The sequence below is a fragment of the Nitrospira sp. CR1.1 genome (assembly GCA_014055465.1).
Lineage (GTDB): Bacteria > Nitrospirota > Nitrospiria > Nitrospirales > Nitrospiraceae > Nitrospira_A.
On record WIAF01000005.1, the window covers coordinates 57672 to 115342 of the forward strand.

A 57671-nucleotide genomic window follows, 5' to 3' on the forward strand; every position below is an offset into this window, starting at 1 on the left:
GCGTGCTCCATGGCGCAGGAAATGTTCGACCAGCAACGACACGAACGGCCGGCCGTGAATCTCCGCCATCGGCTTCGGACGATCCGCCACGACCGATTGCAGGCGGGTGCCGAGGCCGCCACAGAGAATGATCACATCGCAGTCAGCCATGTGGCTCTTGGTCATGCGGCCCTTCCGATGAGCGCGGATTTGAGTTGAGCGGCGGTTTGTGCTGAGCGTTGAGCCCAGACATCGTCCAACATGAGTTGATCTTCCTGATAGAACACGATGTGTGTGCCGAGGCCCTCGAACTTGAACGGCACCTGGAGGAGGCCCGGGAGGGCCAATCGAATACGTTCGTGGTCGGTGGGCCTGGCAAACAGCAACATGAACCCGCCCCCGCCGGCCCCGAGCAGCTTCCCGCCCAGCGCGCCCGCTTGCCGCGCCGCCGTATAGATTTCGTCGATGGCCGGCGTGGTGATGCGCGAGGTTAATCGCCGCTTGAGCATCCAGGCGTCGTGCAGCATGGCGCCGAAGTCGGCGATGTCGCGATCACCGGTAAGGATCGCAATGCCTTCCTCGACCATCTGCAACATGGCTGAGAGTTCGGCTTGCCGGTGTTTCGTGCGATCGATCTGCTCGCGGGCCACTTCCGAGGCGATCCGCGAAAACCCCGTGAAGTACAGTTGCAGGTGGCTTTGGAACGACGCCAGGCGCTCCGGGTGCATGATGATTGGGGTATACCCGATGTCCCCGTTGGGGAAAAACGTCGCTTTGCAGAGGCCCCCATGCGCCGCCAGCACCTGGTCCTGGCACCCCACGGCTTCGCCGAGCACATCCTGCTCCACATGGATCGCGGCCTGGGCCAACTGGGATTTGCTGGGCATGGTGTGTTGCAACGCATAGAGGGTATGGAGCAGGCCGACGGTGAAGGAAGAACTGGACCCCAACCCGGTTCGCGCAGGCAAGTCCCCGTCGTGATGAATTTCCAGTCCGTCGTCGATATTGAGGTACTTCAACACGCCGCGAACCGCGGGATGCTCGATCTCGTGATTGTTGTTCACGAGTTCGATGCGCGAATAAGCAATCCTGGTGCGGTGCTCGAAGAAGGGCGGCAGCTGCCGGCAGCTGATGTAGCAATATTTATCGATGGTTGTCGCCAGCACCGCCCCGCCATGTTCGCGGAACCAGACGGGATAATCGGTGCCGCCCCCGAAAAAGGAGATACGGAACGGCGTTCGGCTGATGATCATCCTCGCCCTCCCTGCCGGCTCGCGCTGGAATCAGACATTGGCATATTGACCGGCTCTGACGATCGTGTAGCACTTGATCAACTCGCGGATCCCCCGCTCCAACGACCATTCCGGCTTGAACCCGGAGTCCAGCAGACGTTGGTTCGAGACGATGTAATCGCGCTTGTCAGGATCCTCGCCGATCGGCGCCTCGAATGACACGAAATGCGGAAGCACCCGCTGGATTTCACGGCACAGTTCAAGCTTGGAGAGATTGGCGTCGTCCAACCCGACGTTGTAGGGCCGGTCCTTCATGTCGTCGAAATAGTCGATCGCGTGGAGAAAGACGCGCACGACATCACGGATATGGATGTAGTTCCGCTTGCAGTGCCCTTCAAACACCACCACGGCCCGATCATGCACCGCTCGCCAGACGAAATCATTGACCAGCAAATCCATGCGCATCCTCGGCGACACTCCGAACACGGTCGCCAGGCGTAACGTGATGGCATTGCCGCGGTCCAAGACGACTCGCTCCGCCTTGACCTTGGTTTCACCGTAGAGACTGATGGGTCGCAGCGGCGAATCCTCGGTGCAGGGCACGCCGGGCTGGCCGATGCCATATCCGCTGTTGGTCACGGGGAAAATCATCCGCTGGCGGGGCGATGCCAGTTTGCAGAGCAGTTGTACGGCCTCGAAATTCACCGTGTACGCTCCGACGCGGTCCCTGTCGCAGAGAGGCGCGCCGACCAGGGCGGCGAGCGGAATAATGATGTCGGCCTTTCGCAGCAAGTCGGTCAGCAGCCGTTCATCCCGGCAGTCGCCTCGCACCACCTGAAACTTCTCTTCGGCGCAACAATCCATCAGGCTATTTTGCCGGTAGAGAAAATTATCGAGGACCGTCACCGCATAACCCCGGTCGAGCAATCGTCTGGTGAGGACGGAACCCAAATACCCGGCGCCTCCGGTGATGAGGACATGCGTTGAACCTGTCGTCATGATCGAACGAGCTCCCTCCGGCTAAGCCAATGGCGATGGACCACTCCCCTGTTCATGCGGCCTCCAGGACGACACGGGAAATATGCAGGACATCCTGGTCGGTCATGGAGGCGTGGTTCGGCAGAAACAATCCGCAATGGTGGACTCGGTCGGCCACGGGAAAGCCGGCTTTTCCGTATCGATTCATCCAGAACGGATGCAGGCCCAGATTACCGGCGGAAAAAATCCGGGTTTCCACGCCTTCGGCCACTAACGCCCGGACAATGCGTGTCCGTTGTTCCGCGCTATCGGCCAGCAGTCCGAAGGAAATGCTCGCGACCTTGCTGCCTTGCGGCGGCCGCTGCGTGTAAAACCGCTTCCCCAGTTGCTCAAGGTACCGATCGTGATTCGCCTGCCGTCGGCCGGTCATCCAATCCAGCTTGCGCAATTGCTCGAGACCGATGAAGGCGTTGAGATCGGTCGAACGCAAGTTGAACCCCGGTTCATAGAAGACGAACGGGGAATGAAAGTCGTCCACCTGATACTGTTCGACCAGCTCTTGGTGCTTTGTCTGGTCCAGATCCTTACTCCACCCGTGGCTGCGTAACATAAGGAGGAGATCCGCGAGCTGCTTGTCGCTGGAGGACACCATGCCGCCTTCGATCGTGGACATCTGATGACCGAAATAAAACGAGAAGCTCGCCATATCGCCGAAGGTGCCGACTTTTCTGCCCTCGTACTCCGCGCCGATGGCGGCGCAGGCATCTTCCAGAAGGTAGAATCCATAGCGATCCTTCAACGCCTGTAACTCCCGCATACGGTGCGGCACGCCAAGGACTTGAACCAGCAGGACCGTCTGCGCGTGATGACGCTTTAGGAGGTCCTCAAGATGATTGAGGTCGAGGCCGAATGTGTCCGGATCCGCCTCGCACATGAACGGGGTGAAACCAAACTGGATGGCGGGAGCGATGGATGTGACCCACCCGACACTCGGCACGATGACGTTGGTATTCCGCAATCTCCCCGATCGCAATAAGGCGTAGTACATCAGAAGATTCGCCGACGACCCCGAATTGCAATGCACCGAATACGGTTGTCCCAGCCACTGCGACCACTGGTGCTCGAAGTCGAGGGTCACTGCTCCTTTGGTGAGCCGTGGATAGGTCCGCAGCCAGTCGATCAGGTGATCAATGTCCTGTCGGTCGATCGTATCTTGCGCCAGGCACCATCGAGGATTGAGTTTGGCACTATGTGCGTGAAGCGTCATGGTAGTCGTTCCTCTTGCGCCAAAATAGAGGCCTGCCTCTGTCAACAGACCAGGCATGGCACCAGGAGACTAATCAAGATGTATGCCACTGAGAATGGCAGAGGGAGGATGGGAAACCGTAGGATTTCTTAGTTGGAGAACTGCTGTGAGCCTTGCAACCGGGCAAAAAATTCCCAGTCCCCGGCAACCGCTGTAGTCTAGGCGGACTCGAAGGAATGTTTTTGAAGGACGAACGATTCCAGCGCTTTTCTGACCGATCCTCCCCACCCCCGGTACTCGATGGTTTCCTTCCCGTCGAACCGGAACTCCAGGCCGAGATGCGTTCCGTCTGCCTGCATTGACACGTTTCGCACGACCCCCGTCAGATTGTTGACGTGACCCGTACCTACGATTTCGAACTCCACACGCAACACCATGCCCGGAAAAAAGTCCTGTATTGGCCGTTGCACAAGCACCGCGCATCCCGATGCGCTCAGATCCGTTAACAGTCCGCCGATGCGCGGGGATTCGCCGGGTGGTTGGGTGCGCTGGGGCTGCTCGACCTGAAGCAGCACGATAGGTTCTTGCGCTGAGACCCGTCCATGTTTGCGAAGCGGCACTTCCTCCAGCGTTGCAGGAAACGCCAGAATCAAAAACGGAAACGGCTGCAGGTGCGCATGCAGCACGTCGGTGCGGTAGCCGATCATTTTCCCGTTGTAGATGTATCGCAGCAGACAGGGAGTTCCAGCCGTGCAGGGAACCGGTTGGCCGAAGTGAAACGGCCATTCGCACACAATCCAGCAACGCTGTTTCCATCCCAGGACAGTGGCGCCGTACTGTGTGCCCGTGCCCTCGTTGGGAAGACTCAGTTGTAGCGAGAGCCCCACTTCGAGAAATGACGCAGGATGGCGATGCGCGATGAGATTACTCATGATGTGTTCCCCCGGAGGCAATACAAGGCATAGACGCGCCCCCGTCAGACGTATCGGCAGATGGCTTCAAAACATAAAGTCCGGTCAACCGCATTGTCTCTCCGCAGGTAAAGACCGGCCTCACATTGACCGATAGGTATGGGACAGGAACCACACCCTGTCAGCCTGTGAATCAGCACAGGCTTTCTTGAGGATTAGGCAGAACTCTGACATGGCTTCGACAAAACGTATCCCCATTGATCAGCTCACCGTCGGTATGTTTATCGCGGGTTTGGATCAACCCTGGTACAAGACGCCGTTTCTGCTCCATAAATGGCTGGTATCCAATCCCGATGACATCGTTCAACTCAAACGGCACGGCATTCAGGTCGTCACCATAGATACAGATCGAGGGGTGGATGTAGGGGCAGCCCCCATCGCCGTCACGGAAGCGCCTCCTTCGTTGCCGGAACCTTCCCCCGCGCCAAGTGACATGGTCGAGGCTGCCACGAACGGCCACGCGTCGCATGCCGGGGCGGCAGCGGCGGTCTATCGAGAGGCCATGGCAGCGATCGAACGGGTCTTCACCGACATTGAAGCGGGTCAGCCGCCCAAGCTCGAGGCACTCAAACCCGTGGTGAGCAAACTGCTGAAGCAGATCATCGAGCAACCCGAAGCGATGATGATCCAGTTTTGTCTGGATAAAATGCGCCGCTTCGACGGCACTCTCGCCAATCATGGCATGGATGTCTGCGTCCTGACGCTCATTCTCGCTGTGGAAAACGGGTGCACGGAATCGGAGATGGAAGCGCTCGGGGTGGGCGCGCTTCTCCACGATATCGGATTTGTCCGTCTCCCGCGGAACATTTATCGGAAAACCTCGGCCCTAACCGAGCAGGAACAGGTGCTGATGCGGCAACATCCGCAGCTGGCGGCCACTGTGTTGTCGCAAGCCGACCGAGTGCCGGAGACGGTGACCAGGATCATTGCAGAACATCACGAATTTCAGGACGGGACTGGCTTTCCCAAACTGGTGAAGGCCGGCGGGATTTCTCCGCTGACCCAACTGATGGCGCTGGCGGACGCCTATGACGATCTGGTGACGACCAGATATGGCCGCCCGCCCCTGCTGCCCCATGACGCGATTCGGCAGCTCTTCGTGTTGGGGGCCAAAGGGCGGTACGACAAAACGTTAGTTGAGGTCGCGATCAAGGTGTTGGGCGTCTATCCCCTGGGAAGTCTCATCAAGCTCAATACCAGCGAGTGTGCGGTCGTCATCGGCCTCAATCATGAAGACCGGCTGCGTCCGCGAATCCGGATCATCAGACGGCCAGATGGGGAGATCCAGAATCCTCCTATCGACACCGACCTTCAAAACCAGCCCGACGACCAACCGGTGCGCTCGATTCTCCGCGCCATGGATCCCCGGCAGGAACAGATCGATCTCCCGCAATTTCTTGATGTCGCAATAGGTGGTGCGTAAACATGAACCGTCCGTCACAGTCGGGTTCCCCTCAATCTCAACCACCCACCGGCTTCACGCTGGCGCCGGAAACGATGGTTCTCCTATGGGATGCCGTGCCGCTCGGCATTTGCCTGTTGGCTTCGGATCACACCATCGTGTTCGTCAACCGGATGGCTGCCCGCCTGCTCGGCCGGTCGCCGGCCGACTGTGCCGGTAAATTGTTTTCAGATCTTGCCGGCCAGCCGCTCGAGCTGAGCAATTCCTTGCACTCTACGGGGGTGTTGAAATTCCAGGCAGGGCTCGGCGGGACATCCGATGAGGCCACGGATCGCGATGCGGATGAGACGCCGGCTGTCACGGTGATCGAGTGGGAACAATTGCGTCTGTCAGGAATTCCATCCGTCTCCACGCTGTTGACACTCCGGGACATCTCACGGGAATGCGAGTTGGAACAGGATCGTGACCGGCTGGCCACCGTGGCGGATGAAAGCCCCTACCCGATCGTGGAAATCGATCGAAACGGCAATATCCTGTATGCGAACCCCACGATGGTGGAGGTCCTGTGCCGATTCGGGTATGACCCCAATGGCAAACCGGATATCCTTCCCGAGAATCTGCCTGCGCTTGTCGCCACGTGCCTCCTAGAAGGACGGACGCTGAGTTCACAGGAGGTCGTCAGAGGCGAGGCTTGTTACAGCTGGACACTGTGCCCCGTTCCCAGTAATCACCTCGTGCGAGCCTACGGGATCGACCTCGGTGAAGTGCATGCGACCCACCGCGCGCTGAACGCCACCGCCGATCATCTTCGAGAGAGCAACCGTCAATTGGATCAGGCGCTGCAGCAGGCCCAGGCGGCCGCGCGCGCCAAATCGTCGTTTCTGGCCATGATCACGCATGAGTTGCGCACGCCCATGAACGGTGTGATCGGCATGGCCAGCCTGTTGCTGGATACCGCTCTGACAGAAGAGCAACGCTCCTACACGCAAACGATTCAGCAATGCGGCGAGGCCCAACTCTCCCTGATTAATGACGTGCTGGAATGCAGCAAAATCGAAGCTGGCAAACTTGAACTTGAGACGCTCGATTTCCAGCTCCGCACGACGGTGGAAGACGTGTTGTCACAGTTTGCGGAGCGGGCGCAGCGCAAAGGCCTCGAAATTACCGGCCTGGTTCACGCCGCCGTGCCCAACGCGTTGCGCGGCGATCCCGGGCGGCTGCGGCAAGTTTTGACAAACTTCGTGGGAAACGCGGTTAAATTCACCGAACAGGGAGAGGTGACGCTGCAGGCGTTCCTGGAGAGTGACACCACGGCCGGGGTGATGATCAAGTTTGAAGTGACGGACTCCGGCATCGGCATCAGCGAAGAAGTGCAGGGACGGCTATTTCAGGCGTTTACCCAGGCCGACAGTTCCACGACACGCAAGTACGGCGGGACGGGGCTCGGGCTGGCCATTTCGAAACAACTGGTCGAGCTGATGGGCGGCGAGGTCGGCCTTCGTAGCCGACCCGGAGAAGGTACCACCTTCTGGTGCACGGCTCTATTCCAGAAACAAGCCGTGTGCACGCCTGCCATCGTCCCTTCGGCTGAGCTGAGCGGTCGCCGTATCCTCATCGTCGACGACAATGAGTCGAATCGCACCATTCTCCATCATCTAGTCTCCGGATGGGGTATGCGGGACGGTCAGGCATGTAATGCCGCGGAAGCGATGGATATGCTGGAGCAGGCGGCGGCGAAGGGGGAACCCTATGATGCGGCCGTGCTGGATATGCTGATGCCCGGCAAAGATGGACTTCAATTGGCGCAGGACATCCGGGCTCACCAAAATGGGGCCGGGGTTCGATTGGTGGTGCTGACGTCGCTGATTCAGCCCGGCCATGCGGAGCGGGCGCGTCGCGCCGGATTCACGGCCTACCTGACGAAACCGGTTCGCCATGATCAGCTGCAAGGGTGTCTGCGTGTGGTGTTTGGATTGCAACACCAGGTGCCGGCCGCAGCAATCGGGACAAGCAAGGGGCGCCCCATCTCGCCGACCCTCATCACACGGCACACGCTGGCCGAACAATCCTCCCGCCCCCGTATTCTGGTTGCCGAAGACAATGTGGTCAATCAGAAGCTGGCCGTCCGCATGCTGGACCGCCTCGGATATCAGCCGGATGTGGTGTCGAATGGCCAGGAAGCCGTGACGGCTTTCGAACGGGAATCCTATGCGGCGATCGTCATGGATTGCCAGATGCCGACGATGGACGGCTACGAGGCCACGAGGCTCATCCGCGAACAGGAGGAGAAACCGGATGCGTCTCGGACTCGCGCACACATTCCGATCATCGCCCTGACGGCGAATGCGTTGCCCGGTGACCGGGAGCGATGCAAGGCCGCCGGTATGGACGACTATCTCACGAAGCCGGTGAAGACGGATGATCTCGGCCTCATTCTGCAACGATGGGTTCCGGTGAAGGCTGCGGCCGACGTTGCGCCCCCTCCCCCTCCCCGCGACATGAGTATGACGGACGCGCGGGTGTTCGACGCGAGCGCCATGCTGGCCAACATCGGCGGAGATGCCGAACTGTTCGATCAATTGATCCGTCTGTTCCTTGACCGCCATCGCGCCATGATGAAGGAGATCGAGTCTGCCATCGGGCAGGCTGATGCCGCAGCACTTGAACGGGCCGCACATAGCCTCAAAGGCACGGCCGGTAATCTCTGTGCACCTGATGTGGTGTTGCTGGCAAGCCAGCTTGAGGCTTCCGGACGACTCGGAACGCTGACGGAAGCGCCCAGCTTGCTGGTCCGGTTGGACCGCACCGTGAACGAATTGGTGGCCGTCTTATCTCGCCAGATCCCTCCTTCCCTCCCGCAGTGACGCCTCTGCCGACAGGACACGATACCCGGCAAGACGTGTGTGCCGTCAAGAATTCTATGCGTTCTACAATGGAAGCAGGCCGTCGCAAGACCTGACAGGAAGTGGCTTAGCGGGCTGAGGCGTGCAGGGATGGGGAAGGCGACTGACCGGTCGACGCGGGAGCTGCGGCAAAGAGCGGATAGCGGGTCGGCAAATCCTCGGGCAACACCAATTGTTTGCACAGCCTGGTGCGGTGGTTCATGATCAGCGGGCCGCGCAGATTGGCCGTCACCGCGGTCGGATCATCGGAAGGAATCGTCAAAATTGTCACGACGGATAATTCGTCCTGATCCTGCTTCTGGATTTCGATGAGCGCGTCCGTGGTGATCGTGACCTGGTAATCAGGCTTAAACAGCGCCGGATCGAGAATGACAAAGGCGAGCTGAGGTTCCTCGACGCATTGCAACCACTTAAACGGCGCATCCGTGTCATGGTCGAGCACGACGTATCTGGTCCAGTCGGGAAATCCCAGAATGCCGGATGGAAACACCAACAGCGCGTCGTCGTTCACCTCGAAGGTCCCGAATCTGGTCGACTGACACTTCATGAATGGTTCTCAGCCCCCCCGGCGCCCTGTTTTATTGGACAGTTGACGAAAGGCTTCCAGAGGAATGACTCCAGGCCCCGCAGCAATCCGATTCTCGTCTTGAATCCGCGCATGCACTTCATCGCGATGGACCTGCACATTGGGCGGCGCTTCGATTCCCAGTCTGACTTGCCCGCCTTTGATGCCGAGCACCACAATGCGGACATCCGGACCGATGGTGACGCCCTCTCCCCGGCGTCGCGTTAAGACCAGCATACAAGCCTTCCTTGGCGTGTGAATACGGGTGCATTGGGTATATCGGTTGCGGTGAGAAGAAACTTAAGCGCTGGTTACCGCAGATAGTTGAGCAAGGAGGAGTCGAAAATTTTGCTGAATGTCTGGCTGGCAGCCTGCACCGCGACCTGTTGGAGGCTCAATTGGCTGATCGCCGTCGCAAGGTCGGCATCTTGATTGTCGGAGATGGCCTTGGAAATGGTCAGGGTCGCCGTATCCAGCGCGTCGTGAGTGACTTGCAGGCGGTTGGCCAGCGCCCCGACTGTCCCCTGCGCGTCGCTGATCTGCGCCGTGGCCAAGTCAAGGTTGCCGATACCGGCTTGAATCCCCGGGCGATTGTTGCTTTCGAGCGCCGTGAGCAAGTCCCGGAGCGAATCGAACATGTTCGTGGTCGCACCGGTGAAAATGCTGCTTCCGGGAACAAGAATTTGCACGGTCTGATTTTCGCCGACGGCGATCGACTGCGTTTCCGTGTTGCCTTGATAGGTCACCGTATCGCCTGTTGTAATGACGTAGGGCGTCACGTTGGTTTTCGTCCCGCCGAAGACCGCCTGCCCCGCCACCTCCGTATTCCCCAGCTGGACCAATTGTCGTTGGAGTTGTCGGATCTCCTTGGCGATCGACTGGCGTCCTTCCGCGGAAGTCGTATCGCTGCTGGCTTGAATGGTCAACTCGCGTACGCGCGTAATGAGGTTCTGGACCTGCCCTAACGCCTGGTCGGCGGCGTTCACCCGGGAGGTTCCGAAATTGATATTACGAATCCATTGCGTCGTCTGGGAGAGCGCGGACTTGTCGAGGACGATCTGGCCATATGAACTCGGGTCGTCTTCGGGAGTGGAGACTCGTTTTTGGCTGGAGATCTGCTCCTGCGAAGTCAACATTTGCAAGCGGGAACGTTGGAGATTGCCGAGCAGGGTGTTGTACATCTGTTGATCGGCGACTCTCATAATGCCTGCTCCCGGTGAGGTGACAAGACGGTTAACGCTTCAAAGACAAGATCGTCTGCAGCATTTCGTCGCTGGTGGTGATCAGCTTTGACGCAGCCTGAAACGCGCGCTGATACTTCAGTAAATTGATGAGCTCTTCGTCCATCGAGACCCCGGATACTTCCGCCCGATGCGCCAGCAATTGGTTGTGTAAAATTTCCTGTCCCTGCAGGTCGCGCGTCGCTCCCTGGAGGGTCGCTCCAAAACTTCCGGCCATTGCGCCGTAGTAGCTTTGAAAGGTCGTATTTCCCAGGCCCGCTATTGAAGCCGTTTGCAGGTTTGCCAAGGCGAGGGCATTGACGTTGTTGCCCGGCACACCGGCGGCTGTCGAGGAGGCGGCGATTTTTTGCCGATCGGTCAGCGCCACACTGATCGTGCCCGCGGTTGTTCCCGAGGCCGTAAAAAAATCCTGCGTGGTGGAGCCATCCAACCCATACCCCAGACGATGCTGAGTATTCACTTGCGATACGAGTTGCGACGTGAGGGTGTCGAGAGACGTTTGCAGGCCCGCGGCAGTCGTATCCCGCGCATCGATCAACCCCTTGAGACGGCCGCCGTTTATTGACGAGGTAATATCCGTATTGGGGCCGGTCCCGCCGTCATACCGCACGTCGAGCAATCCCCCGTTGGTCACGTCCGGAACACCTGTGAGTTTGAATGCCGTGTGATCCGTGACCAGGATCTGCCCGACCCCGACAAATACACTCACCTGCCCGTTTCCGTCCTCGATGGAGGAAATATCGATCAGGCCGGCAAGGTCGTTCAGGAAGCGCCCGCGTTGGTCCCGCAAATCGTTGGCCTGCTGCCCGCCGACTTCGGTCAGTTTGATCTGGGCGTTCAGATCTGCGATCTTGCTCGCCAGCGCATTGATGTCGTTGATCCCGCTCCCGATTTGTCCATCAAGGGAGATCCGTTGCGCTGACAGCTGCGATGACGCCTGGTTCAACAGTTTCGCCACACCGTCGGCCTTGGTCAGGAGCACCGTGCGCGCGGTCAGGTCGGCCGGATTGGTCGCCACGTCCTGCCAGGCCTTGAAGAATTCGTTGAGTCCCGCCGCGACGCCTTGATCATTCGCATCGTTAAACAGAATCTGGATTTGGGAGAGCGCCTTCTGCGATGCGTCGAACTGCCCGATCCGCTCGTTGGATCCCAGCAGTTGTTGCTCCACGAAGCTGTCGACGGAGCGGCGGATCTCCGACACCTGGACGCCGGTCCCGATCTGGCCCGGGCGGCCGTTCTCCGGCAGGGTTTCGGTGAGCACCGCTTCCTGGCGAGAGTAGCCGGGGGTACTGACGTTGGCAATGTTCTGCCCGGTGACCGACATCGCGCGCTGGAAACTGGCCAGTGCGTTGGAGCCCACGCCGAAGAGTCCGTTCAGTCCTGACATACGACCACTCGTTATCCTTTGGCTCTCACCAGGCCTGCGCCGGCCGCGACCGCCGTGCCGGCTGACGAATAGAGTGCGGCTGACTCAGGGGACCGCTGCCAGCGCTTCAGCGCCCCGTGCAAGAATTCAAGCGACTGCCCAATGAGTGCCGCGTTGAATCGATTCAATCGATCGGTTTCGCCGATGGCCGCGATCAACTGGGCTTCCAGCGTCGAACGGGCGCCGGCGGAACGTTGAGACTGTTCTCCCGCGGACCGATCGCGCCGCTGTTGTTCCAGGTCTCGAATCTCATCCAGCAGTTGAGTTTTTCGCTGAGTGACTGAGGTAAACTGGCCGAAAGATAAGGAGCGGATCGCGTCCTGTTCCTCCAGAAGCAAGGACTGGAACGCGAGCATTTTGTCGAGCATGCCACGCATGAGCATGTCTGATTCAGCGGGAGTGGATTGCGAAAGGGTCGACACCGTGCTTCCTCCTCGACAGTAACAGTCCGGCCTACGAGGACAGTGAGCGAAGGGTCGAGCCGGTGAGGCGACTCGTTACAGAACCGCGTCCGTCAACACGTTACGAATGATGGCATCCGCAACCTTTTTGCCGTCGACGTTATAGGTGCCCCCTTCGACTGACTGCTGGATCTGGCCGACTCTGGCGTCACGTTCGTGATCCGGCTGTTCCGCCGCCGCCCTCAGGCGTTGAAGTTCCTTGGCCCGCTCTGAAATCTGCACGCGATCCTGCGACTGCGTGGCCTGAGATGCGGTTTTTTTATTGTGTGTCCGGTCAGTCTCCTGAACGCCTAAGAGAATTTTCGCGAGATCTGCGGCCCGGCCATTATGTGAGATCTCCATGACTGCTTCTCCTCCCCTGTACAGGGTGTTCCGTAGGCTTTCCCCTAGTCGAGTACTCTATCGGCGGGGTCGGCGGGGAACTTTAGGAGAGGCGGCCCGGTTATGTATTTTTTTCCACGTAGGCATCCACAAAGGCCGTGAGGCCGATTCCCCCCGCCTGTGTCGCCAATCTGGCAATCTCCTGATCGTAAAAGGAGTACCAGACCTGTTCGCCTTTTCTCTCCAGAAGGCCTTTTGGAACAGTTTCTCGCATTTTTCCAATAAGATACGAGATGAAATACGCTTCGAACTCCTGACCGGCTTTATGCATCGCGTCAGCGGACCTCTGTCCTGCCTGTCCCGGGACCCGATCGAGCCCTGCGGGCTGAGTAGCATTCATGTGTGCCAGATCAAGTTGACCGCTTAACAGATTTTTGATGTCCATAGTAGGTGAGTCTTTCTTATACAATCTCAAGATTAGCTTGAAGTGCTCCGGCCGAGCGCAGGGCCGACAGAATGGCGACCAGATCGCGCGGCGTCACGCCGACGGCATTGAGTGCGCGAACGACCTCTCCCAGCGTCACCGTTTGATCGACCACGATCAAGCGCGACTCCTGCTCGGCGACCTCGGTTTGGACATCAGGCGTGACCGTCGTTTGGCCTTGGGTGGAGCCGATCAAGGGCGCGGGAGGTTGCGACACGTTGAGCGTGTTCTTCACGGAAATGGTGAGGTTGCCATGCGAGATCGCGCAGGTGGAGAGGCGGACATGCTCTCCCAGCACCACCGTGCCGGTGCGTTCATTCACCACCACCTTAGCTGCCACATCCACACTCACATCCAATCCTTCCATCGTGGCGATGTACTCCACGACCCGCCCCTGGAAGGTCGACGGCAAGGTGGTCTTGACGAGGCCGGCATTGACCGGGACCGCGGTGCCTTTACCAAACGTCCCGTCAATGGCCTCGGCCGTGCGAATCGCGGTGGTGAAATCAGGATGCCGCAAGAGGACCGAGACGGTATCCCAGGTATCGATATCGACCACCAATTCTTTTTCGACGATGGCGCCGGCCGGAACCACCCCGGCGGCCTGATGGTTCTTCGTGACGGTGGCGCCGCCCGCCCCACCGGTCCCGCCTAAGAACCCGCCGATGGACACCGGCCCTTGGGCCACGGCAAAGACTTGTTGGTTCGGCGCTTTCAGCGGCGTGAGGAGCAACGTGCCACCTTGAAGGCTCTTGGCGTTCGCCATGGAGGACACGATCGCATCGAGCGTCATGCCCGGTTTGACAAACGGCGGAAGCTTGGCCGTGACCATGACCGACGCGATGTTTCGCGTGAGCAACTGAATCGGATCAATGACCAGATTGATGCCCATCTTGTTCAACATGGACATCATGGCCTGAATCGTGAACTGGCCGCCGATGACCTGGTCGCCCGTACGATCCAGACCGACCACCAGGCCATATCCGATCAATTGGTTTTCCCGTACCCCTTCGATGGTGGCCACATCCTTCACACGCACGGCGTGGGCCAACGAGGCGCTGAAGAAGGAGATCGTCAGGAAAGCAAGCATGCCCACAGCGGTGCGGCGAAACCAGGGACTCATCTGCCGGCTGGGCTCTGCCACCGGCGCCGGTTTGGGCGGCGGCGTCCATGGACGAGCCAGGAGTTCAGGATCCATCGAGGGTGTCCGGAGTACCCCGCTCGACAGCATGAGACGAAAACATTGCATGATCATCGCCCGTTGTTCTTTGCGTGGCCTCGTCATGGTGACTCCTGTCTCGCTCCTGTTCGCCCTGATCATTTCTGCGTTAAAAGGGATAGACCCAGTCCAGAATCCTGACGAACCAGCCCGGCCGCTGGACATCGTCCACCACTCCCAGGCCGGAATATTCAATTTTGGCATCCGCAATGGCGCTCGACTGCACCGTGTTCTTGGTGTTGACGTCGACCCGGCGGACGATGCCGGCGATCGTCATGATCTGCCGCTCCGAATTGACCGTGACTTCGCGCCGTCCCTCGATCCGCAAATCGCCGTTTGGCAGCACTTCGGTCACAATGGCTGAGATGGTGCCGGTTAGGGTATCTTCGCGGTTCGTGGCGCCTTTTCCGCCAAACTTGTTCTTCGCGCTGGCGTCGATACCGAATCCTCGCTTGGCTTCTCCGCCGAGCCGGATACCGGGAAGACCGAGATAGCCCATACCTGTGCCGCCGAGGCCATTCGACACGGTGGAATCTTTTTCCGCGCTGGTATCGGCGCTCTTCGAGCCCTTGTGTTTTTCCGAGATCAGGATCGTGATGATGTCGCCGGCGCGCATGGCGCGCAGGTCTTCATACAGATAGGCCCGCCCGTTTTCTTCCTGCCACAGCGATCCGGTCGTCTTGGGGGGCGGCATTTTCGCCAGCTCCGCTTTTGTGGGCTTCGCGGCCGACGAACTGGAACAACCGGGCAGGACGCAGAGGGCAAGCCCGAAGAAGAGGAATCCGATCGTCTGAGAACGAGTGAATGACGGGTTAAAAGGTGACACGGACCACCCCCGGACCTACGACAGTTGCCCTCAGATCCTTGCCGGAATCAACATTGGACACCGTGATGGTTTGGCCCAGTTCGCCGTGTGACTTGGTGACACCCACGGTCTGAACCGAGAGGCCCCCCTGCCGCGCTTCGATCGTCACCCGATCGCCTTTGCGGACCGCAAACGGCTTCCGCAAGGAGGTCTGCCGGATCGCGTGTTGAGGAGGCAGCGGACGGATGGCGGCTTTCCCCACGACATCTGCCGGATTCGTGACAAACGGTTGTTTGAGGTCATACAGCACGAGGCGTTCCGTCGTGACGTCGTCGGCAGCGATCTCCTCATCAACCTTAATCGGACGGACCGGCACCACGACTTCGACGACGGCGGCGACGTCCGCCGTGGCCTCGACGGTCTTGAGAAACCGCCCATTGACGCTGAGATGAATCTGAAACACTCGGCGACCGAGCGGTTCTTCGGAATGACTCGCGCTGACTTGCAGGTCCATTGTTCCGGAAGGCACCACGATCGGTTGTTGGGGATCGCCCAGCGCCACCTGGCAATCGACGGCTCGTCCGGCGAGTTCGCGCTTGACGAAATCGCGGATGACCCCGCGGATCTGTTCCGGATAAATCGTGCGTTTTCCGCGGGTCAACGGGAGGCTGTGAGCACTGTGTACGAGGGCTTCGTGCACGCGGAATAGGGGCCGGATGGGAGCCCGCTCCCCTGCCGCCGCAGGAAGGATCGCGCTCGCGAACAGGCTGAGGGTCGCCACACAGATAAGGCCGGCTCGGTTCACGGGTGTCACCTCTGCTTCAAGGACGGCGCCGATTACCGGCGCAGGTTATTGGCGATCTGCATCATTTCATCGGATGCCTGGATCGTCTTCGAATTGATTTCGTAACTCCGCTGGGCAATGATCATGTTGACCATCTCTTCCGCCAGATTGACGTTGGAACTTTCCAGAAATCCCTGCTGCAGCGTGCCGAAACCGGTCGAAAACCCGCCGGTCCCCTGCTGCGCCGGTCCCGAGGCAAAACTGTCGAGGAACAGATTGCCGCCCATCGCGACCAGTCCGGATGGGTTGTCGAAGCGCACCAACTGAATCTGCCCCACCTGCGACGCCTGAGTCACGCCGGGGAGCAGCACCGAGACGGTGCCGTCCTGGCCGATGTCGATTTTGAGCGCGCCGGACGGGATGGTAATGACCGGGGTCAGCTGATCGCCGTCACCGGTGACCAGATTGCCGACGTTGTCGCGCTTGAAGGACCCGTTACGGGTATACATGATCGTGCCGTCCGGCCTGGCGACCTGAAAAAATCCTGCGCCGTCGATGGCCAGATCCAGGTCATTGCTCGTCTGACGCATGTTTCCTTGCATCCACTCCTTGGCCACGGTGATGGGACGGACGCCGCCTCCGACCTGTACGCCCACGGGAAAGACGCCGACGTTCGACGCGTTCGTGCCGGGCAAGCGTTGAATCTGATAGAGCAGGTCGCCGAATTCCGCCCGGCTGCGCTTGAACGCATTCGTGTTCACGTTCGCCAGATTGTTCGCGATCGTGTCCACGTTGAGTTGCTGGGCCGTCATGCCCGTCGCGGCCGTCCACATTGCGCGAATCATACACTCCTCCTATTGCACCCGGCCGAGATCCTGGATGGCCGTATCCGTCATATGGTCCAGCGTCTGAATGAGCTTTTGCGCCGATTCATAACTCCGCATGCCCTGAATCATCTTCACCATTTCGCTCAACGAATTGACGTTCGATTCTTCGATATGTCCGGACTGGAGCTGTGGTTTCTTCGAGACGGCCGGCTTCCCGCCGGTAAACAAGCCTTCGGCGTATTTCTGCGGCATCTCGTTCGGAGAAAATTCAACGACCTTGATCGTACCGATCGGGTTCCCGTCGACTTGAATCGCGCCTTCGGTGTTGATCTGAATGTTGCCGGGCGGGACCTTGATCTCGCCTTTGGTTCCCATCACAGGATGGCCGAGGTTTGTCACCAACCGTCGTTGGCCATCGAGTGAGAAAATGCCGTTGCGGGTATACCGCACCCCGTCGGGGGTCTTGACCTCAAAGAATCCATCGGTCTGGATGGCGACGTCGAGCGGATTGCCGGTAATGCGGATCCGTCCCGGCTCGAAGGTCGTTCGCATGCCGTTCGCTTCAGTAAACACGCGCTCGGTCGGGCCGGCCGGTCTGGTGGAGATGGTCGTGGTGATGCCGCTGGATGCGGCTCCCATCCCTACCGACCCGCCACGGGCCAAGAGTCCGCGAAACCCCTGTTGGTCCTGTTTGAATCCGGCCGTATTGACGTTCGCCAAATTGTTGGCGAAGACCTGTAGTTGCTTTTCTTGAGCGACTGCGCCGGAAAGTATGGGATAGATGGCTCGATTCATATGGTGTCGGTTCCAACCCTTCTGTCTGTGTCACAGGAGGAGTTAGCAATCGACATGCCATTGCGAAGAGATGCGTGGAGCAATGTGCCCGCAACGTCCGGCGAAAGAAATCACCTATGATTACCAAGAGATGGCGATACAACTGTTGGTGAATGTTCGCGCGCGCCGGCCGGTGAGGCCGATGAGAGCTGTCAAAGATGCTGACGGTGGGAAGTCTTTACCGGAGACTGGGAAAGTCCTGCCTACCTCGGCGAGTGTCCGGGATACAGCACGGAGGATCAGGCCACAATCGTCGAGGTGGGCGCCGCAGAATTCGCGAGCATGTTCTCTGGGCCGGATATCCCCGGGGCGTGGGTCTGCGCTGCCTCCAGGGCACGGGTGGCTGCGTCGAGCAGGACATTGGGATCAAGAGCGTCGCGGGTGGAGAGACCGACACCGACCCGGCTGGTCAGGAAGACTTCCTGGTGATCGAGGGTAATCGGCAGAGCGATAGCCCCCTGCATTTTCCTGGCGAGAACCATCACCTCATCGAGACCCGTCACCTGCTCCAGCAACACCGCAAACGTCCGTTCGGCCACCCTCGCCACTGTGTCCGTGGTGCGCAAGGCGCTCTTCACGCGAGCCGCCTCGATCCGGTAGATGAGATGGCGGTTCAGTTCGGCCGACATTTCGGCGGCAGGAATGAAATAGTCCAGCTCGATCATGAGCACCGCCACCTGGCGGCCATGCTGTTGGGCGCGGATCAGGGCCTGATTGAGGAGCGAGCAGAAGAGGCGATTCAACGGTAAACCGGTGACCGGATCGTATGTGCTTTTCACGGCATCCTCTGACGCATTCCAGCGCCTCTGCGCGGTGGAGGTGCGGCTGTGCGGCGTCCAGAAGCTCGCCCCGAAAATCACCAGGGTAAACGCCACTCCAATCGAGATCATCACGGGGTAGGCCGTTAAAGCGGAGACGGTCAGGAGGCCGATGGCCGCCGTCCAGTATAAGCCGCCGGCCATGAACAGAAGACAGGCCAGCACGCCGAATCGGGCAACGGCATATGACCGGAAGTGGGCCTCATCATCAGACCAGGCCTGCCGGTGGACGGGCTCCGGTCCGGCGGGAGCAGGCGAATCGTTGGATGCAGGTCGAGGCACGCGCATACGCGGGAAGAACCTCAATGGTTACGCAATAAATATCGGCGTCGAGAAGGTATCGGATGGAGTGGAGGGAAACTAAAGGCCGTCTGCCGGCCTTCATGGCAGCCGGTGATCGCACTGACAGCAAGGGGGAGAAGCCGATTCGAACCTGTCCTTAGACATCGACCGGTTCAAGCCGGGCCTTGAGGTGAAGAATGGCTTTCGAATGGATCTGGCAGACCCGCGACTCCGTGACTTTCAGCGCCTGCCCGATTTCTTTCATGGTCAGCTCCTCGAAATAGTAGAGCGACAGCACCAGGCGCTCCTTCTGAGGCAGGTCCTGGATCGCCGATTCCAAAACATGGCGGGCCCGCTCGTTGACAAGGACCGAGAGCGGGTCCGGCTGGTTGGAGTCGGTCAACATGCTGATGATCTTGTGTCCATCCGCATCCTGCACCCCGAGATCATCCAGGCTGATCACGACCGCGCCGCGCGAACGGGTCAGGAAATCATCCAGCTCCTCCGCGGACATTTTGAGTTCTTTGCCGACTTCCTGGTCCGTCGGCGGACGACCGAGTCGATGCAGCAGTTCGGAATAGGTTTTTTGGAGCAGGGAGATCCGCTCGTGGACCGAGCGCGGAATCCAGTCCATCGACCGGATTTCATCGAGCATGGCGCCGCGAATACGAAACTCCGCATAGGTTTTGAATTTCGCCTCGCGGGTCGGGTCGTATTTGTCCATCGCATCCATGAGCCCCATGATACCCACGGACATCAGATCTTCCGCATCCATGTAAGCCGGCAGCCGGAAGGCCAGCCGATGAGCCATGGCTTTCACGACATGGGTGAATTCCTGAATGACCCGTTCACGCTCCGCTTCCGCAATCACCCGGCGCGAAGCATTGCCGGCCGCAGACATTTTGCGTGCTTCCATCATGCGCGTAGCGTCCTTTCAGTCAGTGCGTCCGCAAGAGTTGTTGCCAGAGGAACTGCACTGTGCCCTTCGGAAGCGCCGGTGGCGTCAGCTGCGCCACCGCTTCAGTCAGCTCTCGAAATGCGCGGCTGGCCGGCGCGTGAGGAAACAGATCGACGACGGCCCGCTGTTGGGAGACCGCCATCGGCACATAGTCGTCTTGGGGAATGGCGCCCAGGTAATCGAGGGAGATATGAAGGAACCGGCTGACGGCGACTTCCAGTTTCTGGTAGATGCGGGCCGCATCCCGCGGGGACTTCACCATATTGACGAGGACATGAAAGCGCCGTTCCCGGTATTGGCGCAACAGCACCTTCATCAAGGCGTAGGCGTCGGTCAGGGAGGTGGGCTCCGGAGACACAACGACCACGATGGATTGGGCGGCGGCGGCAAAATACGTCACGGTTGAAGAAATCCCCGCGCCGGTGTCGATCAACAACACGTCCATGGTGGAGGCCAGGCGTTCCAATTCTTCCTGCAAAATCAGCTGCTGCGCCTCGGTCAACACGGTCAGTTGTGAAATACCGGTGCTGGCGGGCAGCACGACGATTCCATCAGGCCCGGTCAACGCGATGTCCTCGAGCCGGCAGGTTTTGGCGAGGACGTGCTCCAGCGTGTATTTGGGCGTCAGGCCGAGGAGAATATCGACATTCCCCAAGCCGAGATCGGCATCCAGCACCAGCACGCGCTTGCCCGTCCGGGCCAGGGCGATCGCCGTGTTTGCCACCACATTGGTCTTCCCCACCCCGCCTTTTCCGCTGGTGACGGTGATGACCTGCGTGCGAGAGGGACCGGCGCTGCCGTCAAACGTGTTCAGTTGCGGATCCAAAATGTCTGGTTCGATCGCCATCGTCTCTCCCCTTTGATTCGCTCCCATCTATCGTGAGTACGTCTTGACTGCGGGCACAACTGCCGGAGTGGCCTGCCTGATCCATGGATGGCCAGTGCTTTCCCCCGGCGTCCGAACCTGCCCTCCCAGGAGCAGGTCGCCCAAGCGGTTGACTTGCGCCTGGACTAAGTCATCGGGCACGCGCTGACCGGTGCCCCAGTAGGAGAGCGGAATCCCGGTACGATGCGTGGCTTCAAAAATTCCGCCATACCCGGTCGTTTCATCCAGCTTGGTGAATAGCAGCCGCAAGGACGGCACATCCACACATTGGCTGGTGCTGACGACGATGTCCGGTACCCGCGTCCCGGCGGCCAGCACGAGATGAACCTCCAGGGGAAGGGCTCCGTTGACCAACCCCCTCCAACGCTGCGCCGCGATTGGCTCATAGGGGCTGAATCCCGCCGTATCAATCAGGATCAATTCGGCCTCGCGAGCCTGCTTGATAGCCGCGCGGGTTTCCTCGCATGACCCCGCCACAACCAGCTCGATCCCCAGGACTTCCGCATACAGCCGCAGGTGCTCCACCGCTGCCGGACGATAGGTGTCCATCGTAATCAGGGCGACACTCCGTTGTTCGACAATGCCATAGTGCGTCGCCAGCTTCGCAATGCTGGACGTTTTACCCACACCGCTTGGTCCGACAAACAGCGCGATCTTCTGTTCGCCGGCGGTGCTCAGCAGCGGACCGGCGGTGGTGACGCGGTCCAGCAACACCGTCCGCAATAACTGTAGAGAGGAATTACGTTGGCTTGCCCCCTGCTCCACCAAGGTCTCGCGCAATTCGCGCAGGCAGGCTTCGGCGGTGGCATGCTCCACACCTTGAGCCAGCAGGTCTTCATACACGCGCTGGAACGACTGAAAGGTGGTGGCCTGATTGTCCTTGCTGCCGTCGGAAGACGTCACCGTGCGCGGAAGTTCCCGGGGCGCCATCACCGCCTGGCGCGCCGATGGCCGCCGCGTTTCATCGTTCTTGTCCATCGCGCCCTGCAGCGTCTTTTGAAACCGTGACTCCTCGGCGGACACTGCGGGAGCTTGCGCGGCAGCCGGAACGGCGCGATCCTCTTCGCCCAGTATCGGCGCGGATTCCGGCACCGCCGCATCGTCTTCAATGGCGGCCATCACTTCGAGCATCGATCCGCCCAGGAGGCCGAACCCGTTATCCCATGATCGCACCCGCTTCGTGGAGAGAATGACGGCATCCGGCCCCAGCGTATCCTTGATGGAGCGAATGGCTTCATGCATCGTTGCCACGTGAAAGGTCCGTACCTTCATGCCAGGCTCCTCGTGTCAGCGCCGTCGAGATCGAGACGAACTGTTTCCATGGCTTGCAATCTGGTCACGCTATCCACCTCGTTGAGTCCCAGGATCGGGACCGAGTGCAAAATACGGTCCGTCAGTTTCCGGAGATGCCGTCGTAGCGACGGGGAACAGAGAATCACCGGTTGATGTCCCCGCCCGACCATTCGCTCCGCGGCCTGCTTCAATGCACTGAGCAGTTTCTGTGCCACCAGCGGATCGGGAACCCACTGGTTGCCCTGCCCGGCTGCATTCGCCTGATCGGCGAGGGTGCGGTCCAGGCGCGGGTCGAGGCCGATGATCGGCAACGAGCCATCCGGAGCGAGATATTGTTTCGTAATCGTCCGTCCCAGCGCCTGACGCGCGACTTCCGTGAGAATATCGGCATCCTTCGTGCTCGCCGCATGGTCGGCGATGGTTTCCAAGATGGTTCGCAGATCGCGAATGGGAACTCCCTCGCGCAAGAGATGCGACAACACGCGCACCAGCGTCCCGAGCGGAATCAGATTGGGAATGACTTCCTCGACCAGCTTGGGGTGATTCTTGCCTAGCTGGTCCAATAACCCCTGCACTTCCTGCCGCCCCAAGAGTTCGTGCGCATGCCTCTTAATCAGCTCAGAGAGATGCGTCGCGATAGCGGAGCCCGGGTCCACGACGGTGTATCCGGCCATCTGCGCCTGTTCACGCTGCTGCTCCGGAACCCACATCGCGGGGAGCCCGAAGGCCGGCTCCTTGGTCGGCAGGCCGTGAATCATGCCCCGCTGCGCCGTGCCCGGGTCGATGGCCAACACATGGGCCGGCATCACCTCTGATTTGGCCAACTCGACGCCTTTGAGGAGCGCCGCATATTCGTTGGGCCTGAGTTGCAGATTGTCTCGAATGTGGATCGGCGGCAGGACGAATCCCATCTGCTCGGCAAATTGGCGCCGTAAGCCTTTGATCCGATCGAGCAAGGCACCGCCCTGCCCTCCGTCAACCAGACCGATGAGTCCGTACCCCACCTGGACTTCCATGAGGTCCAGCGGAACGACCTGGGTGGCGGCTTCCTCAGCTTTGACTTGCGGGGATTCTTTTTCAGGAACTGCGGCGGCGATCTTTTGCTGTTCATTGAGTTGAAAGGCCATCCAGCCGGTCAGACTGCCGAGCGCCAGAAATGCCAGATGGGGTAACCCAGGCACCAGGCCCATGGCAAGCAGAATGCCGGAGGCAGTGCCGATGGCTTTGGGCGAAATGAGGACCTGCCGGGTGATTTCGAATCCCAGGTTCACCTCGGAGGCGGCGCGGGTGATGACGATACCGGCGGCGGTGGAGACGATGAGCGCCGGGACCTGCGCCACGAGGCCTTCGCCGACCGTCAGCAAGGTATACGTCTGCGCGGCGGCAGACAGGGTCATGCCCTGCTGCAGCACGCCGATGGTCAATCCACCGAGAATATTGACGAGCGTGATGACCACCGCCGCTATGGCATCGCCCCGGACGAACTTACTCGAACCATCCATCGCTCCATAAAAGTCCGCTTCCTGCGCGATATCCTTTCGCCGCTGACGAGCCTCTTTGTCATTGATCAGGCCGGCATTCAAATCCGCATCAATGGCCATCTGCTTGCCGGGCATGGCATCCAAGGTAAACCGGGCGGCGACTTCCGCCACGCGGCCGGCGCCTTTGGTGATGACGACAAAGTTGATGATCACCAGAATCGAGAAGACGACCAGTCCGACGGTATAGTTTCCGCCGACGACGAAATTGCCGAATGCGCGGATGACTTCCCCTGCCGCAGCCGCGCCTTCGTTGCCGTGCAGCAGAATCAGCCGCGTGGACGCGATGTTGAGGGCCAGGCGCAGCAGCGTCACCATCAGAAGAATCGAGGGGAAGACAGAGAACTCCAGCGGCCGACGGACCTGCATGCCGACCAGGAGAATAATGATCGACAGGGTAATGTTGAAACTGAGCAACAGGTCCAAAAAGAAGCGCGGCAGCGGGACCAGCATGACCATCAAAATGCCGACCACGCCCACGGACATCAGAATGTCCGGGTGTTTCACCAGGGATGTGCTGGGTATCGAGGTATTGTCCTTCACCATCTCCGCTCCCTACCGGCCGGGATTATGCCGGCGGCAATTTTCCACGCACGCGATACACGAAGGCCAGAATTTCGGCGACGGCGCGGTAGAGGTCTTCCGGAACCTCCCGGCCCACTTCGACCAACTTGTACAGCGTCCTGGCCACCAGTTTGTTCTCCACGATCATGACGCCGTGCTGGCGACCGATTTCCCGGATCTTTTCGGCGACGAAGCCGGCGCCTTTGGCCACCACGACCGGCGCTCCCATCGCCTTCGAATCGTATTTCAATGCCACTGCCAGATGAGTCGGGTTCGTGATGATGACGTCCGCCTTGGGCACGGCAGCCATCATGCGCTTGCGCGACATCTCACGCTGGGTGCTGCGGACCTTCGCTTTGAGCCCGGGATCTCCTTCCGCTGCGCGGCTCTCTTCCTTGATTTCGTCGCGCGACATCCGCAGGCCGCGCTCCCATTCAAAACGCTGATACCCGTAGTCCAGGGCGCCGATGACCAGCGCCGCGCCGCTCATCATGAGCGCGGCCTTGAAGGTGGCCCATCCCACCGTGGGCAACAGGGTCTCCATTCCGAATTGGGTCAGCGGCGAAAATTGGAGCATGTCCTGCTTGATGGTGAGGTACCCGACGCCTCCGATCGCCAGGATCTTGAGCCAGGATTTCACCAACTCGCTCAAGGCCCGAACAGAAAAGAGCCGGGAGAATCCGCCCAGCGGGCTGATGCGCGACCAATCAACACTCAGCCCGTCCTTCCGCCAGAGGAAGCCTGTTTGCATCAGGTTGGCTCCCACACCCACCACGGCAATCCCCGCCACAACGGGTCCGATCATGAGAAACACGTCGATCCCGATTTGCCGCAGAATCAGATGCAGGTGATCGAGGCTGAGCGCCCGGAGCGTCGATTCCTCCATGGATTGGCTGAGCCAATGGCGCAAGGAATTGCGTAGTCGCTCCATCATCACGGGAGTCATCCAATAGAGCGCGGCAAAACTCCCCAACAACGCGACCGCCATGGCGGCATCGCGGCTGAGAGCGATCTGACCTTTCGCTCTCGCTTCTGCTTTGCGTTTCGGTGTTGCCTGTTCTGTGCGATTTTGTGCGCTGTCAGCCATGCCCCAACCCCTTCAGGAGACTCAAAATCGTCTCCACAAGGCTTTCGAATTCTTTCTCGAACAACGACAGCGTAAACGGCATGGCCAGACTCATGGCAAACAGGCCCGCCCCGATCGTGATCGGGAAGCTCAAGATAAACACGTTCATTTGAGGCACGGCACGCCCGAGGATAGCGAGGACCGTATTGACGATCAGCAGCGTCGCAAAGACCGGGGCCGCCATCTTCAGCGCGACGCCCAGCATGTTCTGCGCCAAATGGATAATGTCGGTGGCGATGCTGTCGGAGAGTTTGGCGCCGAAGGGCGGCACAAACTCGTAACTCATGCCGATGGCATGTACCACCATTAGGTGCGCGTTGAGCGAGAGAAACACCAACGACCCGAGCGTCAGCTGAAATTGCGCGATGATCGGAGCGTGTTGATGGCTCATCGGATCGAACATCTGGATCGCGCTGAACCCCATCTGCGTACCCACCAGCTCGCCGGCCACTTGAAAGCCGGAAAACAAGAGACGGACCGCGAGACCGATGGTCAAGCCGATCAGGAATTCGCTGCCGATGCCCGCAATCACCAGGGCGGGATCGTTCGGAAAACTGGGCAACTGAATGATCGGCGCCAGAACCAGTCCCAGCATCGTGACTAAACCGGCCTTCACCGGCATCGGGATGGTGAGCGTGTTCAGGATGGGAAAGACGCTGATTATGCCGGCAATCCGGACCAACAGAATCGAGAAGGATTGAAAGTGTGGCAGGGCGAGGTGCAGGGTTTGCGCGGCGTTCATGCTGTCAACGACCTGTCAGTGAATCAACGTCGGAATGCTGGTGATGATATGGGTCATAAACGCAATGAGCACGCCCATCATCCAGGGCAGAAACAGCAATGTGGCGGCAAATACCGCCAGCACTTTCGGCACGAACGTCAGCGTCGCTTCGTTGATCTGGGTCATCGCCTGAAACGTGCTGACCAGCAAGCCGACGATCAGGCTCAGGCCTAAGACTGGCGCCGAGACCAACATGGCGGTTTCGATGGCCTGGCGCCCGATTTCCGTGACCGTTTCAATCGTCATCGTCAACAGTCCTATTGAAAGCTCTTCACCATAGACCCGACCACGAGATACCAGCCGTCTGCCAGAACAAAGAGGATCAGCTTGAACGGCAGAGAAATCATGACGGGTGGTAGCAGCATCATGCCCATGGACATCAAGACACTGGCCACAACCATGTCCACAATGAGAAACGGAATGTAGAGGAGAAATCCGATTTGAAACGCGATACGCAATTCGCTGAGGACGAACGCGGGAATGATCACATGCGTCGGAACCTGGTCCACTTGCGCAGGTTTCGGGGAATGGGACAGTTCCAGGAACAGTTCCAGATCCTTATCCCGCATTTGTTTCAACATGAAGCCCCGAATCGGTTGAATCCCCCGATTCCAAGCATCCTCATAGCCGATTTGTTCGGCCAGCAGCGGCTGCAGCGCATCGGTGTAGACCGCTTGTCCCACTGGAGCCATCACAAACATGGTGAGAAAGAGGGCCAAACTGATCAGCACTTGATTGGGCGGCACCTGCTGCGTCCCGAGGGCCTGGCGAAGAAATGAGAGCACGATCACCATGCGCGTGAACGACGTCACCATGATGAACAACGCCGGCGCCAGGGACAGGACGGTCAACAGCGCGAGAATCTGCAGAACCACGGCGGTCTGTTTGGCGCCGCTCTGGCCGAGGTCCAGCGTCAGCGAGGGCCCCTCCGCATACACGGTCGAAGCGCTGATCAGCATCATGAGAAGGGCCAGCACGAACCATCCTGTGCTGCGACCGCTCGGGCCACAGACTGTCCTTGGTCGACTCCGAAGAGACATGAACTTACACGCCGGCATGGACGGTCTCCTCGCGATGCTGCGACCGGCCCGGATCAGATGGCTGGATGAAAGGACTCGATGGCGTATCGAGCATGAGCCGTTTCACCTGCTCCGGATCCGTGACTTTCCCGAGCAGCACCACATCAGTCGCTGTGGTGCCAAGAATCAGGAGCTCGCCGGCGGCGGCGACCACCATCACATGCTTGCGGGATCCCAGCGAACCACTGCCGAGAATTTTCACCAGCGGTGCGCCTCCGACGGGGAGAAAGCGCTGGCCCACCCTGGATTTCACGACGGCCAGGAGGCCTAGAATCAACGCCAGGACAACCCCCAGCGCTGACACCATGCGGACCACGCTTTCCCAAATCTCCATGAAACGATCGACCTTCTTTGCGCGCGCCCCGGCAGTCTTGCCGGGGCGCGCCGCGGTTACCCGAGTTGCTGAATGCGCTGATTGGGACTCACGACATCGGTCAACCGGATGCCGAACTTTTCGTTGACCACCACGACCTCGCCGCGCGCGACCAGCTTGTTGTTGACCAGCACTTCCATCGGCTCTCCGGCCAGTTTATTCAGTTCAATGACGGACCCCTGTCCAAGCTGCAACAACTCGCGAATCAACATGCGCGTCGAGCCGATCTGCACGGTCACCTGCAACGGAATGTCGAGGACGAAATCGATATTTTTGTTGGCCGGCACCGCTCCATGGTTATCGACCGGGGGAAACGAGGTCGCCTGCGGGCTCATGTCCGCGGCATTGGATCCATCTGTCTGCGGGGTTGTATCGCCGTTGCCCATGCGCAAGTCTCCTTTAATTCCGGCGCGACCTAACTCAAGACCCTGGTAACGCGGCAGGCATGATTGCCTTTGAACACCCCGGGCTGCCCGTGGAATTTCGGATCGCCTTCTACCAGACACAGCATCGGATCACCGGGATGTTGATCCAACATCAACACATCGCCGGGATTAAAGTTCATGAGGTCCTGCACATTAATTTTGGCGGTTCCGAGTTGAACGGTTACAGCCACATCACATTCCTGTAGCGAATCCTTAAACCGACTTCCCCAGCTGCTGTCTTGCTCGACGTTATCGGCAAATAAGCCCGAGTAGAGCTTTTCTTTAATCGGCTCCAGCATGGAATAGGGATACGCGATAAACATTTCACGGGTAATGTCGCCGAGATGCACCTGCAACGTGACCACCACGACAATTTCCGACGTGGTGACCACCATGGCAAATTGCGGGTTGCTCTCCGAACGCAGATACCCGAGCTTGACCGGCATGACGGCGTGCCAGGCTTTCTCGAGATCGATCAATGCTTGTTGAACGAGTTTCTTGATCAGCCGGAGTTGAATGGTCGTGAACTCTCGGCCTTCCGGCTTGACGTGAGTCTGGACTTTTCCCCCGAAGAAAAAATCCACGATCAGGTACACCAACATGGCGTCCATGATGTAGAGCCCGTTGCCGCGCAACGGCTCCATGGCGAACAGGTTGAACGAAGAGGGCACCGGAACTTTTTGGATGAAATCACCGAACTTGATGATTTGGGTGCCGAGGACGCTGAATTCGATCTTCTCGCGCAAGACACTCGTCCAGGATACGGATTGCTGGCGCGTGAAGCGGTCATTGATCATTTCCATCGTGGGCATGCGCCCGCGAATGATCCGCTCCTGGTTCGTCAGACTGTAGGTTTTGATGCCGCCGGGTTCTTCCTCTTCCTTCGGCGCCGTTTCGACCTCGCCGGACATGACGCCGCCCATCAAGGCATCGATTTCTTCCTGGGAAAGTATCTTGTCCATGATGTCCTCGACGGCGGTTCCGGCTACTGAATCACGAATTCCGTGAAGTACGTCGATTTGACGGATTTTTTCGGCAGCAGTCCGTTGATGCGTTCGGTGATGTCGTCGCGCAACTTGTGTTTCCCCTGCGGCGAGCGGGCGGTGGCCGAATCCAGACTGGTCAAGAGCACGAGAATGGCATCGCGAATTTGCGGTGTGCGCGCCTTGATCTGCTCAACCGTTCCGGCATTGTCCGTTTCCACCTTCATGGTCACTTTGAGGTACCGAATTTCAGGCGAATCCGCGAGGTTGACGATGAAGGGATCCAGATCGGCGATGGCGCTGGCATCGGCAACGGCGCCATGCTCCCCTCCTGATTTCTCTTCAGCTGCGCCATGCCCGGAAGCCTTTTCTCCTCCACCCTCGGCCTGCGCTTTCTCGGCGGAGGATCCGCCCATCATTTTCATCATCGCAAAGGCGCCACCCAACGCGAGGACCAATACTCCCGCGACGATAATGATGACCATCTTCATGGGAATCCCAGCCGGTGCTGCGGGCGCCTTTTCTTCAGCTGCGTCTGACATACAAACCTCCTGCGGACAGTGTTTGCCGGTGCCGGTCAGTTGTGCAATGCATATGCCACGTAGGGCGCAGACCGCGCCTGTCGACCGCTGCGCGCAACGGGTCAGATCGTGTGATAACACAATGATTTGGAATGGCTGATGCTCTCGCGCGAACGTTTCCCGCCAACGCAAGGAATATGTTGTCACGGTAGTGACGCGGGATTCGCGGGAGCTGACAGAATGTTGACGAGAGGAAAGAGACGATCGGGAGCGATGGCGTGAAGGAGCACTAGGTAGAAATTGCCGACTGAAGCCCCGGCGCGGTGATCGCACCGTGCCGGGGCCCTCACCGGTTATCGCTTGAGATTCACGAGCTCCTGCAACATTTCGTCGCTGGTCGTGATGGCCCGTGAATTGGCCTGGAAGGCGCGCTGGGTAATGATCATGTCCACAAACTCTTTGCCGAGATCTACATTGGACTGTTCCACGGTTCCCGACAGAACCCTGCCCAAACCATTGATCGTTGGCGCCCCGGCCAGGGCCGCGCCGGATTCGACCGTCTCCAGGAAATGGTTGTCGCCGACATTGGCCAATCCATCGGGATTGGTGAAGCGGCTCAACACCACTTGCGCCAGAGCCCGGGTTTGTCCATTCGTAAACTGCGCCATCACTTTTCCTTCCTTGTCGACGCTGATGCGATCGAGCGTGCCGGATGAATAACCGTTTTGTGTCTGGCTCTGCACGCCGGATGCCGCCCCGAACTGAGTTAACGAGGCCAGGTTGACCGTCACGGTTTGTGGCGTCGTGGCGCCGTTCGTCAGCGTGGCGGTGATGGTCTGCGTGCCACCCGCAGTCACGGCGCCGCTCGCATTAAACGTCATATTGGTTTGTGCCGCCGCCGCGCCGCCATCGATCTGGGAATAGACGCCCCAGGCATTCGCGGCCGTTTTCCGGAAATACAACTGCATCTGGTGTGAGTTGCCCAACGAATCATAAAACGTCATCCCGGTAGAGAAGTTGTATGACGTGGTATCGGTCACGCTGAACGCCGTCGTCGGTACCGTGGCATTGGCGTTGAGATTTCCAAGAATGGTCGCGGTTGACGTCGTCTGCGGCGGGACGGCGCTTGAGGTCAACGTGATGCCCCCGACCGTGCTCGTGATATTGCCGATGGTGTCAGCCTGGTACCCTTGCAGAAGAGCGCCGCTGGCATCGACGACCCGCCCCAGGCTATCCACCTTGAATTGTCCGGCCCGCGTGTAAAAACTCGATCCAGAGGCATTGCGCACCAGATAGAATCCATTGCCGTCGATCGCCAGATCGAAGGTATTCCCGGTGGTGGTCATTGAGCCTTGGGAAAAATTGGTTTGCACATCGTTGAGGTACACCCCGAGTCCGATCTGATCGCTGCCGGCGCCACCCGCCATGCTGGACGAAATCAAATCCGAAAACGTGGCCCGGCTTGATTTGAATCCTGCCGTTCCAACGTTGGCGATATTATTGCCGATGACACCCATGGCGTTCCCGTACGAACTCAATCCGGTCACCGCGGTGAACATCGAAGTCAAAATGCCCATGATCTCTCCTCCTTATTACCGTTCCCTGTCTGATTCTCTGAACCTACCCGACCGTCATGGACGGCGGTAGAATCACGCCACCGCTGTCGTATTGGTCTGGGTGGTCTTATTCTGGGCCGACTCCTGGAGCGCCACGCTCTTCTCCATCAAGGAGACCATCTTCGTCATCTGATCCAACTGCGAGAATTGGGCCGTCTGAGCGATGAACGCTTCGTTCTCCATCGGCTTCAAGGGATCCTGATGTTGGAGTTGCGTCACCAGTAATTTGAGGAAATCATCTTTCCCGAGCGGTTTGGGTCCATCCGTCGTCGGGGTCGATGAATCCGGCGGAGTCTTCTGCGTAATCACGTTACTGATATCCATAGTTCCTCCCTCTCAGGCAAAAAAACTCAGGCGTTCGTTCGATCCGGCACCATGGTCACCCCTCGCCCCGCGTTCATCCTCGCGCGTCGCTGACTGGGACATGTTGGAGGACGGCGGACGACCCTGTGGTTGCTGCTGCTGAAACATCCAGGCGTTGTCTCCCCGCCCCTGTTGCTGATCGACCGTGACCCGCAACATGCCCATTTCCAGGCCGGTCGTGCGCAACGACGATTCCAACGATTGTCCCTGTTGCAGCAATCCCTGGCCCAATTCTCCATGTTCCGTTCGTATATGCGCATGCACGGTTTGGTCGCTCATCATCACCCGGACGCGCAGCGGTCCCATATCGAGCGGATCCAAATCCAACGTCACGCTGTGTGAAACCGGGGCAGCCCCTCGCAGGTCGTTCACCCGTTCGGATTCAGAGGCGCGCAGCACCGCGGCGGTCTGGCCCGACTCGCTCCGGCCGGACGAACTGTCGCTCCCCGCAGGCGCCGCTTGCGCGAGACTAGTCATCCGGTCGAGAAATACCGGTCGACTCCCCTGATCGATTGACGGAGTCTGGTTCGGGAGGGAACGATCGGCGCCCCCGGAAGAATCGGGAAGACTCTGCCCGTCCTGTTCCATAAAGCGGCCAGCACCGGACCCGGCCTGGCTCTCCCCCAGAGATGTTCCTTGCGCAAGGGCGTCGAGAACCGCCGAACGATCGACATTCTCGAGCGGGGCTTGCTCCGCGTGTTTGGGATCCTGCTTAGAGACGGTCATGGCAGCAAGCGCGGGATTCAGCTGGTCTGGTTCCATGCGGAGCCCCTCAGCGACTTCAAGGGAGCCTGTCGCCCGTCCTTCTGAGACAGGGGCTTGTCCGGCAACCAGGGGGATGTCCTTCACCTCTCTCTGCACCGTGTCTTTGCCTGCCGGTTCCTCTGCCGGCGCCGCTTCCCTGCCTGTTGCTGCCCTGGGAGCCGTTTCACGTGCCGGGAGTCCATCCGCGGCCACATCACCAGCAGGTGAGGGAGCCCCCAGGGAGGTGGACGGGGCGGTTCCCTTTGCTCCGCTCTCCATGGGGATGGTAGCAATCGCTTGGCCGGCATTCTCCGAATGATCCGCTCCTGTTTCCGCTTGCGTGGGTTGCTCTTCGACCGGAGCCGTCTGAGCGGCCGGCACGATCATCGCGGCCAGCATGATGTCCTGCGGCAAGGTGTCCTGCTCATGGCTGTTCTTTTTTGATTCCTGAGCCCTGTCTTGTGGTTCCGATTCATCCGTCGACTGTGGCGTCTTTTCCCTCGAGCGTTCACTGCGCGCCAGGGTCTGTGGATTACCCTCAGACACGGTGGATCGATCCGACGGTTCGGTGGATGATTCCGGCGTGGAATGAGCGAGCGTGCGCGCGTGGGTTGCTGTCCTGTCCCCGTTGCGCACCGGAGGCGCATCATGCACGGCTTGGCTCTGACGAGCCTCCGCGCGGCCGAGCACGGTCTCAAAATGACGGGATGGCTCTGCGCCTTGGAACGCCGGCTGACGATCCCTGGCATCCTGGAGCGCCGGCGCCGGACGACTTGGAAACCCGCTGAAGAGTGGCTGCATATCAGTGGCCATACAATTCCTGTCTGTGACACGCCCATGAATAGACATGGAACACCATTACAAAGGGCGTGCCATGAGTTCGTCGCAGAAAAATGCGGCCTGACGCAAGATTTTGAGGCAACTTCGTGAACGGAGGCTTGTGAGAAGGAAATTTCTGCAGGTGGAGACGGCAAAAGCTGCCGTAAGAGGATGCGTGAACAGGAGCGGCTACGGTGTCGTCAGCAATTGTTCGGTCAGCCGGGCTGCGCGCTCCGGTTTGACCTCCGCAAGAATGGCTCCAGCTGATTTGCCTTTGAGCAGCCTGAGGACCTCGAGCGCCTTTCGTTCGGGCATGCGCTCCAGTCTGGCAGCAGCCTCTTCGGCCGGCATGGCTTCGTAGATCTTCGCCAATTGGGCTTGATTGACATTGACAGTCGGAGCGGTTTTGACCGGCGTCTTCACCTTGTCGGCCTCGCCCGCTCCCTTGGCTTGAGCGGCCTGGCGGCGCTTCTTCTCCGCCTCCACGGCTTGTTCGTGGCGCGTCACAATCTGCTCCAGCTCAGCCTTGAGTTCCAAGAGATGCGTCTCCGATCCGCGCACGGCCGTCTCACGCTTGTCTAAGAGCCGTTTGCGTTGCTCCAACATCTCGTAGATTTCCCGCGGCGCGCTCGTCGCCGGCCCTTGCACGTCTTGTTTCACGCTTTCCGGTTTCGGCTCTTCCTTCTGTGCCGCAGGTGCCGGCTTCGCATCCTCAGTCGCATGCGCCGTCGCGACGCATGTGATCAGAAGGGCACTCACGAGCCATCGGGCCGCCGCACCCCCACGCACACGCTGCTCAGCACGGCTTCCGGTCTGGGTCATGCCCGTTCTCCCTTTTGCAATGGGCTTCGCCTCCAAGCGCGTTCATCGAGCAATTGTTGATCCTGGCGTTCGCGACGGCGTCGTAAGTCCAACGCAGCGCGCGCCGTGAGGAGATCCAGTTTCTTACGATACTGCATCGCTTCGAGGAGTTCCGCGCGCTTCTCTTCCATTTTGGCCTGATCCGCTGCCAGCACGTGCTCTAAATGTTTCCGTGCCGCGATCGCCTGGTCCATGGCATCGAGGTGGCCGTAGACTTGATCCACAGTGCTTCCTGTTTGAACCTGAAGCAGATATCGATCGGCATCGGCTTTCGCTCGTGATTCCAACATGGCCATCCGATTTACGGTCTCCTGCAGGGCATGACTGAGTTCCGCCAATTCCAATTTGGCAACTTCTTCCAGTTGCAGCGCATAGGTCCTGAGGACGGTCACGTTCATTGAATCGTCCCGGCCAGCGCCAGGAGCGTGTCGATTGACTGCGGCAATCCGACCGCTTGCTTGGTTTCCTGCCGGAGAAACGACGTGATACCGTCATGGGCGGAAACGGCTTTATCGAGATCTTTGCTCGTACCGGGTTTGTACGCGCCCAGGGTGATCAGATCCTCCGAGCGTCGATAGAGCGCGGTGCGTTCAAGCACCAGGCGCGCGGCCGCATAGTGCGCAGGCGTCACAATGTCCCGCATCACCCGGCTAGTGCTCTGAAGAATATCGATGGCGGGAAAATGATTGCGCGCGGCGAGTTCACGCGACAGCACGATATGACCGTCAAGAATAGAGCGCACGGCATCCGCTACCGGATCATTGAGGTCGTCACCGTCGACCAGTACCGTGTACAAGCCGGTGATGCTGCCACCGCTTTGCGCCGGCCCAACCCGCTCGAGTAACTTCGGCAGGACGGCAAACACCGACGGGGTGTAGCCTTTCGTCGTCGGAGGTTCCCCGATGGCCAATCCGACTTCCCGCTGACTGTAGGCCAAGCGTGAGAGCGAGTCCATCATGAGCAGGACGTGTTTGCCGCAATCACGAAAATATTCCGCAATGGCGGTCGCGACGAGCGCGCCCCGGATTCGAACCAGCGGAGGTTGGTCGGAGGTCGCCACAACGACAATGGAACGGGCCCGCGCTTCAGGCGTGAGGTCGCGCTCGAGAAACTCTTTGACTTCGCGCCCCCGCTCGCCGACCAGGGCAATCACTCGTACATCCGCCTGCGTATAGCGGCTGATCATACCCAGGAGCACGCTTTTCCCCACGCCGGAGCCGGCGAACACGCCGATTTTTTGCCCCTGGCCGCACGTCAATAATGCATTGATGGCCCGAATACCAAGATCGACTGGCTGGGTGATTCGCGCCCGATGCAGAGGATTGAGTGGCGCCGCGTACAAGGGAACCCGCACGTCGCTACGGATGGGCGGCAGCCCGTCCAACGGATGTCCGAGCCCGTCAAAGATACGCCCCAACATCTGCGGGCCGACGGGTACGGACGCGACATGTCCCTTCATTACCACGCGACTGCCGGGCCCGATGCCCTGCATTTCACCTAATGGCATCAGCAATACGCGATCTTCCCGAAACCCCACGACTTCCGCCATGACGGCTCCGTGACCTCCTTCACGGGTGATCTCACAGACTTCCCCGACCGAGGTGAACGGTCCCGAGGCTTCAATGACGATGCCGACGGCCTGAGCCACCCTGCCCGTGACCGCCAGGGGCTCGACATGTTCCAATCGTTCGCTAAGCTTCACCGGTATCCCGCTTTCTCAAGGCTTCGCCCAGCCGCAACAATTGGGAATCCAGCGTCGCATCGATCAACAGGCTCTGCGCCTGGACAAGGCATCCGCCGGGGCTGATGGCGGGGTCGGTCTCAAACTTCAAGGTCAGGAGCCCGTGCGGCGTCTGGCTCAGTGCAGTACGCGCCAATTCGAGCGCGGCAAGATCCGACGGATGCACACGGACGCGGACGAGACCACTTTCATGCAAATGGGCGAGCGCGCTTCGGACTTGTGCCGCGATCATGTCGCGTTTGTCCGTAACGGCTTCCCGCACGACCTTGTGTGCAATCATGAAAGACAGCGACGCGATTTCCTCTTCAACCGTCTCATGCAGGCTCTGCCAGGTTTCTTCCAAGCGCGTCATCAGCGACGCCACCAGGTTCTGTTCCCGCTGCCGAGCCACCGCCACTCTTTCAGTTGAACGTTTTTCCCCTTCCGCCACTCCCCGCTCAAACTCGGTGAGATCCTCGGTTCCAAAAGGCCGATTGCCCCGGCTGAAATCCGCGAGGGGTACGGGGCGCAATTGAATGTTGCCGGATCGAATCAAGGTTCGGGTGAGGACGGTATTTTCCTGTCGCAACCGGTAGAGTTCCAGCAGTCTCGACACCGCCAGCCGGACCAACTCGACCTGAAACGGTTTGGTAAGAAAATCCGCCGCCCCCGCTTTCATGGCCCGAACGGCCAGTTCAATATTGCCGTGGCCGGTCATCACGATCCCAAGCAGGCGATTATCGATGTCCAACGCCTGCTGCAGAAACGTGATGCCATCGGCGCCGCCGAGCTGGACATCCACGATCACGACGGCAACGGAACGGGTCCGGAGATGACTCAGCGCTTCCTGAACAGACCCGGCGGTGAGAACAGGATGTCCCGTAGACTCGAGCATCTCGGCCAACAACAAGCAGATGGACGGCTCGTCGTCGACGATCAGGACGGCCCGCCGCGCCAGCTCCTTCTCCGACTCGACGGAAGCCGCCATCGAAACGCCCGTGCCCGCGGCAGCGTTCCCCATTTACAATAACTCCTCGCCTCCGCCGCCTCCGATCACGATGCGACCTTCCTCCTCGAGCTTACGGCAGACCTTGAGGATATTCTGTTGAGCTTTTTCAACATCCGACACCTTGACCGGTCCGCGCGTCTCCATGTCCTCCTTGAGCATTTCTGCCGCCCGGCTGGACATATTCTTCAGGAACTTCTCTTTGATTTCCGGCGTCGCGCCCCGCAACGCGATCGGCAGGTCTTCCTTGCTGATTTCCTTCATGAGCTCTTGCATCCCGCGAGAATCCAGATCCACCAGGTCATCAAAGACAAACATCAAGGCGCGGATACTTTCTGCCAGAGCCTGGTCACGCTCGGTGATCTTCGCCATGATGGCGCCTTCGGTATTCTTATCGACGCGGGTCAGAATCTCGGCCATCAGCTCGGCCCCGCCCACGGACATGCTCGACATCCCCATCGAAGCCGACAAAATTTCCTGCAAGCTGTCGCTCAGCTCCGCCAGCACCTCAGGCTGTACCTCTTGCATCGTCGCCAGCCGCAGCGAAACGTCCGCGTGCAAATGCACCGGCAAGAGGGCCAGGACGGCGCTGCCCTGTTCGGCTTCCATTTGTCCCAGGCACACGGCAATGGTCTGGGGATGTTCGATTTTGAGGATCTGCGCGATCGTACGAGCATCGACCCATTTCAAGGCGTCAATGCCCGGATAGGTTTTGGTGTTCAGGGATTCCATCATGCGCGCTGCTTTTTCAGGGCCCAGCGCCTTTTTCAGGATGGCTTCCATGAATTCGCGGCCTTCGAATTGGACCTCGCCGGATGAACTCGCCTGCTCAAATTCCGCGATCACGCTGTCCTCTTCCTGCTTGGTGATATTCGCGGTTTCTTTCATAAAGGCCCCGAGCTTGCGAATATCTTTCGGGTCGAGCGTTTTCATGACCGCCGCTGCGGCCTCTTCCCCGATCGCCCGCAGCAGGATGGCGGCTTTTTGCGCGCCGGTGAGCTCTTTATTGATGGCCATATCCGTTACGCGTTACTTTTCAGCCACTGCTTGACCACGACGGCCGTGTTCGCAGGATTGTTTTTCGCCATGTCGAGAATCTGGCCGGGTTGTTTCCCGGAGATGGCGGCTTCAACCTGTCCAACCGACGCGGGCAGTGCCGGTGTCTCACCGACGACGGCCTCCGGCGCCGACTGCACGAGCATGACCATCAACGGACGGACCACCATGAACAGAATCAGGAAGAACAACAGGCCCCCCACCGCATAGCGGATATAGGGCATCCATGCCTTGCTGCTGTCGGCTGCGGCTTCCACACCCGCGCCAACCGGTTCTTCCACTCCAAGTCCGAATTGGATACTGACCACTTCCACCTGATCCTGACGTTCAGGGGAATAACCCATGGCTTTCTTGACGATTTCTTCAATGCGTTTCATTTCTTCTTCCGAGCGAGGCACATACTTCTTCGGCTGGTCAGCCGCGGCCTCCCCTGCCTTGCCCCCTTCATAGGTGCCGTCGACCAGCACTGCCACCGAGAGCTTCTTAATGGTCCCTGTCGGCTCGACGATGCGGGAGACGGTTCGGCTGATCTCGTAGTTCACCGTCTCATTTTTTGTTTGATTGTTGTTCGAACTGGTCTGGCCGCCTTCCGCCTCCGCCCCGCCCGGCAGATTCGATTCCACGCCGGGCACGCCGCCGGAGGTGCCGTTGACACCGCTGGACTTTTCCTGCCCGCGCTGTTCGCTTCTCACGACCTGGCCGTTTGGATCGTATCGTTCTTCCGTCGTCTCGATTTTCCGGAAATCAAGTACGCTCGACACCCTGACGACGGCCTTATTCACGCCGACAATGCGTTCCAACATGGTTTGAATGCGCGTCTCGATGTCCTTCTCCAGGGTGCGTTGGTATTCCATCTGAGTCCCGGACAGTCCGGCCGCTTCATCGCTGGAGGTGTTCGAGAGGAGGTTCCCGTGACCATCGACCACGGTCACGTCACGAGCCTGAAGTCCTTCGACACTGCTGGACACCAGGTGCACCACGCCTTGAATTTGCGCTTTCGACAAGGATTGATTGGAACGGAGCGACACGACCACCGACGCGCGCGCGCGGTCCTGTTCGGTCGCAAACAGCCGCCTCTCAGGAATCGCCAAGTGCACACGGGCCCGCTCGACTTCCGGCATCTGCGTAATCGTGCGGGCCAATTCTCCCTGGAGCGCCCGCCGATAATTCAGCTTCTGCACAAAATCCGACATGCCCATGGTGGTGCGATCGAATATCTCGTATCCGACCCCGCCGCCGTGAGGAAGACCTTGCCCGGCCATTTCCAGTCGCAAGTCATGCACCTGCGCATTCGGGACAAGGATCGTCGTACCGCCGTTAGTCGTCTCATAGGGCACCTTGGCATCCTTCAACTTGTCGATAATGCCCGAGGCATCGTCGGTAGCCAGATTGGCATAGAGCACCTGCATGTCCGGCTGTTGCGTCCAGAGCGTGACGGCCACGAGACCGGCAATGGACCCGGCGAGCGCGAGCAGAATAATCAAACGTTGGTTGATCGTGAACTGGCTGAATTTTGAGAACATGGGCGGTGAAATCCTTTATGCGTGATATCCGCGCGGGAGACCGATCGGTCAGATCTGCATCCGTTGGATTTCCTCATAGGCCGTCACGAGTTTGTTTCGCACCTGCATCATGAGCTGAAAGGACGCATCAGCCTGTTGCAACGCCACCATGGTTTGATGAATGTTGGTACTCTGGCCGGTCACCAACGACTCGACGGCCTGATTGGCGCCTGCCTGCGCGTCATTGATATGCCCGATGGCTTCTTTCAATGAACCTAAAAAGTTCGCCCCCCCGGCCTCGCCGGTCTGCCCGGCTTGCTGAAGCTCCGGCGCCTCGATCGGCCGGATCAGATTGGCTCCCGCGATGCGCAGATCGGACATGACTACCTCCCGATTTCCAGGGCGCGATTCCACATGGTGCGGGTCGCATTGACGGCTTGCACGTTGGCCTCATAGGCCCTGGATGCGCCGATCATATTGACCATCTCTTCCATGACGTTCACATTGGGCATCGTGACGAACCCCTTCTTGTCGGCGTCGGGATGGTGCGGGTCGTACACTGTCTGTCCCGGTTTCTGGTCTTCGATGACCCGGGCGACTTTCACGCCATCCAATGCATGCCGGCCGGACCCTTTGGACACTTGCGTGAACGCCTTTTGGAAGGCCGAGGACACAGGCGCCGCTTGAAACACGACATCACGCCGCCGATACGGTCCACCGGTGCTGGTTTTGGTGGATTGCGCATTTGCCAGGTTGCTGGCAATGACATTCAGCCGGTGTCGTTGCGCATCGAGCGCCGATACGGAAACCGCGAGACTATCCGTTAAATCCATCTCACACCTCTCTATGGTTCGCCCGTACCCCGAAGACTTGCATCACTCTGCCGCAAGAACGGCTACCGTCCTTCACGGATTGCGTTGAGGAGGCCTTTGAATTTCATGCCAATGATGGTGGCCGATGTGTTGTACTGCTGCGCATTGTCCGACATCTTGGCCATTTCCAGTTCGATGTTGACCGAATTGGCATCCAGCGGCAGATCGCCGGCGGGCACCTCTTCGATGCGCCCCTGCACGCGTTGAAAGCCGCTGCCCTTCGGGCCAATGTGGTGCTGATGGGTCGAGACCAGGGTGATCGGCAGTTTGCCCTGTTGCGCATGCGCCAGAGCCTGACCGAAGTTCAAATCGGTTGCGCGATACTTGGGCGTTTCTTCGTTGGCAATATTGGCAGCGATGACCTGCTGGCGGGCCCCGCGCAGATCCAATGAACGTTCGAGCAGCTGCATGGTCCTGTCAAAAATGGTCATAGTCCACACTCCATAGAAAGTTCTGCCCCCAAAGGGCTGCAATCTATGTACCCCGTTCGCGTCAGAATCTCTCGCGGGAACTCCCGGGTCTGTTTGACGAGGCCGCACCGAACCCACCCGGCAAATCCGACCCAGGAGGGAAAAATTTGCCTGGCACCGGTTTGATAGATTCAGGGTTTTTCTGCCTCTACCTGATAACCGAGATCGCGATATTCCCGTAATTTATTTCGCAACGTGCGAATACTGATGCCTAACTCCTTGGCCGCATGGGTACGATTGTCTTTCACTCGTGCCAAGGTCTTGAAGATGAGGTCCCGTTCCATTTCCCACAACGACCCGTGAGCGGATGGCGCCACGAGCGCCTCCACGGTTTCGACCGGTTGCATGGGAACCGTTCCATCCCCCGGCATCAAATGATCGACGTCAACCGCGTTTCCGGTTGTCACCAAAATGGCGCGTTCCATGACATTTTCAAGTTCGCGCACGTTTCCCTTCCATGCGCGCTGTTGGAGATCCGCGATGGCGCGTTCGGACAAGGTCGGCACGGTCAGGCCGTTGCGCTGCGCCGACGAACGGAGAAAATGCCTGGCGAGGAGCGGGATGTCACCCGGGCGTTCGCGGAGCGGAGGCACCGTGACGGGGAAGACATTCAAGCGGTAAAACAGATCCTCCCGAAAACGCCCTTGAGTCACCTCGTGGTAGAGCGAGCGATTCGTCGTGGCGATCACGCGGATATTGACGGGGACCGGGTCGCGCCCACCGATGCGATCGACTTCCCTCTCTTGCAGAACCCGCAACAATTTCGATTGCAGGCCCAAATTCATTTCGCTGATTTCATCGAGAAACAACGTGCCGGTATGGGCCATTTCAAACTTGCCCAGCTTTTTCTGAATCGCTCCGGTAAACGCCCCGCGCTCATGGCCGAACAATTCACTTTCCAGCAGACTGTCCGGAAGCGCGGCGCAATTCAGCGCCACAAACGGACGATGGGCACGAGGGCTTCTCGCATGAATGTAGCGCGCCAACAATTCTTTACCCGTCCCGCTTTCGCCGCTGATCAACACGGTGGCTTGGCTGGCCGCGACGCCCTCGAGGGTCGTGAGCAGGCGAATCATGCCGGGGTCTTGTGTCAGGATCGCGCGGGCTTCCAGTGCCGCCGGAGTATCCTGCTCATCCGGCTCGGCGCTGGCTTGCAGATTGAAGATCACCCGCTCAAGCAGGTCGGTGGAAAACGGTTTTAAAATGTAATCGTTCGCGCCATATTTCATGGCCTCCACCGCCGTCTCGACGGTCCCGTAGGCGGTCATGAGAATGATGTAGGTATTGGGCGCTTTCTGTTTTAACGCTTTGACGAGTTCAAGCCCGTTCAGGCGCGGCATCTTCAAGTCAGTCACCACTAGCCAGGGCTTCAGTCGTTCGACCTGCTCGATCGCATCCGCCCCGTCGATGGCGCCACGCACTTGATACCCCATTCGACGCACCGTTTCCGACAAGGCCGTCCGCATCGAAGGTTCATCATCGACGATCAAGACGAGTCGGGCCTCTTCGGCAGAAGCTGAAGGTCCCTGCAAAGCTGGTTGCGCGCTCATTCATACCTCTTTTCTTCTGTTAGGCTGACAATCTGGCGGGACGCCTCCGAATGATCGGATAGGGTGTCACTCGAGGCAGGCGTCGACGGCGTGTGTACGGGCCCTTGCGGCAACGTGATCAAGAACGAGGTGCCATGTCCGGGGTGGCTCTCCACATCGATCCGTCCATGATGGGCTTCGATCAACGCGTGCACGATGGCAAGTCCCAAGCCGGTCCCCTGATCTTTCGTGGTAAAGAAGGGATCAAAGACCCGCGACTGCAATTCGGCCGGGATACCCGTGCCGGTATCACTCACCGTGAGTTGGATGGCCGGCGATTCCTGGAGTTGAGGCGGGGCAGGACAGGCGGCCAGGGTGAGGGTTCCGCCCTCTGGCATGGCCTGGACCGCGTTCAAGACCAGATTCAAGAGAACCTGCTTCATTTTCGCGCCGTCGCACCAGAGCCGGGGCACGAGCGGATGCACCTGACACCGCACCTCGACAGAGTCCGGCGGAATGGCGTGACTGGCCAGCGTCAGCACCTCCCGGATCAGGAATTCTGTGTCATGCCATCCTCGCCGCGAACAGTCGGGTCTGGTGTATACGAGCAGATTGGACAGAAGCCGATCCATGGATTGAACAGCCATGGAAATATGTTCCGCATAATTCCGGAGTTGAGGCTGGTCACGGAGATCCTTTCGCAACATCGACGCGAACAATTCCACACTGCCCAGGGGATTCCGGATTTCGTGGGCGATGCTGCCCACCATCTGCCCCATGGCCTCCAGGCGGTTGCGCCGCTGCAACCGATCTTCGAGCTGACGAATACGCGTGACGTCATGAATCAGCACGAGTTTCCCGATCAGATTCCCCGTTTCGTCGGTCAAATCTGTCTGTGACAGGGCGATGGTGACGCCGCTGGGAAGCACGAGCGGGTACTCGCCATGGTCTTTTCGAATCTCTTCCAATACGGCGCTGGCTCGACGCCCTCGCAATTCAGCCTGCGGCACGCCCAGGAGCAACTCCGTCGAATGATTGCACCGCACCACAATATCTTGAGAATCGGCCACGATGACGCCGGTATCCAACGATTCCAAGACCGCGGTCACATGGGCACGCATGTCCTCGGTTTCACGCAGATGCTCGCGCAGACTCGCATTGGTTTGCGCGAGTTCGAGATCCATTTGCTGCAGGCGTGTAGTTAACGCGTCGTACGACTGCTGCAGCACGGTTGCGGCCTGATCAAAATCTCGAAACGCGCGCGTCAGCAAGTCATTGTTGATCGTGTCTCCCTCCGGCTTGGTCACGGTTTTTTCCCTCGTTTGTCGGCCGGCGGTTCCGGCAATTCAGTTGCCAACACGGCCGCGATGCGGCGAACCAGACTATCGGAATTCACACTCAGTGCGCGCAGCCCGCTTTTGGCAAAATCCTCGCGTTTTGACCCGCGTGCCAGCTGAACCATTTGCAATTGAGCCCAGGCTTCCTGCACCGGCTCGAGTCCTGCGACGAGCGCCTCTTTATACATGGCCAGCGCCGGCGCCTGGCGATTCAAACGAGCCAGCACATCGGCATACCGCAGCAGGTCCCCGGCGGAGAGTTCCCGACCCGCTTTGATCAGGCCGTCGTAGATCGCTGCCGCCTCGGCGTCTTGTTTGGACTGAGCCAACACGCCGGCAACTTTCAGCTGCACCATCGTGCGGTCAGGATGCCGCGGATTGTGCGCCAGCCATTGCTGGCCGAGTTTGAGCAGGGCGGCGAGATTGCCTTCTCCCTCAAACGAGGTCAGAATTCCACGCAATGCCTCTCCAGAAAACCGACCGGTAGGAAATTGCAGGCGATACCGCTCAAACACTGCCCTCGCCGCCCGCATATCTTTTTGTTCCATGTAACTGTGGGCCAGCCCCATCAACGCCGTTTCATGTACCTTCTCTGCTTTAGGATCGCGAACCAAAGACTGAAACAGCCGCGCAGACTCCACGGGGAAGCCCAGGCGACGATGCGCGTCTGCGACGTTGAGCAGCAACTCCGTGCCGGCATACAAGCGGTCGGCGAAGGGCCCATGCCGATGGAATACATTGATTAGTTCAAAATCATCCTCTGCCTTGAGGGCTGCCTCCAGGCGTGGGCGAAGGAAGCGGACCAGCTGCGCGCCGCTTCTTTCCGGCCAAGGATCGTTTTCAAACTTGCCTGTGCGCAGCACCGCCAGTTCATACGCGCGGAGGGCATCCTCCGGTTTGCCCGCTCTGTCCAAGGTTTCCCCAAGGTGAAACAGGGCTTCGCTGCCGACTATCGAATTCTCATAATCTTTGGCACTCTGTTCGAATACCTGACGAGGACTCAGCATTTCTCCCGGCTTCAACGGAACATTTTCCAGATGCGCCGCGATGGTGTGTCGAAGATTGACCTCCTCGCCCTCCGGATCCAGATGTTCCTGCACATCGGCATACCGAAGCCTGGCGGTGGCGGCAATCGGCGCATCAGGGTATTGGCTCAGTAGCGCTGCGTAGAAGATGCTTGATTCAGCCCAACGCCCCGCCTCCTTGTAACTATCGGCGAGGTAGGTCAGCACGAACGGCGTTTCGGGCCGGGTTGGATACAAATTGTAAAAATGGAGCAACTGCTCCCGCATCACCGGCCCCCGCTTGGATTCCCCGGCGGTATCGGCATACCGCAACAGCGCAAAGGCATCGCTCCGAAGCGCGGCAGGCCACCGGCTGGCGATACTTTCGTAGAGCACATCGGCGTCCTTCAAGCGGCTCATCCGATAGAGACTGTGAGCTTCTCCCAGCGAGGCAGATACCAACAGGGTAGGATCGACGGTGCGTTTCAACACATGGTCGAAGGTGTGAATGCTCTCTTTCCAGTTCTTCAATCCTCGCTGGACATAGCCCAGTCCGAGCATGGCCCGATTGGCATCAAACGAGTCGCGCTCCGAGAGAGAGAGGGCATGCTGATAGGCAATCTGCGCTTCCTGAAACCATCCTTCGACCCGATACACATCGCCGATCCGCCAGGCTGCCCGCTTCGCATTCGTCGATTGCGGATTCTCGCGCATCACTGTTTTGTACTGATCGATGATGTCCAGCGGCCGGACTTCAGGGTCGTGACTCTTGAGCGCACTTTCCGCCAGAAACGCCTGGATCGAAGGCTTGAGCGGCGACTCGCGGTAATCCCGAAGCAGATTGCTGAACTGCAGGCGTGCCTCCGGATAGAGCCCGTGGTTGTACAGACTCACTCCTTGTTCGAACTGTTTCCATTCCGGACGATCGGTCGTGCGTTCAAACCGTGGTCCCGGATCGGGCAAGGCCCCACGCACGAGTTCTGATGGCTCCGGCATCATGGCCGGCAACTCTTGCCGCATCGTGGATAAGCCGCCTGCAGCCATGGCAGACCCTGTTCCCACGAACAGGAAACAACTGAAAACGTAGCCTGTGCAGGCGAGGGCGTAGCGGGATCTAGAGGATAAGAGGTGCACAGGAGCCGAATCAGCAAGTCCTGTGCCCCTATGGAAATCCGGCAACTAGTTGTATCGGTTGATGTTCTAGGTAAACAACGGGTTGAACACCGAGCCGGCCGTCAGAAATAACAACGTCCGCGATCAAGAGCGGGTCAAGAAATTGACAGGCTGAGAGATGAAGGAGAGATCAGTCAGTTTTGAATGGAGTACCCATGACTTTTCGGATCGAACCCTTTCCGTTTTAATTTTTCCACGAGCGTAGTCCGATTCACTTGAAGCAGCTGAGCTGCCCGACTGGTTATGCCATTGGCTTTTCGCAGGGCTTCCCCGATAAGACGGTTCTCGTAATGTTCGAGTTCCTTCGTCAAATTGATGCCATCTTCAGAGAAGCGAATAAACTGCTCGGGAGCTTCGGCCGCCTTTCCTCCTACCATTTTTAACGAACGTTCCGGGAGATCGGCCACGGTGATCATGCCCCTCTTCTTCAAGACGCAGAGGCGTTCAATCATGTTCTCAAGTTCCCGGATATTTCCCGGCCATTCCTCTTCTGTCATGCGAACCAATGCGTCCGGCTCCATGCCGAGAATCTCCGTCCGGCGCAATTGATTGAATTGGGCGATAAAATGATTGACCAAGAGCGGAATGTCGCTGCGGCGCTCCCGCAACGGAGGAATGTGAATGGGAATGACATGCAATCGATAATACAAATCCTGTCGGAACCGGCGCTCCTGAACGGCCTGCGCCAAATCCTGATTGGTGGCCGCGATAATGCGCACATCCACGTTAATCGTCCTGGTTCCACCGACTCGTTCGAAGCATCGCTCCTGTAAAACGCGCAGTAGCTTCACTTGCAATGGCAAACTCATCTCGCCGACTTCGTCTAGGAAGATGGTGCCGCCATGGGCCAGTTCAAACCGACCAAGCCGGGTGTGCGCGGCTCCTGTAAACGCCCCCTTTTCATGGCCGAACAGCTCCGACTCCAGCAGCGTTTCCGGAATCGCACCGCAATTAACAGGCACTAGAGGGCGGTCTCGTCGCATGCTATTAAAATGCAGCATGCGCGCGATCAATTCTTTTCCCGTTCCGCTCTCCCCTTCAATCAATACCGTACTGTCGCTATCAGCGACCTTTTCGACGAAATCCAGCACCATCCGCATCGGCGCACTGGTGCCTACCAAATGCTCAAGCCGGTATTGATCTCGCACCGCTTTTCGAAGAAGGTGGTTTTCCTGTTTAAGTTTGTATACGTCTAATGCTTTCCTCACCACCACTGCCACCGTGTCAGGCTCGAAAGGCTTGGTGATGAAGTCGAACGCGCCGGCCTTCATCGCTCGCACAGCATAATCGACCGTTCCGTATCCGGTCATCACGATCGCAATAACCTTAGAATCGATCTTTGAGATTCTGTCGATCGTTTCCAGCCCATCGATCCCCGGCATCTGAAGATCTGTCAGCACCACGTGTACCGGCTGGTCCTTCACCGCCTCCACCCCGTCCACCCCGTTCGACATGACCGTCACCTGATGACCTTCACTCGTGAGTGTTTCCGCCAATAGCTGCCGGACTGCCGGGTCATCATCAATCACGAGAATGTGTGACTGGCTCATAAGGGAGCCCTCCTCTCTGGAAGATCGAATGCGATGGACTGGCTTAGCAAAACACGACTACGGCTGGAGACGAGATCCGTGGCGCGTGAAGTAGACATATCCTAATTCAGCTTATTGGGAATTCGCACTTTATTCAAGTAAAAGTAAGGGCTTTCGGGAAAATTGCACCAGAAGTATTGCGCAGAAACTGAACGACGGACTCACGATGCCTATTCGCAGCTTGACAGGCATGAAGAAGAATTGTAGGGTTCCCGCTCTGCTCAATATCCACGATCCTTTCGATAACGAATCTTGCGAGCTGGCGTAGCTCAATTGGCAGAGCAGCGGTTTTGTAAACCGCCGGTTGGGGGTTCGATTCCTCTCGCCAGCTCCATGAATTCCACCGACGAATCAACTGGTTGGCGCTGCACAGAATCGCTCCCCTCCCCTCATAAGTGTGTGAGTGTTTCCGCCTTACCTGTGAAATACTTAAATTTCACCTGTCCCCACCTCGCTCAGCTCCATCCAGGCCGATTTTGTACAATCCGCATAACAAAGGGCGATAGGCGTTCAGTTCGGACTGCTCGCAGGAGTGTCGTTGCATCTCATGTCCGAACCTTCTCTGATTGGTTGTCTAGAATGCCTGAAATCGGCTTCTAGTTAGGACGTTCTCCCCTCCATCGGGTTACCGATTCTGAGGACTAGGCGAAGGGCTGTAGTTCGAATACTGTTGCTATCTAACGGGAGAGTATTCATGCCGAGGTTCCTTAAGAGGAGGCACCATGAAGAATCGATATAGTCACCGAGTACCCATGGACTGCTCGGTCATGTTTGCGGGAGATAATGTGGTGGGTGAAGGGCGAATTCTAGATATTTCTCTTCCAGGATGCCTTCTCGAAAGCCCGAAAAAGATGACCGCTGGCGAGTATCTCCAACTGAGACTGTTCTTGCCTGATCGTCAATCTCCGCTGCATGTGGCTCTGGCCGCAGTCAGATGGGTGGATGGTTCCAAGCTCGGCGTCGAATTTATTCGAACCTCTGAAGACGAACAGCGCCGCCTTGAACACTTGGTGCGACAGAGCCCTGCTGTGAGCGGTCCATCAACGTGGAGCGAAGGCATAGTTCTTTTCGGAGCCACTGGGAGATGAACACATCGACTAACCAATTCATGACCTGATTTTCATAGGAGCCCTGATCATGCCAAAGCATTTTAGGATTCGCACGTACCAGAGGGTCAGGCGTTGCGATACTGGCTACTACCTGTCAGAAGATTTTCTTGGAAAAGGGATAATCCGGGATATTTCGAATGGAGGATGGCGTATGCAGGGTGATCATGAAGTCAGGATAGGCATGAAACTTACATTGCGAATGGAACTTCCTGAGGAAAACTCACCGTTAGAAATAGAAGAGGCTTCAGTTCAATGGGCCAGCGGGAAAGACTTTGGCATTCGGATTAAAAAAATCCGTCATACAACGGCAAAGCGACTAGAACGGTTAATTGGATTTCAATTTTGTTCGCTTCCCCAAATTGAGCCCTAGGCGTCTTTGACCTCCTCCGTCGTATCCTCAATTTCGGTGAGATCCAGGTCATGACGCTCCTTCAACATCGAAGGATGCAGCCCATACTTTTTTAACATTTTATAGAAATCTGCCCGATATCGGCCTGCAAACTGAGCTGCCCGGGAAATATTTCCGCCCGTCATCTGTAATACATTCCGTAAATACGAGCGTTCGAATTCTTCCTTTGCTTCGGTCAAGGGTTTTAAACCCATATCGGTCGACGCCCCGGCTGATGGAAGTAGTTCCGGCGACACCATGTCCTGCCGGGACATGACCACGGCCTTTTCCACTGCATTTTCAAGTTCCCTAACATTGCCTGGCCATGGATACCCCATAAGCCTATGCATGGCTGCCGGCGTGAATCCACGCACATCCTTGTTGGATCGTCGCGCACTCTGCTTCAAAAAATGTTGGGCCAACAGTGGAATGTCGTCCCGCCGTTCGCGCAAAGCAGGAATACTAAGCGGCACAACGGAAATTCTATAGTATAGGTCGTGCCGGAACGTCCCCAGCTTTACACATTCCGCCAGATCTTTATTCGTCGCCGTAATGATCCGCACATCGACTTTTGTCGTATACGCGGCGCCGACCTCGCGCACTTCCCGCTCCTGTACGGCGCGTAGAAGTTTTACCTGCATGGGGAGCGACATTTCTGCAATTTCGTCGAGGAAAAGTGTTCCCCCATTCGCGCTTTGGAAAAGGCCCCGCTTCGCCGTCATTGCACTGGTAAAGGCACCACGGATATGCCCGAATAACTCGCTTTCAAAAAGACTTTCGCTGATCGCGGCACAATTCAACGCCACAAACGGGCCCTTTGATCGACGGCTATTGGCATGGAGAACTCTGGCCAGCACTTCTTTTCCTGTCCCGGTTTCGCCGGTTAACAGAATGGTTGCATCTGAATCGGCGATCTGAGCAACTTGCTGAAACAATCGTTGCATGGCGGAACTTCTCGCAATGACATTTTCCAAGCCGTAGAGCTCCTTGACCAATGATTTCAGTCGCTGGATTTCTCGAGTCATCCGCAACTGAATCAAGGCTTTATCGATAGTCGCTTTCAATTCTTTGTCATCAAATGGCTTGGTCAAATAGCCAAAGGCCCCGCGTTGCATCGCTTCGACTGCGTTGGGAATACTCCCATGCGCGGTCAGAATAATGACCGGCAGTCCCGGTTGAATCTGTAAAAGTTCCTCGGTCAGCACCAATCCATCTTCTGCCCGCAACCGCAAATCAGTAATCGCGATATCGAACGTTTCCTGCCGGGCCGCAACAAGAGCATCGCGTCCTGTTGTACAGGGCGTCACGGAAAATCCGAGAGCAGACAGCCGCATCCGCAGTAAATGCAACAGACCTTCGTCATCATCCACAACGAGAATTCGTTCTTGTTCCATGACGGTCCTTAGGGTTTGGACGGCTCCGATTGTTGCGATGGGACAAAACTTGCGGGCGGCTTGATTGGACGGGTCTTTCCTCTCATTTCCTGATCAATGTGCTTGAGCGCTTCAAGCTGGCTCGTGAGTTCTTCGATTTTTTTGTCCCGGTCGCTGACTTGCCGCTGCAGGCTTTGAAGCGTGGCCGGCTCTACCGACATGCGATGGGACTCACGCCTGGAATTGAATAACTCCGCCTTTCGCTCCTGGTTCTGAAGCTCGCGCTGCATGGCCTCGAGAGATTGAGCCTCGCTGTCCTGTAACGCACGTAATTGTTCAATGGTGAGTTCGCGGTCGAGAAGATCCCGCACTGTGCGTTCAATTGTTTGGGAAAGCACCCCTTGAGTCTGAGCGATTGCAGGCCCATTCCAGACGGAACGCATCCATGACTGATCAGGCGATACTTCACCGGCCTGCAGCAATTGCAACCAGAGTCGACTCGAAACAGCCAACTGGCTCTTGGGGGCGACGGCAATAACTTTCTCGAAGTTATGGATGGCCGACTCTCGATTTTCATACAGAGACGCCAATGCGCGGGTGAAGAATACATGATCACAGGTATTTTTACTAGCACATTTAGGCGTTGACGAGGAATCTTTACGTAAAATGGCTTGCAAAATCTTGCCCCCCCCCTCGTCGTTTAGAAAATATGGGCTCTGGTATGGGGGCGGAGGGAGGGTGCCACAGGCGGACAGGAGTCCAAAAACCACCAACACGCCTATGGAGTGACACCGCCGCACTAGGCCAACATCCCTGATTTCGTTAGATATAAAATGAATCGCACGGTCGTCCCTTTTCCGACTTCACTTTCCACCCAAATCCTCCCGCCATGGGCTTCTACGACCTTTTTCGCAAGGGCTAACCCGAGGCCGCTGCCCACTGACACCTGTCGGTTTCTGGTACGCCCCTGATAAAACCGCTCGAAAATATGTGGCAGTTCCTCCGCCGGTATGCCGGGACCCGAATCCGCGACGTCGACAAACAGCAGCCCTTCGTCTTGCTTCGGGGTCATGTGTAGCCTGACAATGGCACCCTCGGGACTGTACTTCAACGCATTCGAGAGGAGATTGTCCAGTACTTGTTCGATGCGTGTGCTATCTGCCCTGACCCAGTGCCGTTCCACCGGGGCCTCAATCAAGAGCTGGACATGTTTGGCATCTGCTAATAGGCGGATTTTATTGACCGAAATATCGGCGACCCGCCGGAGATCCGTCGGGACAAACCGATACTCCATCATCCCGGACTCCATCTTCGACAGATCTAGGATCGTCGAAATGAGATACATGAGCCGCCGACTACTGTCCGACATAATGCGAAGGGTGGTCCGCTGGTCCTGTGTTAAGGGGCCGGGAATTTCATCCAGTAAGAGATGAGTGCCTTCCTGGATCGAAGCCATCGGTGTGCGCAACTCATGGGATACATGGGCGAGGAACTCGCTTTTGATATCATCCAACTGCTGCAACTTGGTTCCCATCCACTTGACCGTTTCACCCAATTCCCGCAATTCGCGGGGCGCCTGACCATCCAGCGAAGCATTGAAATTGCCCTGCCCCATCTCCTGAATGGTGGCCTGGAGACGACGCAACGGTCGAAGAATATTGTAACTAGCCACCGCGGCCATACCGAGACCGAAGAGGAGCGCGACCAACACCAGATTGCGTGTGACGGCTTCCGCATGCACGGAGCTGGCGCGAGACTCATTTACTCCTACAGCAATCCGCCACTCATGGAGGCCGATGTACTGCTGTAGAGTTGCGACCATTTTTTCCACCATTGCCTCGCGCCGCGCATCATAGGCCGAGGGGGCCTCCGGGTGTCCGCCTGACTCAGCCAACTGCGTTTGAAAAAGCGCCAGATGCGCCTGCTGAAGTCCCTGGACATCCTTGAGCAGTCGTATCTCTGGTTCCGGGACGTCATGAGCCAGCAATTCCTGCAGAATCTGTTGAAACTCTTTGCGCTCGGTCTCGAAACGCTCCAGAAAAGCGGCGGCAGGTACGGCCATGTATCTCTTCTCGTCCTGAACCTCCTCATAGAGCGAGGCGATTAAGCGTTTGGCTGAATCAATTTCCGGATGATGGTGGGATCCGACCTCCGTATTGAGACCGGCTAATGTCCGAATCTGCAACAACGCGTAGACATTGACGGCGGTCATTACCGCGATAATGACCACATACGTCAGCACTAATCGCCAGAAAATTGAGAGGCGCACGACCAGGTCCCTTCCCTGGTGATGGACGCAAGATCCTGCAGAATCGGCAGTGCAGGTTAAGCCATACACCACTTCCCTCCTCCCCTCAACAAGTTCTCTATATTGTGCAGAAACGGCGGGTGCGTCGTCGAATCGCTGGAATCTCTTCCTAGCGAGCGGAGTCGTGGAACTGCGACTGATACGCGCGTTGTCGTCGAGACGTGGAAGATAGCGCCGAGAAAAGATGGCCTCGAAAGAGGAGCATACCGACCATGAGCGGCGGAGTCAGAAGCAGCGCCATGGTACCGGTGAGGCTTGCGGAAATCCCAAGGTCGGTCAACCAGGCGCTCAGAATGGTAAACGGCACCAGGACTAACTGGATGAAATCGAGTCCAGCTCCCCTCCCCAACTGACTCGACAGTTTAAAGAAGAGCGACAATCCGAGTGGCGCCAAGACCAAGGCCATCGGCAGGAACCATTCAATCCAATTATCCAGTACGAACTCGTAACTCCGCTTCAAGACATCAAGCGGAGAATCATGCCTGGTGAGATAGATCACCTCTGGAGCGGGATTCAGCAGAATGAAGACCAGTAACAAACAGGCCATCACAAGAAATTGACTGTCAGGATTGGCACGCAGACTCGTGTCCAGGAGCATCGTGGGAATCCAGAGCACAAACCCGACACTAATGACATCCCAAAAATAATGCCCCATGCTTTCCAGCACGTCATGCATGGTTATTGTCCGCATGCCCTTAATGGACTGTTCGATCAGGCTCAGCGTCGCGCCGATCAAGAGCGCATTGACGGCACCGAGCAGGAATCCTCCGAGCATACCCAGGGGACGAGCGATTTGATGGGCCAACATCATCAGTAGGGTAAAGACGATGACGGCGAGGATGACGAACCACCCGCGGACCAGGGAGCGCCCGGTCGCGTGCAGCGCGTCTCGATAGAGCTGGAGCGTAGAACTGAAGACGGTCAACATGGATCAGTCAATGCGGGCCGCATCACATACAGAGCGGTGCCTCGTAGCGAGAAGGCGATTCAACATGTTGGGCGGACAATAAGACGGATTCCCCTGACAGGTCAAGTCACGCCGCGAAAGAATTCAGATTCTCGAACGAGCAAGGAATAGCCGGTAGTGGCTGCTATTGACTTGCCCATCGATATGATTATGTTCTCCCAGTAGAGAGGCACACCCACCCAGGAGTCAGCCACATGGATATGAACCGGATGACCGTCAAGCTACAGGAGGCTCTGCAGAGCGCCTCAGCCCTTGCCATGCGCCGTGGACATCAGGGCATTGATGTCGAGCATCTCCTGCTGGCGCTTCTGGAGCAAGAGCGCGGGATTGCGAGCGCTCTGTTCGAACAGGCCGGGGTGTCACCGGCTGCCGTTCGCCAAGCGGCGGACCAAGCGCTCGCGAAAGTGGCGCAAGTTCAGGGGCCCGGCGCGGCTCCCGGACAGATCCACCTTGCACCGCGGTTAGGCACTGTGTTGACCAAAGCCGAAGACCAGATGAAGGAATTGCGCGACGAGTTCATCAGCGTCGAACATGTTGTTCTGGCCATGGTCGAAGAGGGCGGCGTGTTTCGCCGGCTGAATTTGACGCGGGAACGCCTCCTGACGGCATTGCAACAGGTTCGTGGCAACCAGCGGGTGACGAGCCAGGATCCTGAAGGCACCTACCAGGCATTGGAAAAATACGGGCGCGACCTCACCAAACTTGCGGGCCAGGGCAAACTTGATCCGGTCATCGGCCGTGACGACGAAATCCGACGAACTATCCAGATTCTATCCCGACGAACCAAGAACAACCCCGTCCTGATCGGTGAGCCGGGTGTCGGCAAGACAGCCATCGTCGAAGGCCTGGCACAGCGCATCGTGAAGGGCGATGTGCCAGAAGGGCTCAAGCAGAAGCGAGTGGTCGTCCTCGATATGGGCGCGCTCGTGGCCGGCGCCAAGTTCCGTGGAGAATTCGAAGAACGGCTGAAGGCCGTCCTCAAGGAAATCCAATCGGCGCAAGGGCAAGTCCTGCTCTTCATCGACGAACTGCACACCGTTGTGGGCGCGGGCGCCGCCGAAGGTGCAATGGATGCGGCGAATCTCCTCAAGCCCATGTTGGCCAGAGGCGAAATGCACCTCATCGGCGCCACCACTCTGGACGAGTACCGCAAACATATTGAGAAAGATGCCGCGCTCGAGCGCCGATTCCAAACGGTGCTGGTCGATCAGCCGAGTGTCGAGGACACCATTTCTATTTTACGAGGTCTCAAGGAACGTTACGAAGTGCATCATGGCGTGCGCATCAAAGACGCCGCCCTCGTCGCGGCAGCCAAACTCTCCAACCGGTATATCGGCGACCGCTTCTTGCCGGATAAAGCGATCGATCTCGTCGACGAATCCGCCGCACGGCTCCGCACGGAAATCGACAGTTTGCCCGCGGAACTCGATGAGGTCTCACGGAAAGTCTTACAACTGGAGATCGAGCGGGAAGCCCTCAAAAAAGAAACCGATGCGGGAAGCAAGGCGCGTCTCCAATCGATTGAAAAGGAGCTGAACGAGAAGAATCGCGATCTGCAGGCCCTGAAGACTCGATGGGAATCTGAAAAAAATTCGGTGAGCAAGCTGCGGAAAATCCGCCAACAGATTGAGGAAGTGAAGCAGAACATCGAGCAATCCGAGCGCGCGTATGATTTGAACAAGGTCGCCGAACTGCGATACGGCGAGTTGCCCAGGCTCGAGCGGGAACTCGAACTGGAACAGCAATCCCTCGGCAAAAAACAAAACGAAACCCGCCTGCTGAAAGAAGAGGTGGATGAAGAGGATATCGCCGCCGTGGTCAGCCGTTGGACCGGGATTCCCGTTACGCGGCTCGTTGAGGGGGAAATGGAAAAACTCCTCAAGCTGGATGAACTGCTCCACAAGCGCGTCGTGGGACAAGAGCAGGCCGTCACAGCGGTGGCTGATGCCGTGTTGCGGGCCCGCTCCGGCATCAAGGACCCCAACCGGCCGATCGGTTCGTTTCTGTTCCTTGGTCCGACCGGTGTGGGCAAGACGGAACTCGCGCGCGCGCTTTCCGTCACCCTCTTCGATGACGAATCGAATCTGATCCGGATCGACATGTCGGAATATATGGAGAAGCATACGGTCGCCAGGTTAATCGGCGCCCCTCCCGGCTATGTGGGGTATGAGGAAGGCGGCCAACTGACTGAAGCTGTGCGAAGGCATCCGTTCTCCGTCATCCTCTTCGACGAGATTGAAAAGGCGCACCACGACGTCTTCAATATTCTGCTGCAGGTGCTCGACGACGGACGGCTGACCGATTCACAGGGGCGAACCGTGGATTTCAAGAATACGGTGTTGATCATGACCTCGAATATCGGCAGTCAGCATATCCTGGAAGCGCAGCAGGCCGGCGCCTCCTATGAGACGATGAAGACCCAGGTGACTGGCGAATTGCGGGCACACTTCAGGCCGGAATTCCTGAACCGGGTGGACGAGATCGTGGTCTTTCATGCGCTTGGAAACGAACAGTTGTCCAAGATTGTAGAGATTCAACTGGAGCGGTTGCGAGCCCGCTTGATTGAGCGGCGGATCACGCTGACGGTCACGCCGGACGCGCTGCAGAACCTAGGCCGCCGCGGTTACGATCCGGTGTATGGCGCGCGACCGCTCAAGCGACTCATTCAGCAGGAGATTGAGACACCGATGGCGCGGCAGTTGATCAAGGGAGAGCTGCGGGATGGAGATACGGCGGTGGTGGACGTGAAGGATGGGCAGATCGTCATCGTTCCGACCGTTGCCCCGTGAGCCATCCTTCGGTGTGGGACACGCGAAGACCCGTCGGGGGCGGTTATCCCAAAAAGACCGCCCCTCCCTTCGTGTCCGTCTCCTTACCGCTGAAGTGTTTCTTATCGATCCGCCATTCCGTCTGGGACACGTCGAGACGATGTCCCTTGATCGTGTGAAACGAACCCTTACTGAACACCACGCGGTTCCCCTCGCGTAATTCCAACATGAACACGACCGTTCCCGATTCCTCGTGTTTAAGGGAAACGCTGGTCGGACTCTTGGCAAGCTGATACGCGCGACGCTCGTTGAACGTCAGATTGCTGTCGACAACCTTCGCCATCATCCTTCCCACCTCATCAAACAACGCAAAGTTGACGAGCAACGCCCGCGCCGGTTCCTTGATGGCGACCTCAAACTGCGGCACCCCTTCGATATCGATGATGCCGTTCGAATTTTTATACAGATTGGACCCGACTTCAATATCCATAGCCACGACTCCTTCTGCTGCACGGCACCCGGAGATGCCTCGTCACGATTTCTTGATACGGTCCAAAATCAATGCGATACACCCGCCCAATAAGCCGCCGCCCAGAATGGTCGTGAGGAATTCAACCAGTTTGAGTTCCCACACCGATCCCTGAGCTTGCATCGCTTCTCGAATGCCCCCTTGCAGGAGAATGACCGCCAATGCCATCGTCGCACCGACGATGAACCACCAGGCGAAAACACGCGCGGTATGGATGATAGGGGATTCTTTCACAACTCTACTCGACGATCGAAACTTCGGTACTGAATCGCCTCGGCCAGATGAGCCGGTGCGATACTACCAGACTCAGCCAAATCGGCAATAGTCCGGGCGACACGGAGAATGCGTCCGTGCGCACGGGCCGAAAACCCCAATCGGGCCATGGCCTGTTCAAGCAGATCGCGTCCCTGGCTGTCCAGAGCACAATACTGCTTCAGGTGGCGCGGTTTCAATTGCGCATTGGTGTAGATCCCGTCGCGACGATACCGTTCGGCCTGATGCGCCCGGGCCGCCATCACCCTCGTCCGGATCGTCGCCGACGAATCGGTCGCCGGCGCGTCATCGCCAAGGGCGCGAATCGGCACAGCCGGCACCTCGATCTGAAGATCGAGACGGTCCAGGAGGGGTCCGGACAATCGTCCTCGATAACGCCGTACCTGAGCGACGCTACAGACACAGTCTCTCGTCCGGTCGCCGTAATAGCCGCAGGGACAGGGATTCATGGCGGCCACCAGCATGAACCGGGCCGGAAATTTCAGGGAGCCGCTGGCGCGTGTGACGGTAACATGCCCATCCTCCAGCGGCTGTCGCAACCCGTCGAGCGTGGCGCGCCCAAACTCACCGGCTTCGTCCAGAAACAAAACCCCATTGTGAGCGAGGGATACCTCGCCGGGCCGCGGCATAGTTCCGCCGCCGATGAGACCAGCCTCTGAAATGCTGTGATGCGGGGCGCGAAAGGGGCGCCGGCGCATCAAGGGCTGATTTCGAGAGAGTTGTCCGACCACACTGTGAATGCGGCTGGTCTCCAGCGCTTCTTCCTGCGCCAGCAACGGCAGAATGCCGGGGAGGCGGCGCGCCAACATGGTCTTACCGGAACCAGGCGGGCCCATCATCAGAAGATTGTGTCCGCCGGCGGCAGCGACTTCCAAGGCCCGTTTCGCGTGCGCCTGTCCTTTCACGTCGGCAAAGTCTTCGTCCTCCGGCAGTATGCAGGCGGCGGATCCGTCGCCGGTCAACGAGAAGGCGGCAATCGCTTGAGCGCCG

The 57671-nt window shown here is 58.3% G+C and carries 58 protein-coding genes and 1 tRNA gene (2 of these 59 cut by a window edge); 6 read left to right on the plus strand and 53 right to left on the minus strand.

Annotated features, from left to right (window positions below; translation table 11 throughout):
* The 5 genes from GDA65_10630 to GDA65_10650 all read right to left on the minus strand — a co-directional run.
* Window positions 1–165 carry the 5' portion of an NTP transferase domain-containing protein gene (locus GDA65_10630; protein MBA5863148.1) on the minus strand. The gene continues 606 nt to the left of window position 1, outside the view, so the window shows 165 of its 771 coding nt (coding positions 1–165); the start codon lies at window positions 163–165; its stop codon lies beyond the left edge, outside the window.
* On the minus strand, window positions 162–1232 hold the full coding sequence (locus tag GDA65_10635; GenBank protein ID MBA5863149.1) for a kinase: 1071 nt from the start codon (window positions 1230–1232) through the stop codon (window positions 162–164). The genes GDA65_10630 and GDA65_10635 overlap by 4 nt, the downstream gene beginning before the upstream one ends.
* Before the next feature lie 30 nt (window positions 1233–1262).
* A complete protein-coding gene (locus tag GDA65_10640) occupies window positions 1263–2210 on the minus strand; it encodes an NAD-dependent epimerase/dehydratase family protein (protein ID MBA5863150.1) in 948 nt (315 codons plus the stop codon).
* Between the two features lie 52 nt (window positions 2211–2262).
* Window positions 2263–3513 carry a DegT/DnrJ/EryC1/StrS family aminotransferase gene (locus tag GDA65_10645; protein ID MBA5863151.1) on the minus strand — a complete coding sequence of 417 codons (1251 nt, stop codon included), beginning with the start codon at window positions 3511–3513 and terminating at the stop codon, window positions 2263–2265.
* A gap of 140 nt (window positions 3514–3653) precedes the next feature.
* Window positions 3654–4367, minus strand: coding sequence for a hypothetical protein (locus tag GDA65_10650; protein ID MBA5863152.1), 714 nt, complete (start codon window positions 4365–4367; stop codon window positions 3654–3656).
* A 211-nt stretch (window positions 4368–4578) separates the two neighbouring features.
* Between GDA65_10650 and GDA65_10655 the strand changes: the two genes are divergently transcribed.
* Together GDA65_10655 and GDA65_10660 are read left to right on the plus strand one after the other, a co-directional pair.
* Window positions 4579–5829, plus strand: coding sequence for a DUF3391 domain-containing protein (locus tag GDA65_10655; GenBank protein ID MBA5863153.1), 1251 nt, complete (start codon window positions 4579–4581; stop codon window positions 5827–5829).
* Between the two features lie 2 nt (window positions 5830–5831).
* Complete coding sequence (locus GDA65_10660; GenBank protein MBA5863154.1) at window positions 5832–8672, plus strand: response regulator; 2841 nt, start codon at window positions 5832–5834, stop codon at window positions 8670–8672.
* Between the two features lie 106 nt (window positions 8673–8778).
* Here GDA65_10660 and GDA65_10665 read toward each other — a convergent pair whose 3' ends face one another.
* The 41 genes from GDA65_10665 to GDA65_10865 form a co-directional block, all read right to left on the minus strand.
* A complete protein-coding gene (locus tag GDA65_10665; protein ID MBA5863155.1) occupies window positions 8779–9258 on the minus strand; it encodes a flagellar assembly protein FliW in 480 nt (159 codons plus the stop codon).
* 9 nt (window positions 9259–9267) lie between these two features.
* Window positions 9268–9513, minus strand: a complete 246-nt coding sequence (csrA, locus tag GDA65_10670; protein ID MBA5863156.1) for a carbon storage regulator CsrA — start codon at window positions 9511–9513, stop codon at window positions 9268–9270.
* A 74-nt stretch (window positions 9514–9587) separates the two neighbouring features.
* A complete protein-coding gene (flgL, locus tag GDA65_10675; protein MBA5863157.1) occupies window positions 9588–10478 on the minus strand; it encodes a flagellar hook-associated protein 3 in 891 nt (296 codons plus the stop codon).
* Window positions 10479–10509: 31 nt separating this feature from the next.
* On the minus strand, window positions 10510–11904 hold the full coding sequence (gene flgK, locus GDA65_10680) for a flagellar hook-associated protein FlgK (GenBank protein MBA5863158.1): 1395 nt from the start codon (window positions 11902–11904) through the stop codon (window positions 10510–10512).
* Window positions 11905–11915: 11 nt separating this feature from the next.
* The gene (locus GDA65_10685) at window positions 11916–12365 is read right to left on the minus strand and encodes a hypothetical protein (GenBank protein ID MBA5863159.1); all 450 of its coding nucleotides are present in this window, start codon (window positions 12363–12365) and stop codon (window positions 11916–11918) included.
* A 75-nt stretch (window positions 12366–12440) separates the two neighbouring features.
* Window positions 12441–12746, minus strand: coding sequence for a flagellar biosynthesis anti-sigma factor FlgM (flgM, locus tag GDA65_10690; protein ID MBA5863160.1), 306 nt, complete (start codon window positions 12744–12746; stop codon window positions 12441–12443).
* Between the two features lie 100 nt (window positions 12747–12846).
* Window positions 12847–13170, minus strand: a complete 324-nt coding sequence (locus tag GDA65_10695; protein ID MBA5863161.1) for a hypothetical protein — start codon at window positions 13168–13170, stop codon at window positions 12847–12849.
* Window positions 13171–13186: 16 nt separating this feature from the next.
* Complete coding sequence (flgI, locus tag GDA65_10700) at window positions 13187–14299, minus strand: flagellar basal body P-ring protein FlgI (protein ID MBA5863162.1); 1113 nt, start codon at window positions 14297–14299, stop codon at window positions 13187–13189.
* A 238-nt stretch (window positions 14300–14537) separates the two neighbouring features.
* Window positions 14538–15122 carry a flagellar biosynthesis protein FlgH gene (locus GDA65_10705; protein MBA5863163.1) on the minus strand — a complete coding sequence of 195 codons (585 nt, stop codon included), beginning with the start codon at window positions 15120–15122 and terminating at the stop codon, window positions 14538–14540.
* A gap of 118 nt (window positions 15123–15240) precedes the next feature.
* Window positions 15241–16071, minus strand: a complete 831-nt coding sequence (gene flgA / locus GDA65_10710; protein ID MBA5863164.1) for a flagellar basal body P-ring formation protein FlgA — start codon at window positions 16069–16071, stop codon at window positions 15241–15243.
* Window positions 16071–16862, minus strand: a complete 792-nt coding sequence (gene flgG, locus GDA65_10715; GenBank protein ID MBA5863165.1) for a flagellar basal-body rod protein FlgG — start codon at window positions 16860–16862, stop codon at window positions 16071–16073. Before flgG ends, flgA begins: the two co-directional genes overlap by 1 nt.
* 9 nt (window positions 16863–16871) lie before the next feature.
* Window positions 16872–17639: a flagellar basal-body rod protein FlgF gene (gene flgF / locus GDA65_10720; GenBank protein ID MBA5863166.1), complete on the minus strand. Its 768-nt coding sequence runs from the start codon at window positions 17637–17639 to the stop codon at window positions 16872–16874.
* A 278-nt stretch (window positions 17640–17917) separates the two neighbouring features.
* Entirely contained in the window at window positions 17918–18784 is an 867-nt protein-coding gene (locus GDA65_10725; protein MBA5863167.1) for a diguanylate cyclase, read from the minus strand.
* A 151-nt stretch (window positions 18785–18935) separates the two neighbouring features.
* Window positions 18936–19697 carry a FliA/WhiG family RNA polymerase sigma factor gene (locus GDA65_10730; GenBank protein ID MBA5863168.1) on the minus strand — a complete coding sequence of 254 codons (762 nt, stop codon included), beginning with the start codon at window positions 19695–19697 and terminating at the stop codon, window positions 18936–18938.
* A 19-nt stretch (window positions 19698–19716) separates the two neighbouring features.
* On the minus strand, window positions 19717–20583 hold the full coding sequence (locus tag GDA65_10735; GenBank protein ID MBA5863169.1) for an AAA family ATPase: 867 nt from the start codon (window positions 20581–20583) through the stop codon (window positions 19717–19719).
* 27 nt (window positions 20584–20610) lie between these two features.
* Window positions 20611–21894, minus strand: coding sequence for a flagellar biosynthesis protein FlhF (gene flhF / locus GDA65_10740; GenBank protein ID MBA5863170.1), 1284 nt, complete (start codon window positions 21892–21894; stop codon window positions 20611–20613).
* Complete coding sequence (gene flhA / locus GDA65_10745) at window positions 21891–23999, minus strand: flagellar biosynthesis protein FlhA (protein ID MBA5863171.1); 2109 nt, start codon at window positions 23997–23999, stop codon at window positions 21891–21893. The genes flhF and flhA overlap by 4 nt, the downstream gene beginning before the upstream one ends.
* Window positions 24000–24021: 22 nt before the next feature.
* The gene (gene flhB / locus GDA65_10750; GenBank protein MBA5863172.1) at window positions 24022–25104 is read right to left on the minus strand and encodes a flagellar biosynthesis protein FlhB; all 1083 of its coding nucleotides are present in this window, start codon (window positions 25102–25104) and stop codon (window positions 24022–24024) included.
* Complete coding sequence (gene fliR, locus GDA65_10755) at window positions 25097–25885, minus strand: flagellar biosynthetic protein FliR (protein ID MBA5863173.1); 789 nt, start codon at window positions 25883–25885, stop codon at window positions 25097–25099. The genes flhB and fliR overlap by 8 nt, the downstream gene beginning before the upstream one ends.
* 15 nt (window positions 25886–25900) lie before the next feature.
* On the minus strand, window positions 25901–26170 hold the full coding sequence (fliQ, locus tag GDA65_10760) for a flagellar biosynthesis protein FliQ (protein MBA5863174.1): 270 nt from the start codon (window positions 26168–26170) through the stop codon (window positions 25901–25903).
* Between the two features lie 11 nt (window positions 26171–26181).
* Window positions 26182–26964 (minus strand): flagellar type III secretion system pore protein FliP, encoded by a 783-nt coding sequence (gene fliP / locus GDA65_10765; protein ID MBA5863175.1) that lies wholly within the window; start codon window positions 26962–26964, stop codon window positions 26182–26184.
* Between the two features lie 4 nt (window positions 26965–26968).
* A complete protein-coding gene (locus GDA65_10770) occupies window positions 26969–27337 on the minus strand; it encodes a hypothetical protein (protein MBA5863176.1) in 369 nt (122 codons plus the stop codon).
* A gap of 56 nt (window positions 27338–27393) precedes the next feature.
* Window positions 27394–27762: a flagellar motor switch protein FliN gene (gene fliN / locus GDA65_10775; GenBank protein ID MBA5863177.1), complete on the minus strand. Its 369-nt coding sequence runs from the start codon at window positions 27760–27762 to the stop codon at window positions 27394–27396.
* A gap of 29 nt (window positions 27763–27791) precedes the next feature.
* Window positions 27792–28763 carry a flagellar motor switch protein FliM gene (gene fliM / locus GDA65_10780; GenBank protein MBA5863178.1) on the minus strand — a complete coding sequence of 324 codons (972 nt, stop codon included), beginning with the start codon at window positions 28761–28763 and terminating at the stop codon, window positions 27792–27794.
* Between the two features lie 23 nt (window positions 28764–28786).
* A complete protein-coding gene (locus GDA65_10785) occupies window positions 28787–29326 on the minus strand; it encodes a flagellar basal body protein FliL (GenBank protein MBA5863179.1) in 540 nt (179 codons plus the stop codon).
* A 332-nt stretch (window positions 29327–29658) separates the two neighbouring features.
* Window positions 29659–30882 (minus strand): flagellar hook-basal body complex protein, encoded by a 1224-nt coding sequence (locus GDA65_10790; protein ID MBA5863180.1) that lies wholly within the window; start codon window positions 30880–30882, stop codon window positions 29659–29661.
* Between the two features lie 72 nt (window positions 30883–30954).
* The gene (locus tag GDA65_10795) at window positions 30955–31245 is read right to left on the minus strand and encodes a hypothetical protein (protein ID MBA5863181.1); all 291 of its coding nucleotides are present in this window, start codon (window positions 31243–31245) and stop codon (window positions 30955–30957) included.
* A gap of 12 nt (window positions 31246–31257) precedes the next feature.
* Entirely contained in the window at window positions 31258–32877 is a 1620-nt protein-coding gene (locus GDA65_10800) for a hypothetical protein (GenBank protein ID MBA5863182.1), read from the minus strand.
* Window positions 32878–33036: 159 nt separating this feature from the next.
* Window positions 33037–33669: a hypothetical protein gene (locus GDA65_10805; protein ID MBA5863183.1), complete on the minus strand. Its 633-nt coding sequence runs from the start codon at window positions 33667–33669 to the stop codon at window positions 33037–33039.
* On the minus strand, window positions 33666–34106 hold the full coding sequence (locus GDA65_10810; protein MBA5863184.1) for a hypothetical protein: 441 nt from the start codon (window positions 34104–34106) through the stop codon (window positions 33666–33668). The genes GDA65_10805 and GDA65_10810 overlap by 4 nt, the downstream gene beginning before the upstream one ends.
* A complete protein-coding gene (locus tag GDA65_10815) occupies window positions 34103–35410 on the minus strand; it encodes a FliI/YscN family ATPase (protein ID MBA5863185.1) in 1308 nt (435 codons plus the stop codon). Before GDA65_10815 ends, GDA65_10810 begins: the two co-directional genes overlap by 4 nt.
* Window positions 35400–36449, minus strand: a complete 1050-nt coding sequence (locus tag GDA65_10820; GenBank protein ID MBA5863186.1) for a response regulator — start codon at window positions 36447–36449, stop codon at window positions 35400–35402. The genes GDA65_10815 and GDA65_10820 overlap by 11 nt, the downstream gene beginning before the upstream one ends.
* Window positions 36450–37451, minus strand: a complete 1002-nt coding sequence (gene fliG / locus GDA65_10825) for a flagellar motor switch protein FliG (GenBank protein ID MBA5863187.1) — start codon at window positions 37449–37451, stop codon at window positions 36450–36452.
* Window positions 37452–37456: 5 nt separating this feature from the next.
* Window positions 37457–39013, minus strand: coding sequence for a flagellar M-ring protein FliF (gene fliF / locus GDA65_10830; protein ID MBA5863188.1), 1557 nt, complete (start codon window positions 39011–39013; stop codon window positions 37457–37459).
* Window positions 39014–39061: 48 nt separating this feature from the next.
* Entirely contained in the window at window positions 39062–39373 is a 312-nt protein-coding gene (fliE, locus tag GDA65_10835; GenBank protein ID MBA5863189.1) for a flagellar hook-basal body complex protein FliE, read from the minus strand.
* Window positions 39374–39375: 2 nt separating this feature from the next.
* Complete coding sequence (flgC, locus tag GDA65_10840; protein ID MBA5863190.1) at window positions 39376–39825, minus strand: flagellar basal body rod protein FlgC; 450 nt, start codon at window positions 39823–39825, stop codon at window positions 39376–39378.
* Between the two features lie 62 nt (window positions 39826–39887).
* A complete protein-coding gene (gene flgB, locus GDA65_10845) occupies window positions 39888–40295 on the minus strand; it encodes a flagellar basal body rod protein FlgB (GenBank protein MBA5863191.1) in 408 nt (135 codons plus the stop codon).
* Between the two features lie 170 nt (window positions 40296–40465).
* Entirely contained in the window at window positions 40466–41884 is a 1419-nt protein-coding gene (locus GDA65_10850; protein MBA5863192.1) for a response regulator, read from the minus strand.
* Window positions 41881–43170: a PAS domain-containing protein gene (locus GDA65_10855; protein ID MBA5863193.1), complete on the minus strand. Its 1290-nt coding sequence runs from the start codon at window positions 43168–43170 to the stop codon at window positions 41881–41883. The genes GDA65_10850 and GDA65_10855 overlap by 4 nt, the downstream gene beginning before the upstream one ends.
* A complete protein-coding gene (locus GDA65_10860; GenBank protein ID MBA5863194.1) occupies window positions 43167–45248 on the minus strand; it encodes a tetratricopeptide repeat protein in 2082 nt (693 codons plus the stop codon). The genes GDA65_10855 and GDA65_10860 overlap by 4 nt, the downstream gene beginning before the upstream one ends.
* A 263-nt stretch (window positions 45249–45511) precedes the next feature.
* Complete coding sequence (locus GDA65_10865) at window positions 45512–46927, minus strand: response regulator (GenBank protein MBA5863195.1); 1416 nt, start codon at window positions 46925–46927, stop codon at window positions 45512–45514.
* A gap of 297 nt (window positions 46928–47224) precedes the next feature.
* On the opposite strand from GDA65_10865, the gene GDA65_10870 reads away from it, so the two are divergent.
* From GDA65_10870 to GDA65_10880, 3 genes are all read left to right on the plus strand, one after another.
* Window positions 47225–47300: transfer RNA gene (locus GDA65_10870), tRNA-Thr, on the plus strand.
* A gap of 388 nt (window positions 47301–47688) precedes the next feature.
* Window positions 47689–48054, plus strand: coding sequence for a hypothetical protein (locus GDA65_10875; GenBank protein ID MBA5863196.1), 366 nt, complete (start codon window positions 47689–47691; stop codon window positions 48052–48054).
* 49 nt (window positions 48055–48103) lie between these two features.
* The gene (locus tag GDA65_10880; GenBank protein ID MBA5863197.1) at window positions 48104–48445 is read left to right on the plus strand and encodes a hypothetical protein; all 342 of its coding nucleotides are present in this window, start codon (window positions 48104–48106) and stop codon (window positions 48443–48445) included.
* Here GDA65_10880 and GDA65_10885 read toward each other — a convergent pair.
* The 4 genes from GDA65_10885 to GDA65_10900 form a co-directional block, all read right to left on the minus strand.
* The gene (locus GDA65_10885) at window positions 48442–49857 is read right to left on the minus strand and encodes a response regulator (protein MBA5863198.1); all 1416 of its coding nucleotides are present in this window, start codon (window positions 49855–49857) and stop codon (window positions 48442–48444) included. The two genes, GDA65_10880 and GDA65_10885, sit on opposite strands and share 4 nt — an antisense overlap.
* Before the next feature lie 8 nt (window positions 49858–49865).
* On the minus strand, window positions 49866–50348 hold the full coding sequence (locus GDA65_10890; GenBank protein ID MBA5863199.1) for a hypothetical protein: 483 nt from the start codon (window positions 50346–50348) through the stop codon (window positions 49866–49868).
* A gap of 287 nt (window positions 50349–50635) precedes the next feature.
* A complete protein-coding gene (locus GDA65_10895; protein MBA5863200.1) occupies window positions 50636–52105 on the minus strand; it encodes a HAMP domain-containing protein in 1470 nt (489 codons plus the stop codon).
* 148 nt (window positions 52106–52253) lie between these two features.
* Entirely contained in the window at window positions 52254–53072 is an 819-nt protein-coding gene (locus GDA65_10900) for a hypothetical protein (protein MBA5863201.1), read from the minus strand.
* A gap of 233 nt (window positions 53073–53305) precedes the next feature.
* Here GDA65_10900 and clpB point away from each other — a divergent pair, with 233 nt between their 5' ends.
* The gene (clpB, locus tag GDA65_10905) at window positions 53306–55900 is read left to right on the plus strand and encodes an ATP-dependent chaperone ClpB (protein ID MBA5863202.1); all 2595 of its coding nucleotides are present in this window, start codon (window positions 53306–53308) and stop codon (window positions 55898–55900) included.
* Window positions 55901–55943: 43 nt separating this feature from the next.
* Here clpB and GDA65_10910 read toward each other — a convergent pair whose 3' ends face one another.
* The 3 genes in view from GDA65_10910 to GDA65_10920 are tightly spaced (at most 42 nt apart) and all read right to left on the minus strand, a layout consistent with a single transcriptional unit that may run on beyond the window.
* A complete protein-coding gene (locus tag GDA65_10910) occupies window positions 55944–56369 on the minus strand; it encodes a hypothetical protein (GenBank protein MBA5863203.1) in 426 nt (141 codons plus the stop codon).
* Between the two features lie 42 nt (window positions 56370–56411).
* Complete coding sequence (locus GDA65_10915; protein ID MBA5863204.1) at window positions 56412–56642, minus strand: hypothetical protein; 231 nt, start codon at window positions 56640–56642, stop codon at window positions 56412–56414.
* Window positions 56639–57671: the 3' portion of a YifB family Mg chelatase-like AAA ATPase gene (locus tag GDA65_10920; protein MBA5863205.1), read on the minus strand. It continues 497 nt past the right edge of the window; only the last 1033 of its 1530 coding nucleotides appear in the window; its start codon lies beyond the right edge, outside the window — the gene reads right to left on this strand; it ends in the stop codon at window positions 56639–56641. The genes GDA65_10915 and GDA65_10920 overlap by 4 nt, the downstream gene beginning before the upstream one ends.

Coding starts and splice junctions, on each gene's coding strand:
- fliE (MBA5863189.1), bottom strand. CDS start 39,373: ATGTCCGATCTGCGCATCGCGGGAGCCAATCTGATCCGGCCGATCGAG.
- GDA65_10820 (MBA5863186.1), bottom strand. CDS start 36,449: ATGGGGAACGCTGCCGCGGGCACGGGCGTTTCGATGGCGGCTTCCGTC.
- GDA65_10730 (MBA5863168.1), bottom strand. CDS start 19,697: ATGATGGAAGCACGCAAAATGTCTGCGGCCGGCAATGCTTCGCGCCGG.
- GDA65_10770 (MBA5863176.1), bottom strand. CDS start 27,337: ATGGAGATTTGGGAAAGCGTGGTCCGCATGGTGTCAGCGCTGGGGGTT.
- flgK (MBA5863158.1), bottom strand. CDS start 11,904: ATGTCAGGACTGAACGGACTCTTCGGCGTGGGCTCCAACGCACTGGCC.
- clpB (MBA5863202.1), top strand. CDS start 53,306: ATGGATATGAACCGGATGACCGTCAAGCTACAGGAGGCTCTGCAGAGC.
- fliF (MBA5863188.1), bottom strand. CDS start 39,013: ATGTTCTCAAAATTCAGCCAGTTCACGATCAACCAACGTTTGATTATT.
- GDA65_10800 (MBA5863182.1), bottom strand. CDS start 32,877: ATGTCTATTCATGGGCGTGTCACAGACAGGAATTGTATGGCCACTGAT.
- GDA65_10695 (MBA5863161.1), bottom strand. CDS start 13,170: ATGGACATCAAAAATCTGTTAAGCGGTCAACTTGATCTGGCACACATG.
- GDA65_10850 (MBA5863192.1), bottom strand. CDS start 41,884: ATGAGCGCGCAACCAGCTTTGCAGGGACCTTCAGCTTCTGCCGAAGAG.
- GDA65_10900 (MBA5863201.1), bottom strand. CDS start 53,072: ATGTTGACCGTCTTCAGTTCTACGCTCCAGCTCTATCGAGACGCGCTG.
- GDA65_10785 (MBA5863179.1), bottom strand. CDS start 29,326: ATGTCAGACGCAGCTGAAGAAAAGGCGCCCGCAGCACCGGCTGGGATT.
- csrA (MBA5863156.1), bottom strand. CDS start 9,513: ATGCTGGTCTTAACGCGACGCCGGGGAGAGGGCGTCACCATCGGTCCG.
- GDA65_10805 (MBA5863183.1), bottom strand. CDS start 33,669: ATGACCCAGACCGGAAGCCGTGCTGAGCAGCGTGTGCGTGGGGGTGCG.
- GDA65_10655 (MBA5863153.1), top strand. CDS start 4,579: ATGGCTTCGACAAAACGTATCCCCATTGATCAGCTCACCGTCGGTATG.
- flgB (MBA5863191.1), bottom strand. CDS start 40,295: ATGACCATTTTTGACAGGACCATGCAGCTGCTCGAACGTTCATTGGAT.
- GDA65_10705 (MBA5863163.1), bottom strand. CDS start 15,122: ATGCCGCCCCCCAAGACGACCGGATCGCTGTGGCAGGAAGAAAACGGG.
- flhF (MBA5863170.1), bottom strand. CDS start 21,894: ATGAAGGTACGGACCTTTCACGTGGCAACGATGCATGAAGCCATTCGC.
- GDA65_10790 (MBA5863180.1), bottom strand. CDS start 30,882: ATGGGCATTTTGACTTCGATGTTCACCGCGGTGACCGGATTGAGTTCG.
- fliR (MBA5863173.1), bottom strand. CDS start 25,885: ATGAACGCCGCGCAAACCCTGCACCTCGCCCTGCCACACTTTCAATCC.
- GDA65_10860 (MBA5863194.1), bottom strand. CDS start 45,248: ATGGCTGCAGGCGGCTTATCCACGATGCGGCAAGAGTTGCCGGCCATG.
- flgM (MBA5863160.1), bottom strand. CDS start 12,746: ATGGAGATCTCACATAATGGCCGGGCCGCAGATCTCGCGAAAATTCTC.
- GDA65_10650 (MBA5863152.1), bottom strand. CDS start 4,367: ATGAGTAATCTCATCGCGCATCGCCATCCTGCGTCATTTCTCGAAGTG.
- flgL (MBA5863157.1), bottom strand. CDS start 10,478: ATGAGAGTCGCCGATCAACAGATGTACAACACCCTGCTCGGCAATCTC.
- flgI (MBA5863162.1), bottom strand. CDS start 14,299: ATGCTTGCTTTCCTGACGATCTCCTTCTTCAGCGCCTCGTTGGCCCAC.
- GDA65_10910 (MBA5863203.1), bottom strand. CDS start 56,369: ATGGATATTGAAGTCGGGTCCAATCTGTATAAAAATTCGAACGGCATC.
- GDA65_10665 (MBA5863155.1), bottom strand. CDS start 9,258: ATGAAGTGTCAGTCGACCAGATTCGGGACCTTCGAGGTGAACGACGAC.
- fliM (MBA5863178.1), bottom strand. CDS start 28,763: ATGGACAAGATACTTTCCCAGGAAGAAATCGATGCCTTGATGGGCGGC.
- GDA65_10880 (MBA5863197.1), top strand. CDS start 48,104: ATGCCAAAGCATTTTAGGATTCGCACGTACCAGAGGGTCAGGCGTTGC.
- GDA65_10795 (MBA5863181.1), bottom strand. CDS start 31,245: ATGGATATCAGTAACGTGATTACGCAGAAGACTCCGCCGGATTCATCG.
- GDA65_10660 (MBA5863154.1), top strand. CDS start 5,832: ATGAACCGTCCGTCACAGTCGGGTTCCCCTCAATCTCAACCACCCACC.
- GDA65_10810 (MBA5863184.1), bottom strand. CDS start 34,106: ATGAACGTGACCGTCCTCAGGACCTATGCGCTGCAACTGGAAGAAGTT.
- GDA65_10865 (MBA5863195.1), bottom strand. CDS start 46,927: ATGAGCCAGTCACACATTCTCGTGATTGATGATGACCCGGCAGTCCGG.
- GDA65_10640 (MBA5863150.1), bottom strand. CDS start 2,210: ATGACGACAGGTTCAACGCATGTCCTCATCACCGGAGGCGCCGGGTAT.
- fliN (MBA5863177.1), bottom strand. CDS start 27,762: ATGGGCAACGGCGATACAACCCCGCAGACAGATGGATCCAATGCCGCG.
- GDA65_10875 (MBA5863196.1), top strand. CDS start 47,689: ATGAAGAATCGATATAGTCACCGAGTACCCATGGACTGCTCGGTCATG.
- fliP (MBA5863175.1), bottom strand. CDS start 26,964: ATGTCTCTTCGGAGTCGACCAAGGACAGTCTGTGGCCCGAGCGGTCGC.
- GDA65_10645 (MBA5863151.1), bottom strand. CDS start 3,513: ATGCCTGGTCTGTTGACAGAGGCAGGCCTCTATTTTGGCGCAAGAGGA.
- flgG (MBA5863165.1), bottom strand. CDS start 16,862: ATGATTCGCGCAATGTGGACGGCCGCGACGGGCATGACGGCCCAGCAA.
- GDA65_10735 (MBA5863169.1), bottom strand. CDS start 20,583: ATGGCGATCGAACCAGACATTTTGGATCCGCAACTGAACACGTTTGAC.
- fliG (MBA5863187.1), bottom strand. CDS start 37,451: ATGGCCATCAATAAAGAGCTCACCGGCGCGCAAAAAGCCGCCATCCTG.
- flhA (MBA5863171.1), bottom strand. CDS start 23,999: ATGGTGAAGGACAATACCTCGATACCCAGCACATCCCTGGTGAAACAC.
- flgF (MBA5863166.1), bottom strand. CDS start 17,639: ATGAATCGAGCCATCTATCCCATACTTTCCGGCGCAGTCGCTCAAGAA.
- flhB (MBA5863172.1), bottom strand. CDS start 25,104: ATGGCTGACAGCGCACAAAATCGCACAGAACAGGCAACACCGAAACGC.
- GDA65_10885 (MBA5863198.1), bottom strand. CDS start 49,857: ATGGAACAAGAACGAATTCTCGTTGTGGATGATGACGAAGGTCTGTTG.
- fliQ (MBA5863174.1), bottom strand. CDS start 26,170: ATGACGATTGAAACGGTCACGGAAATCGGGCGCCAGGCCATCGAAACC.
- flgC (MBA5863190.1), bottom strand. CDS start 39,825: ATGGATTTAACGGATAGTCTCGCGGTTTCCGTATCGGCGCTCGATGCG.
- GDA65_10725 (MBA5863167.1), bottom strand. CDS start 18,784: ATGCGCGTGCCTCGACCTGCATCCAACGATTCGCCTGCTCCCGCCGGA.
- GDA65_10635 (MBA5863149.1), bottom strand. CDS start 1,232: ATGATCATCAGCCGAACGCCGTTCCGTATCTCCTTTTTCGGGGGCGGC.